The sequence below is a fragment of the Bacillus sp. V2I10 genome, assembly GCF_030817055.1.
Lineage (GTDB): Bacteria > Bacillota > Bacilli > Bacillales > Bacillaceae > Bacillus_P.
This window is the reverse complement of the sequence record NZ_JAUSYV010000001.1, coordinates 1,380,331-1,438,001: the sequence shown is the minus strand read 5'-3', so window position 1 is coordinate 1,438,001 and position 57,671 is coordinate 1,380,331. Positions and strand designations below refer to the sequence as shown.

Sequence of the window (57,671 nt, the reverse complement as noted above, 5' to 3'; positions counted from 1 at the left end):
AAAAATCTTTTAATATCGACCATTTAAAAATATAAATACCCATTGATGCAAGGTTATTCTTAGGATTTTGAGGCTTCTCATCAAATTCGATAACTTCTAAATTTGCATCTGTATTTAAAATGCCAAAGCGGCTTGCTTCTTCCCATGGCACTTCTTTAACAGAGATCGTTACGTCTGCATCTTTTTCAACATGGTAATCAAGCATTTCCGAATAATCCATTTTATAGATGTGATCACCAGATAAAATCAGGACATACTCAGGATCATACTGTTTTAAGTAGTTCATGTTTTGATAGATGGCACTTGCCGTTCCTTTGTACCATTTAACTTCTGATGATTCTGCGTATGGAGGGAGCACTGTAACTCCTCCATTTTTACGGTCTAGATCCCATGCACTGCCAATTCCGATATAAGAATTCAGGACAAGCGGCTGATATTGTGTAAGCACCCCAACTGTATCTACACCTGAATTGCAGCAATTGCTTAATGTAAAGTCGATAATGCGGTACTTTCCGCCAAATGGAACTGCGGGTTTTGCAAGGTTTTGCGTTAACGAACTTAATCGACTACCCTTTCCTCCTGCCAATAACATTGCGACGCACTTTTTTTTCACCATGGTTGATTGTCTCCTCTCGTTTTTTAACTGCGCGTAAAATGGATATTCCATAAGGCGGAATGGTCATTGATATGTGATAAGGCTGATTATGCTGCATGCCTTCTAGTGCTTTAAGATCTTTCTTATTAACCTGGCCTGATCCTCCAAATACAGTGTCATCACTGTTCATGATTTCAATGTATTTTGTATCAGCCGGCACCCCCACTTTATAATCGTGGTAGGTTTGCGGTGTGAAGTTGCAGACTACAACGAGCTGCTCATTAGGCTTTAGGCCTCTTCTGATAAAGGAAAATATACTTTGCTCGGAATTATTCACATCAATCCATTCAAAGCCTTCATGAGAGTGGTCCTGCTCATACAGAGGGCGCTGTCTCTTATAAACGGCCAGCAATTCCTTGAAATAGCTTCTTGCCTTTTGATGCATGTCAAAATCATCAAGCACCCAATCAAGCTGCTCAAGATCCTTCCACTCATCAAACTGGGCAAACTCCCCGCCCATAAACAGCAGTTTTTTGCCTGGATGAGTCATCATATACCCGAGCAGCAGACGATATTGGGCAAACTTCTGCCAATAATCACCCGGCATTTTATTCAGCAGCGAACGTTTTCCATGAACCACTTCATCATGTGAAAGCGGAAGGATAAAGTTCTCAGTAAAAGCATAGATCAAAGAGAATGATACCTTGTGATGCAGGTGCTTCCGCTGTTCAGGCGGAGCTTCCATGTACTTGAGAATATCGTTCATCCAGCCCATGTTCCATTTATAGTTAAACCCAAGCCCTCCATCAGAGGTAGGTGATGTCACTAAAGGATAGTCTGTAGAGTCCTCTGCGATCATTAAAACACCAGGATCATACGCAAATACATTTTCATTCAGCTTTCTCAAAAAGCTCACTGCAAATGGATTCTCGTGAGGCTCTTCAGTATTCTGCCAGTACAGCATATTTGCTACTGCATCCACTCTGAACCCATCAATATGATACTTTTCAAGCCAGAAAAGAGCATTTGAGATTAAGAAGCTCTGAACCTCAGGCTTGCCTAAATCAAAGTTAGCCGTACCCCAAACCTCATTCTCCCGGTCTTCATATCTCTTATATTCAAATGTCGGTTCCCCGTCGAAATAATAAAGTCCATGAGCATCCTTGCAGAAATGACCAGGCACCCAGTCCATGATGACGCCAAGATTATTCTGATGACAAAGATCTATGAATTTCATTAGGTCATGAGGAGTTCCGTACCGGCTGGTGGCCGCATAATATCCTGTTCCCTGATATCCCCATGAACGGTCATAAGGATGTTCAATAATAGGCAAAAGCTCAATGTGAGTAAATCCATGATCGAGAACATACGGAATCAATATATCCGCCAGCTCCGAATATGTATAAAGGCTGCCGTCCTCTTTCTTTTTCCAAGAACAAAGATTAAGCTCGTAAATATACATCGGACGGTTATAAATTTCCTTTTGACGCTTCTTCTTCTGCCACTTCTGATCGTTCCATTCATATCCTGCCAGATCATAAACAATCGAAGCGGTATTAGGTTTTACCTCAGCATAAAAAGCAAATGGATCAGATTTAAGAATTTTCTCATTTTTCAGTGTAATAATCTCGTATTTATAAAGGTCTCCCTCTTTTATATCCTGAATAAAAGCAGACCAGATACCTTGATCATTCACTCTTTCAAGCTTGTGATTCGAGCCGTCCCAGTGATTAAAATCACCTGCAACCCGCACCTCAAGCGCATGAGGAGCCCAAACAGTAAACACAGTACCGCAAACACCGTTTCGTACGCTGCTGTGAGCACCAAATAATTCATGAGCTTTAAACAAATTTCCCTCATGGAAAAGATGAACCTCAAAATCAGTTGGCGTAGCAAGATTCATTCCTAATCACCCTTTCTATAAAGTTTATCTTAATTCTAATTTCAATCAGAGGGAAGGATTACCTTTTTTGTAAGCGCTTCTACTTATTGACATGATATGTCATGAACCAGTATTCATTTTTCAAAAAATTATTCTTTTAAAATGACTGCTAAAAAAATGTCGAATAAAGAAACGAAAGAAATAAGGATAATAGAAGAATTTGACGAAATAAACATCAGTCAAATATACTAATTAACTCATTATGTGTAAGAAAATACAGGAATTTCTAACATAATATTCTAATAGTGTAATTCGAGTAAGTTATATCACAATAACAGTTAATTCGACAAAATGAGTAAGAATTGTCGAAATCTTTTTATTCTTCGCTTTTGTTTTCTTTATTACGATTACTTATACCTCTGTTTGTTATTAATGAAACCTCCACGCTCGATATTTTTATAAAAATTTATATTATTTGTTGAAAATATATTTTTTAGGCCGGGGAAAAGAAAGTGAATCATCTTTTTTATGACCTGTGCTGAAGTTTTGATGAGCAGAAGCTCCATTCGAGTTTTCAGAATGATTTTGAGTTGTTTTTTATAAGCGGATTTATTCTGGCGAGCTACCACACTATTTTTTTTAGATAGTTGGAAGGGCAATCTGCGAGTAGGAGAATCATTTCGGATAGTAAGGCGGTAAGGAGGATACAGCTTGATTCATAACCAATAAAGACTACTACTTAAAAGATCTCATAATAGACTTGACCGATTTACAATCTAGGTTTCAGCATTTAAAATCAACAAAAAAGCGCTGCACTATGTGCAGCACTCTTTTAAGTATGACCCGTACGGGATTCGAACCCGTGTTACCGCCGTGAAAGGGCGGTGTCTTAACCGCTTGACCAACGGGCCAAAAACAGGCTTTCTGGCGGAGAAGGAGGGATTTGAACCCTCGCGCCGCTTACGCGACCTACACCCTTAGCAGGGGCGCCTCTTCAGCCACTTGAGTACTTCCCCAGATATGGCTCCGCAGGTAGGACTCGAACCTACGACCGATCGGTTAACAGCCGATAGCTCTACCACTGAGCTACTGCGGAATAATATTGAAACCTTATTTCACCAAAACAGAAATGGTGGGCCTAAATGGACTCGAACCATCGACCTCACGCTTATCAGGCGTGCGCTCTAACCAGCTGAGCTATAGGCCCATTATGGAGCGGGTGATGGGAATCGAACCCACGACATTAGCTTGGAAGGCTAGAGTTTTACCATTAAACTACACCCGCAATATGAATATAAAAATGGGGCGACTGATGGGAATCGAACCCACGAATGCCAGAGCCACAATCTGGTGCGTTAACCACTTCGCCACAACCGCCACTATTATATTTTTTACAATTTACATCATTAAGGTAAATGGTGGCTTGGGACGGAATCGAACCGCCGACACAAGGATTTTCAGTCCTTTGCTCTACCGACTGAGCTACCAAGCCATTTGTTTTAATTAAATCTTCACAGCATTTTACTAATACTGCGCAAATCAAGTGAAAATGGCGGTCCCGACCGGGATCGAACCGGCGATCTCCTGCGTGACAGGCAGGCATGTTAACCGCTACACCACGGGACCATTTGGTTGCGGGGACAGGATTTGAACCTGCGACCTTCGGGTTATGAGCCCGACGAGCTACCAGACTGCTCCACCCCGCGACAATAATAATCAAGTTTTTTCTCATCCGATTATGCTGTGTATCAATCGGTTTGCTGAAGTAAATATTTCACTAATTTAAAATAATAATGGAGGAGGTAGAGGGATTCGAACCCCCGCGGGATTTGACTCCCCTGTCGGTTTTCAAGACCGATCCCTTCAGCCGGACTTGGGTATACCTCCGAAAGACTAAATAGAATGGTGGACCTTGTAGGACTCGAACCTACGACCGGACGGTTATGAGCCGTCTGCTCTAACCAACTGAGCTAAAGGTCCTTTTTTTGGTAGCGGCGGAGGGAGTCGAACCCACGACCTCACGGGGTATGAACCGTACGCTCTAGCCAGCTGAGCTACACCGCCCCAGGAACAAAGTCAATTAATTCTATTTAATTGGTGGAGCCTAGCGGGATCGAACCGCTGACCTCCTGCGTGCAAGGCAGGCGCTCTCCCAGCTGAGCTAAGGCCCCTAATTAAAAGTTGGAAATGGTCGGGAAGACAGGATTCGAACCTGCGACCCCTTGGTCCCAAACCAAGTGCTCTACCAAGCTGAGCTACTTCCCGTATATGGCGCGCCCGATAGGAGTCGAACCCATAACCTTTTGATCCGTAGTCAAACGCTCTATCCAATTGAGCTACGGGCGCATATATGATATAAGTGGTGCCGAGGACCGGAATCGAACCGGTACGGTAGTCACCTACCGCAGGATTTTAAGTCCTGTGCGTCTGCCAGTTCCGCCACCCCGGCGCAAGTAAGAGCGGAAGACGGGATTCGAACCCGCGACCCCCACCTTGGCAAGGTGGTGTTCTACCACTGAACTACTTCCGCAAAATATGATGCGGGTGAAGGGACTCGAACCCCCACGTCAAAGACACTAGATCCTAAGTCTAGCGCGTCTGCCAATTCCGCCACACCCGCATATTAAGGAAAAATGGTGTGCCATGAAGGACTCGAACCTTCGACCCTCTGATTAAAAGTCAGATGCTCTACCGACTGAGCTAATGGCACTTAGTTAAGAAAACACTCTTTAGTTTTGCAAGACACCCAAATCTCAGAAAGATTATTCAAGGAGTGGCTCGATTTTCTTGATTCGGTTTCAGACCGAATGGTGCCGGCAAGAGGACTTGAACCCCCAACCTACTGATTACAAGTCAGTTGCTCTACCAATTGAGCTACACCGGCATATAAGGTAAGTAATACTTTTTTGCTGATCTCTTTTGCAGCATGTTAACAACAAGAATAAATGGTGGAGGATGACGGGCTCGAACCGCCGACCCTCTGCTTGTAAGGCAGATGCTCTCCCAGCTGAGCTAATCCTCCGCTTGAATATTTTTGTCATTAGCCTGGCAACGTCCTACTCTCACAGGGGGAAACCCCCAACTACCATCGGCGCTAAAGAGCTTAACTTCCGTGTTCGGCATGGGAACGGGTGTGACCTCTTTGCCATCATCACCAGACATAGTGACAAAAATTATTATACTATGAAATCAAAAGATTTCAAGCTTTTTTTGAAAGAAGTTATTCTTTCAAAACTAAATAACGTTTGATAACAAGATTCACTTAGGTTTTACACTTTATTAGACTGTGGTTAAGTCCTCGAACGATTAGTATCTGTCAGCTCCACACGTCACCGCGCTTCCACCTCAGACCTATCAACCTGATCATCTTTCAGGGTTCTTACTCACTTGCGTGATGGGAAATCTCATCTTGAGGGGGGCTTCATGCTTAGATGCTTTCAGCACTTATCCCTTCCGCACATAGCTACCCAGCGATGCCTTTGGCAAGACAACTGGTACACCAGCGGTGCGTCCATCCCGGTCCTCTCGTACTAAGGACAGCTCCTCTCAAATTTCCTGCGCCCACGACGGATAGGGACCGAACTGTCTCACGACGTTCTGAACCCAGCTCGCGTACCGCTTTAATGGGCGAACAGCCCAACCCTTGGGACCGACTACAGCCCCAGGATGCGATGAGCCGACATCGAGGTGCCAAACCTCCCCGTCGATGTGGACTCTTGGGGGAGATAAGCCTGTTATCCCCGGGGTAGCTTTTATCCGTTGAGCGATGGCCCTTCCATGCGGAACCACCGGATCACTAAGCCCGACTTTCGTCCCTGCTCGACTTGTAGGTCTCGCAGTCAAGCTCCCTTGTGCCTTTACACTCTGCGAATGATTTCCAACCATTCTGAGGGAACCTTTGGGCGCCTCCGTTACATTTTAGGAGGCGACCGCCCCAGTCAAACTGCCCACCTGACACTGTCTCCCAGCCCGATCAGGGCTGTGGGTTAGAATTTCAATACAGCAAGGGTAGTATCCCACCAATGCCTCCACCGAAGCTGGCGCTCCGGCTTCCAAGGCTCCTACCTATCCTGTACAAGCTGTACCAAAATTCAATATCAGGCTACAGTAAAGCTCCACGGGGTCTTTCCGTCCTGTCGCGGGTAACCTGCATCTTCACAGGTACTATAATTTCACCGAGTCTCTCGTTGAGACAGTGCCCAGATCGTTACGCCTTTCGTGCGGGTCGGAACTTACCCGACAAGGAATTTCGCTACCTTAGGACCGTTATAGTTACGGCCGCCGTTTACTGGGGCTTCAATTCAAAGCTTCGCTTGCGCTAACCTCTCCTCTTAACCTTCCAGCACCGGGCAGGCGTCAGCCCCTATACTTCGCCTTGCGGCTTCGCAGAGACCTGTGTTTTTGCTAAACAGTCGCCTGGGCCTATTCACTGCGGCTTTTCAGGGCTATGAACCCTAAAAAGCACCCCTTCTCCCGAAGTTACGGGGTCATTTTGCCGAGTTCCTTAACGAGAGTTCTCTCGCTCACCTTAGGATTCTCTCCTCGCCTACCTGTGTCGGTTTGCGGTACGGGCACCTCTCACCTCGCTAGAGGCTTTTCTTGGCAGTGTGGAATCAGGAACTTCGGTACTAAATTTCCCTCGCCATCACAGCTCAGCCTTATATGAGAAGCGGATTTGCCTACTTCTCAGCCTAACTGCTTGGACGCGCATATCCAACAGCGCGCTTGCCCTATCCTCCTGCGTCCCCCCATTGCTCAAATGGTGAGGAGGTGGTACAGGAATATCAACCTGTTGTCCATCGCCTACGCCTTTCGGCCTCGGCTTAGGTCCCGACTAACCCTGAGCGGACGAGCCTTCCTCAGGAAACCTTAGGCATTCGGTGGAGGGGATTCTCACCCCTCTTTCGCTACTCATACCGGCATTCTCACTTCTAAGCGCTCCACCAGTCCTTACGGTCTAGCTTCAACGCCCTTAGAACGCTCTCCTACCACTGTTCGTAAGAACAGTCCACAGCTTCGGTGATACGTTTAGCCCCGGTACATTTTCGGCGCAGAGTCACTCGACCAGTGAGCTATTACGCACTCTTTAAATGGTGGCTGCTTCTAAGCCAACATCCTGGTTGTCTAAGCAACTCCACATCCTTTTCCACTTAACGTATACTTTGGGACCTTAGCTGGTGGTCTGGGCTGTTTCCCTCTTGACTACGGATCTTATCACTCGCAGTCTGACTCCCAAGGAGCAAGTCTTTGGCATTCGGAGTTTGACTGAATTCGGTAACCCGATGAGGGCCCCTAGTCCAATCAGTGCTCTACCTCCAAGACTCTCATACTTGAGGCTAGCCCTAAAGCTATTTCGGAGAGAACCAGCTATCTCCAGGTTCGATTGGAATTTCTCCGCTACCCACACCTCATCCCCGCACTTTTCAACGTGCGTGGGTTCGGGCCTCCATTCAGTGTTACCTGAACTTCACCCTGGACATGGGTAGATCACCTGGTTTCGGGTCTACGACCACGTACTAAAACGCCCTATTCAGACTCGCTTTCGCTGCGGCTCCGTCTCATCAACTTAACCTTGCACGGGATCGTAACTCGCCGGTTCATTCTACAAAAGGCACGCCATCACCCATTAACGGGCTCTGACTACTTGTAAGCACACGGTTTCAGGATCTTTTCACTCCCCTTCCGGGGTGCTTTTCACCTTTCCCTCACGGTACTGGTTCACTATCGGTCACTAGGGAGTATTTAGCCTTGGGAGATGGTCCTCCCTGCTTCCGACGGGATTTCTCGTGTCCCGCCGTACTCAGGATCCACTCTGGAGGGAACGAAGTTTCGACTACAGGGTTATTACCTTCTCTGACGGACCTTTCCAGGTCGCTTCATCTACCCCGTTCCTTTGTAACTCCGTATAGAGTGTCCTACAACCCCAAGAGGCAAGCCTCTTGGTTTGGGCTAATTCCGTTTCGCTCGCCGCTACTTGGGAAATCGCGTTTGCTTTCTCTTCCTCCGGGTACTTAGATGTTTCAGTTCCCCGGGTCTGCCTTCTTTATCCTATGTATTCAGATAAAGATACTGTTCCATTACGAACAGTGGGTTTCCCCATTCGGAAATCTCTGGATCAAAGCTCACTTACAGCTCCCCAAAGCATATCGGTGTTAGTCCCGTCCTTCATCGGCTCCTAGTGCCAAGGCATCCACCGTGCGCCCTTCATAACTTAACCTAAATGGTCAATCGCATCATCAGATGCGTTTCGCATTTCGTTGTTTGTTTAGACATAAATGTCTAGAAAATCACTAATTATGGTAAGCGTAAATCTCAGTGAATTACTTGTTATCAATTACGTTATCTAGTTTTCAAAGAACAACTGACAAATCAGATGATTTGTCTTCTATCATAGAGAGAATGATCTCTCAAAACTAAACAAAAACCAAAAGCGTCCTCATATATCCTTAGAAAGGAGGTGATCCAGCCGCACCTTCCGATACGGCTACCTTGTTACGACTTCACCCCAATCATCTACCCCACCTTAGGCGGCTGGCTCCTTGCGGTTACCCCACCGACTTCGGGTGTTGCAAACTCTCGTGGTGTGACGGGCGGTGTGTACAAGGCCCGGGAACGTATTCACCGCGGCATGCTGATCCGCGATTACTAGCGATTCCAGCTTCATGCAGGCGAGTTGCAGCCTGCAATCCGAACTGAGAATGGTTTTATGGGATTGGCTAAACCTCGCGGTCTCGCAGCCCTTTGTACCATCCATTGTAGCACGTGTGTAGCCCAGGTCATAAGGGGCATGATGATTTGACGTCATCCCCACCTTCCTCCGGTTTGTCACCGGCAGTCACCTTAGAGTGCCCAACTGAATGCTGGCAACTAAGATCAAGGGTTGCGCTCGTTGCGGGACTTAACCCAACATCTCACGACACGAGCTGACGACAACCATGCACCACCTGTCACTTTGTCCCCCGAAGGGGAACCTTCTATCTCTAGAAGTGGCAAAGGATGTCAAGACCTGGTAAGGTTCTTCGCGTTGCTTCGAATTAAACCACATGCTCCACCGCTTGTGCGGGCCCCCGTCAATTCCTTTGAGTTTCAGTCTTGCGACCGTACTCCCCAGGCGGAGTGCTTAATGCGTTAGCTGCAGCACTAAAGGGCGGAAACCCTCTAACACTTAGCACTCATCGTTTACGGCGTGGACTACCAGGGTATCTAATCCTGTTCGCTCCCCACGCTTTCGCGCCTCAGCGTCAGTTACAGACCAGAGAGTCGCCTTCGCCACTGGTGTTCCTCCACATCTCTACGCATTTCACCGCTACACGTGGAATTCCACTCTCCTCTTCTGCACTCAAGTTTCCCAGTTTCCAATGACCCTCCCCGGTTGAGCCGGGGGCTTTCACATCAGACTTAAGAAACCGCCTGCGCGCGCTTTACGCCCAATAATTCCGGACAACGCTTGCCACCTACGTATTACCGCGGCTGCTGGCACGTAGTTAGCCGTGGCTTTCTGGTTAGGTACCGTCAAGGTGCGAGCAGTTACTCTCGCACTTGTTCTTCCCTAACAACAGAGTTTTACGATCCGAAAACCTTCATCACTCACGCGGCGTTGCTCCGTCAGACTTTCGTCCATTGCGGAAGATTCCCTACTGCTGCCTCCCGTAGGAGTCTGGGCCGTGTCTCAGTCCCAGTGTGGCCGATCACCCTCTCAGGTCGGCTACGCATCGTTGCCTTGGTGAGCCATTACCTCACCAACTAGCTAATGCGCCGCGGGCCCATCTGTAAGTGACAGCCGAAACCGTCTTTCCAACTTGAACCATGCGGTTCAAGATACTATCCGGTATTAGCTCCGGTTTCCCGGAGTTATCCCAGTCTTACAGGCAGGTTGCCCACGTGTTACTCACCCGTCCGCCGCTGACCTCCTAAGAGGTCCGCTCGACTTGCATGTATTAGGCACGCCGCCAGCGTTCGTCCTGAGCCAGGATCAAACTCTCCGAAGAAAATTTGTGACTCAATTTGTTGCTGACTTCAAAAATTTAAAACGTTTGGTACGCTTTTGGTTTTGTTTAGTTTTCAAAGATCATTTGCTTCAAGCGAAGCTTTATTAATATAACATTTTGCCATTTTAAAGTCAAGCGTTTATTTTGCTTTTCTTTTTTTCAGGCTTTGTTGCTTTTTCGCGTTTTTCGCGGCAACGAATAATAATATACCACGCTGAAATCCCCTTTGCAATAGCTTTTTTATCATTTTATAAAAAAAGATTTTAATTATCGAAAACGCACTGAATTTGTCTGAAATTCAGTGCGTCAATTACTATTTGAATCAGCTCTGGTTTAAATGAAGAACATCAAGCAATCTCCTTTTAAGTAAAGCAAATTCCGGACTTGTAATGAGATTTTCTTTCCTTGGCCGTGTAAATTCTACGTTCACTTCTTCTATTATGCATCCAGGTCTTGGTGAGAGGATGAAGATTCTGTCTGACAGGAAGATGGCTTCATCCATATCGTGTGTAATAAATATCACTGTCTGAGCTGTTTCCTCGCATATTTGAATAAACCACTTCTGCAGTTCAAGTCTTGTCATCGCATCAAGCTTGCCGAACGGTTCATCTAATAGAAGGAGTTCTTTATTGTTTAGGTATGCTCTAAGGAAATTGGCGCGCTGCCTCATTCCGCCTGAGAGCATAAAGGGATAATGATCTTCATATCCTGCAAGTCCGAATTTCGGGAAAAGGCCGCGTGCTTGATTGCGCGCCTCATCTCTACCGGTACCTTGTATTTCTAATGGAAGAATAACATTATCCAAAACCGTTCTCCATGGAAACAATACATCACTTTGGGGCATATAACCGACAAGACCGGTTTTATTTGTAATATCTTCTCCATTGTACCTTACACGGCCTTTAGTTGGCTTATTGATGCCGGCTATCATATCAAGCAATGTGCTTTTTCCGCAGCCGCTTGGTCCAATAATGCTTACAAATTCGCCTTTTTTCACATTCAGGTCTGTCGGCATCAGGACATGCTGATCTCCAGAATAAGATTTGCTGATTTGTGAAAGAGTAAGCATGCTATTCCTTTCCTTCAGGCAGGAACTCATTTGTAAAAGCTTCACTTGGTTCAATGTTCTCTTCAATCAGCTTTCGTTCATACATCCAATCGGCATATCTATTCCAGACTTTTTCATCTTGAATGCCCCATTGCTTTGCTTTTCCCTGATACTGATCACTTAGCCACACTTGGCTTTCCTTTACTAACTCAGCATTGATCTCAGGTACATTTTTAATTAGAATATCCGCTGCTTCTTCCGGCTCTTCAATGGCAAATTGATAACCCTTTGATGTGGCCTTCATGAAGGACTGGACCATTTCTTTGTCTTTTGCAATTTTGGATTCGCTTGTTGCAATAACTGGAGTGTAATAGTTTAATGCTGGATCAAGGTCTTTTAAATAGATGTAATTCAATTCAATTCCCTGGCGAGCAGCCTCAATCCCATCCCATGCCTGGAAAATCCATTGAAAGTCTGTATCGCGTCCGATCGACTTGAAAAAGTCTGTTGCTCCAAGCGTGACATAATCGACTTTTTCAAAGTCTGCATTCGATTTATCCATTACAGCTTTAATAACAGCTTCTTCTGTAGGAGAACCCCATCCCCCGTAACGTTTTCCTTCAAAATCCTTTGGAGAAGTGATGTTTTCTTCTTTTAAAGAAGCGAATGCAGAAGTATTCTCCTGTATGATTGCTCCTATTGAAACAATCGGCACTCCAGTTGATCTTGCGTGTGTAATATTCTCCTGATGGCTGACAGCAAAATCAACTTCACCAGAAGCAACGATCTGATCCGCACTGACTCCTTCACCAGGTTCAACTATTTCAACATCAAGACCTTCTTCTTTATAGAAGCCATTTTCTTTCGCTGCATAAATACCTGTATGATTTGTGTTTGGAAACCAATCAAGCATAATCTTCACTTTTTTTAATTCTTCATTAGTGTTTTTTTCCGCTGATCCGCATCCAGATAAGATGAATACTAAACTAAATAGAATAAATAAGAGTTTTTTCATTTTTTCTCCCCCGTAGCTAGTTAGAATTCTTTTGCTGCTTATATTTCCAGGGCATCATGATTCTTGCCAGTATTTCAATGAGTGCAAAAATTATTAAGCTTAAACCTACTATTAAGACGATTGTTGCAAATACTTTATCTGTCAGGAACGATTGGGAGGATCGAGTCAATAGAATGCCGAGTCCTTTGCTTGCACCCAGCCACTCTCCGATAACCGCCCCCATCACACTGTATGTTCCGGCTATTTTTAACCCTGAAAAAAAGAAAGGTGTTGCAGCTGGAAGCTTCAGTTTTAAAAACATCTGTCTGCGGCTGGCTCCAAGCGTTCTCATGAGCTTCACCATATCCCTGTCTATTAAACGGAAGCCGTCAGACAGATTGATGGCGATCGGAAAGAAACAAACGAGCGCCACGACAATTACTTTAGGAAAAATGCCGAATCCGAACCAGATGATAAGCAATGGAGCTAGCGCTATTATAGGAATGGTTTGCGAAAGAACAAGCAGCGGTTCAACTGCTTTTCGAACCCAATCTGACATGTCTATTAAGATAGCAATCAATACACCTGCTGTTACAGCGATCAATAAACCAAGCACTGCTTCCGACAGAGTCTGCAGGATATGTCCGCCTATCGTTCCCCTCATTTCTGCAAGCGTGATGAAAATATGAGTCGGACGCGGCAGAATCCATTTTTCCACTTTTGATGCGATGACAGCCAATTCCCACAAAAAGAGGAATGACAGCAGCACTATACCAGGAAGCGCAATTCCTGAAAGTGTTTTAACGGTATTTCTTAAGTTTTTCATCCATTGTGACCCCTTCTTTTGGACGGTAATGAATTTTCATGTGAGTCATTACCTCAGCGGCACCGGCTGAAATACAGGCATCCTGCGCTTGCTTAACAATATTAATCAGTTCATCAAGCTCTCCCTCCATCACCGTCTCCATCGCACCGACCTCATATTTGACTCCTGATTGCTGAACAACCTCGATCGCTTTGTCGACAATTTCATATGTATTCCCTTCTGATGATTTAGGCAGCACCTGAAATGCTAGATTTACACTGGCCATTCTTTATCCTCCTTAAAATTTATTAATATATGAATATCTGACCGAACGACAAAAAAGGCTGCCACTGGGGCAGCCTTAACGCATTCGCAAAGTTATGGAAAAAATAATGCATCTTCCGCATTCCCTCCGCTGGCATTACCCAGATCAGGTTAAAGGGTCGATACAAGAATCAGAATCAGTATCCTCTCAGCCAAGTTCACTCAGCTCCCCTGCATATATTGAATTCATGGAAACTATAGCAAGGTTTTGGACCCTTGTAAAGACTGATAAAAGAGCTTTCCATTATTTTCTGAAAAAAATCAAAATTTAATCTTGTCGAATTTTGCAACTTCCTGTATAGTAGTGTCTAAATCATATATTGCATTTGACCACTTGGGGAGCCATTCGGCTGAGAGTGAACGTTTTGTTCAGACCCGTTGAACCTGTATAGTTAAAGCTTACGTAGGGATGTGGCGATGGATTCAAGTGATAACCCAACCAAAGCAGTGCGTGGAAACCATCCGACATTCCCCGCATTGCTTTTTATTATGGAAAAAAACAGCCCCGGTCGAATGCCGAAAAGGGGAAGCGCTATGCAGACAAATACACGTTTAGTTTTTTTAGTAGAAGCAGCGATTCTATCAGCCATTGCATTTCTGCTTGATTTAGCAACAAGCTTCATTGGCAAAATGCCTCAGGGAGGGTCAATCTCACTTGCAATGATTCCAGTCCTGATCATGGGTTTTCGCCACGGATTAAAAGGAGGACTGCTGACAGGCTTTTTACTTGGCGTTTTGCAGACAATTATGGGCTACACCACAATTGTACATCCAATCCAGGGTTTTCTTGACTATTTTGTCGCATTTACCGTGGTAGGTGCAGGAGGAGTATTCTATAAACAAGTCCAAAGCTCTTTGAATCCTCTTAACAGAGGACGATTAATTGCTTACGTAGTGGCAGCAGCTTTTCTTGGAAGCTTCCTTAGATTTGCGGCACATACACTTGCTGGAGCTGTATTCTTTGCAGAATTTGCAGGTGATAAGCCCGTTCTGCTGTATTCAGCCGGCTATAACGCTTCCTACATGGTGCCTACATTTATCATTTGCTCAATCGTCTTAGTATTGATGCTCACTGCTTCTAAATCACTTGTCTTAAAAAGAAAATAGATTCTGCCAAAAGCACCGATGTTTTTTTCGGTGCTTTTTTATACTATCAAAATTTATATAATCCCTTCCATTTATTTCTATTCCAGCGCCCAACTCCTCAGTCAGAACGGATCCGCCTAAAAAGCCAGTACTTTTCCATCGGATCCTTATCTGTCTTTAGGAGCTGATCTAGACCATCCGCTTTTCTTGTCATAAACTCTCTATCATCGGCATGTACTAGTAGTAATAGATTTCTTATGGAGGACAAATGATGAATCTATCCTACTCATTGATGATGATAACTTTTTTATTGTCGATTATTAATTTTCTATATGGTTATTTTGAAGCGATAAGGATCAGCAACGAAGAAGAATTAGTCAACGGCTGGTCTATGATTTTCTCTTTCCCGCTTGGGTTTGTATTCGCCTATTTTGCTTCGGTATTTCATCAGCAGATTTTACCTCACTAAAAAGAAACGCGACACTGTCACGTTTCTTTTTTTATTGCCTCAATTAATTTCTCTAAGTACGGATCCAATTTCTCAAATGAGTATCCAGCACTTTCAGCCTTTGACACATTTAGTGTCCAATCACCTGATAATCCATAAGGTGAAGCATTCTCTTTCGCAATCTCGCCTGTCACAATCGCTTTTTTCCCGACAGCATATCCGATTTTATGCAGAAGATCATTCAGTGACAGACTTTTTTCAAAAGCGGCATTGTAAGCACCCGTTAAGGTTTTTTCTCCTGCTATATACAAGAATCCCGCTGCGTCCTCAGATGAGGTATAGCTGTAAAAATATCCAGGATCTGCAATTCCAATCGGTTCCTCGTTCTTCACCTTTTTCACATGAAATAAAAAGCGTTCCGTATAATCATCTATTCCGATTACCAGAGCTGGTCTTACAGCGGCAACAGGCACATCCGCTGTCTGAAAAAGATAAGCTTCTGCACTGCGCTTCGCTTCCTGATATCCGCTTAACCCTTTATAGGCTTTGCGCTCTGTGAACAACTGCGATTTGCTTCGCATCTTCTTTAACAGCTTTTCTTATTCTATATTTCATTTTCAACACTCCTTGCTGATAAAATTCGACAAGCGAAAATTAAATCCCTACCTCTAAAAGGAGTTTCTTTTCATAAAACAGAATATGTTCATAGACTAAGACAAACGGAGGCTGCAAGTGAAAATACTTCTGCATAGTTTCTTATCCATCTTGTATATCGTTTATTTCACCGGAGTGTTTTACATTCTGTTTCTCTTCTTGAATATACCTGCCAGTGTGATCGCAGGAAGCGTTATGGCGCTTCTGCTGATCGGCTTGTTTATCTATTCTATATACGAGATGATTCACAGGAAGGAAAAAAATCTGCTCTTTTTCAAGGGATTATCAGGATCCATCTTCCTTTCCATCACAAGCATCAGTTTAATTATTACCTTGTTTTTCGTTGTCCTAATGAATGTGATGACAACTCATTTTAACTATCAAAATATCAGTCCACGGGAGAAATTCGAGTTTCAGGTGAACGCTTTTTTGCCAATTGACCCTTACGCAGAATACAAGGAGTCTGCTGAAACGAAGAAAATTTCTCATCTGACTGTTTACTATTCCTCTCTTAATAAAAGAGATATTCAGCTGGTTGAGGACGAATTTAAGAACGCACGAAATATTAGTAAACGCTTGTTTGGCGATATTGAGGATCTGCCGATTGACCTGATTCTGCTTGATGAATCGCCGGACTCGCTGCAGGAGCTTGAGTATTTGGATTATATGGGGTTTTACGATCATGTGAAAGAAACCATGGCCATCGTGATTCCGGATGATCTCGATGCCGCATCTCCGCTTGTCGTGGAAACCTTTTATCATGAATATGCCCATTACTATATGGAGAAAGCATTAGAGAAAATGGAAATCGATTCGCTGAAAATTCCAATCTGGTTTAATGAAGGCGTTGCAGAATATGCTGGCTATAACGGAGAGGATGCAAAAATCCCCATCGACACGGTGATCCCTTTCGATGAGCTCAGAAATCCCGGAAGCTGGGCAAATGCATTGGAAGACAGTCCGGAAGCGGAAGTGTATACTCAAAGCTACTACGCCGTTAAAATTTTGGCAGATGAATTTGGAGAAGACATTATCCGGGACATACTTCTTGAAACAGGAAAAACAAACAACTTTGAAGAAGCTTTGAAAAAGAAGACGAAGTATACGTTTAAAGATCTGGAAAAGAAAATCAAGGAAAAACAAAAAAGGACTCGGAATGAAGTGACCCCAAAAAGTTAGACATGAATCTTAGGCTGCTTCCGTGGCATGAGTTCGGTATTGAACCGGACTCATGCCTTTTAATTCAGCCTTAATCCGTTTGTGATTGTAATAGTGAATGTAATTCTCTAATTCATGTTTAAAATACCCCATGCTTTCAAATTCTCCCTTGTGTTTCTAATAACTGATACCATTGCCACACGGTGCTGGATGAAGCAATGTTAAATTTTGCAGTAGCTTCTTAGTATCTAATGAATATTTCGTCATAAAAAACTACACCTTCAGTTGTTAGATGTGTCTAACAATTTGGGTGCAGTTCAAATTGAGTCCTTTTTTTGTTTACAGCGCTTGTTCACTGGAAATCTCGTCCACTTCTTTCTTTTCAAAAAGAAACAGCATGACGCCAATGATAATGATTGCTCCGCCAATTAATTGCGTAAGAATAACCGTCTCTTCAAGGAAGTAATACGCAAGAATAATCGATCCAACCGGCTCAAACAGAATCGCGACAGAAATGACATTTGTCGAAATCCATTTCAGCGACCAGTTGAATAACGAATGCCCAAGCAATGTCGGTACAATCGCAAGCAGCAAAAAGTACAGCCAATCCTGTTTCTGAAAACCTGTCAGCGGATAGCTTAGCAGCACACAGTAAAGGAATAATGTCACAGAGCTGACCGCATAAACGATAAACGTGTATAGCGTCAGTGTATGACGCTTCCTCACACCTTGGCCAAACAGCAGATAAGCCGTGACCATCGCACATGCCGCAAGCGCAAGAAAGTCTCCAAACAGCGCAAGCCCGCTGATCCGGAAATCTCCCCAGCTGATCACAACACTGCCTGCAATTGCAAGCATGGCACTAACTATAGCCCTCGCTGACACCCTCTCTTTAAAAAAGAAATAGGTGCCAATAAACGCAAACAGCGGCTGAAGAGTCACCAGCACAACCGAACTCGCTACAGAAGTGTAGTTCAGCGATTCAAACCAGAGAATAAAATGAAAAGCAAGCAGTACCCCTGCCAAAATTGAATAGCTCCAGTCTTTCTTCGTTAACGTTTTAATATGAGGCAGCGATTTTGCCAAAAACAGCGGCAGAACGATGAGTGTTGAGAAAAACAGGCGATAAAACGCGATAACTGGAGCAGGTGCAGAGGTCAGCTTTACGAAAATGGCAGACGTTGAGACTGCCGCAACTCCAATTGCTAGTGCCAAATAAGGATAAAATGTTGATTTATTCATGATCGTTCCCCTTTTTAAAATACGTCTCTTCTATTATACTGCAACTTCTTCTGTATTTTTTAAAGAATAATAGTTTTCAAAACTTTCTAAAAATAGTTTATAATGAAAGCGTAATCATACTTTTTGTCCAGGGAGGTCCCATGCAATCACTAAAAAATAAAACCATCGGCCAATTATTGAAGGAAACTGTATCAAAATACGGAAGCCAGGATGCCGTTATCTATTCAAAGGAAAACATCCGCTATACGTATGATGAGTTTTACAGCGAAACGACGAAGCTCGCAAAAGCTTTAATGGGTCTTGGCGTGAAAAAGGGTGAAAACATTGCCATCTGGGCAACCAACGTCCCTGAGTGGCTCCTGCTTCAGTTCGCATCTGCACGCATTGGCGCCGTACTTGTTACCGTCAACACAAGCTACCAAAGCAGCGAGCTTGAATACCTGCTGAAGCAGTCTGACTCCACCACTCTGTTCTTAATTGACGGCTTTAAAGGAACATCTTATGTCGACATTGTCCGCTCCATCACGAATTCAGCTTCTGCAGAGAAATACAAACAAATTGAAGCATTGCCGCACTTAAAAAACCTCATTTACATAGGAAATCAGAAAGCACCCCATGAGATGTACAGCTGGAATGAGCTTCTAGATCACGGATCTAAGGTTACAGATGAAGAGCTTGCCGAGCGTGAGAGCCTGCTAACTCCTGAGGGCGTCATCAATATGCAATACACCTCAGGCACAACCGGCTTCCCTAAAGGTGTCATGCTCACTCATCACAATATTGTCAACAATGGCTTCCTTGTCGCAAGCTCAATGAATTTAACGAATCAGGACCGTTTATGCATCCCGGTTCCATTCTTCCACTGCTTCGGCTGCGTACTTGGCGTTCTGGCATGTGTATCTGTCGGAGCAGCCATGGTGCCAATCGCCCAGTTTGATCCTGACCTTGTCCTTCAAACCGTTGAAAAAGAAAAATGCACAGGACTGCACGGAGTGCCAACGATGTTTATCGCTGAGCTGAACTCTCCTAACTTTAAAAACTATGACCTCTCAACCTTGAGAACAGGGATTATGGCGGGCTCAACCTGTCCAATTGAAGTCATGAAAAAAGTCATCAATGAAATGGGCATGTCAGAAGTAACGATTGCCTACGGCCAAACAGAGTCCTCACCTGTCATAACACAGACAACTGTGACAGACTCCATTGAACGCAAAGTTGAAACAGTCGGCAAAGCCCATCCTCATGTAGAAGTGAAAATCATTGACCCGCTTACAGGAGAGGAAACAGCACCAGGTGTTCAGGGAGAGCTTTGCACAAGGGGCTACCTCGTCATGAAAGGCTACTACAAAATGCCTGAAGCAACAGAAGAAGCGATTGATAAAGAAGGCTGGCTTCATACCGGTGATCTGGCTACGATGGATGAACACGGCTATGTCGTCATTACCGGTCGCCTGAAGGACATGATCATCCGCGGCGGTGAAAACGTCTACCCGCGTGAAATTGAAGAATTCCTTTATCGTCATGAAGATATTATGGATGTTCAGGTAATTGGCGTTCCTGATGAAAAATACGGAGAAAAAGCAGCAGCCTGCATCGTTCCAAAAGAAGGCGTCACCCTGACGGCAGAAGACATAAAAGCATTCTGCAAAGGACAGCTCTCCCATTATAAAATTCCTGAATACTATTATTTCGTCAAAGACTATCCGATGACCGCTTCAGGAAAAATCCAAAAATACAAGCTCAGAGAGCAAGTAAAAAACCATTTAACACAGGAACTGTCAGGAAGAAGCTGAAAAGAGAACTTTGCACATCACTTTGATAGAATGAAGGTGAAGGGAGAGATCAAGATGCTGGAACATTCACAGGCAGTACGCGCTGAATTACTGAACGAAGTCAAAAACATGACAGATAAACAGTTCAACCAAAAACCTTCACAGGACGTTTGGAGCCCAGGCCAAATCCTTCAACATCTCTACTTAATGGAACGTGTCATCACAGGAGGCATGAAACAGGTTCTCATGTCGGGCGATAAGAAAGAAGTAACCGAAAAACCGCTGGAATTGGTCATCGACCGTTCCCGCAAAGTCCCGGCACCCGAAAACCTCAAACCAGCCGAAGGATCATACGTAAAAAAGAACTCTTATCAAAACTTGAAGAATCACGCCGAGAGCTGATTAACTTTGCTGAAACGGCACCCGTTCAAGCCCTGAACGAAAAAGCAATGAAGCACCCTCACCTTGGCGAGCTTTCCTTAAAGCAATGGGTTGAGTTTATTGGGTATCATGAAAAAAGGCATTTGCTGCAAATAGCAGAAGTGAAAAGTGAGGCTAATTAAGAAGTAAAAGGATTTTTCTCTTGCTTTTTTCTTTTTTATAACAGACATATCTTATAATAATGTAATTTAAGTAAAAAACCCGAGTATACAGACGTTGGCGCATTCATTGCCGATTTCCACCTTTCTATAACGAAACCACAGGCTGGGACCGAATCGACAGCTTAAACATGTCCGATCAAACCGCCCGCGCTGCCGCAGCAAAAGCATATGCCACACACTTCGTCCCGCTTGTTGAAGATCCAGCATTAAAAACGGACCGTGAATCCATTATCCGCCATTCCGAAAGTCTCATAAACGGAAACGCCGACACAGTTCAGACCCTGCACCGCTATTTTCATAACTTGGATATCGTAATTAATGGGTATGTGCATGAGAACTTTTTTGGAATGGTTGAGAGTGAGTGAGGCTTTTATAGTCTATTTTGAAATTAACAGTCAAAATATTTTTGTTTTGACTGTTAATTCCTATTGCAAGTATGCTTCAGAGGCAGTATAATCTATAATATCGCAAATGAATTTTTGCAGATTCCTTATTATACGGGGCATTAGCTCAGCTGGGAGAGCGCTACGCTGGCAGCGTAGAGGTCATCGGTTCGATCCCGTTATGCTCCATCATAAAATGAAGTGGGGAAATCCTTGATATATAAGGGTTTCCCCTTTTTATTTGTTTTTTTCTATTAACCATTCAAATTGCCAAAAATACCTTATGGTCACGCTTTGGTCACAAGAGCTTTTAATTTATTATTTCATCTAGTTTCCTTGTCCACCTGCAACAAATACCTGGCATGTAAAAAAAGATGTAAAACATACAAAGTGTTTGTTTACATCTTTTTTACGGTATCCTGTAAAACAATTTAAATCATTTTTACTCCGTGGCGCTCAAATGCTGCTGCTTCTAGAATGGACATACCTTGCGCCTCGGCAGCCTTAGCCACTTTTTCCGAAACTTGCGGTGCAAGATTCGAAGGAGCTGCAAAGGACATTTCCCTTGCGCGCGCAGAGTTTCTGCGTTGGAACGGTCCCCAAATGGCAAATGTTTTGCCTGGGCTTTGAATATTGACAAAAAGTGTGTTTCCATCTGGTGAAAAGGTTGGGCCTGCCAATTCAGAACCACTTAAACGGTTGGCGGCAAAAGGATAGACCTTGCCTTCTGGGGTAATTCCCATAATGCGATCTTGGCCAGAACCGTCTTCTGCAAACCAAAGATCGCCCCAAGGAGTACAGCAGATATTATCCGGATATTCCATTTCTCGTGCATCATTTCCCTCATAGAAAAGCTCCAATGTATTAGTGTGAGGAACATACCGATAAACGCGTCCAAGTTTTTTGTCACCGGCAGAGGTGTCATCGAACCAGAAAACCCCCTCTTGAAAGAACGCTCCCTCAAGTCTAGAGAACTTAATGCAGTTTTGTGCAGCAGCTTCCTCACGGCACAAATGAGGATTTACTTCCTTCCAAACAATTTTAAATGTTTGGCCTGTTTTAAATGTGCTTGCTGATGGGTCAGCTACCGCTTCAATCGCAGCCGCATACAGCTTACCGCCTTTTTGTAACGCACCCGGCTTTTGGCTTAAGTCATTTGGGATAAAACGGTAAAAGTAGCTTGGGCTTGAATCTTCGGTTAAGTATACATATCCTGTCGCTGGGTCAATTGCACAGGCTTCGTGTGCAAAACGGCCCATTTCCTTGATTGGAGTTTTGGACATATCGTTCTCTGGCTGTGTCGGATCCACTTCGAATACATATCCGTGTCCCTCGGAACGGTTTTCTTCACAAGTTAGCCAAGTGCCCCAAGGTGTCGCTCCACCAGCACAATTTCGGATTGTACCTGAAGAGGAAACATATTCTTTGATCACTTCACTATTTGCACCTACAATTAGAGCCGTTGTACCACCTTGAGCATTCGCATCATAAGGATTGCTTCCAAATGCTGGACCTGCCGATAATTCATGATTACGAACAAGAATGGTCGTATTGTTCGGTCCTTCAAAAGCTGCCATTCCATCAAAAGCACCAGGGATTTTGGTTCCGTCTGTCATCAGGTCGCCTTCTCTGGAAATAATTTTGTAATGAAAGCCTTTTGGAAGATCAAGAATACCATTTGGATCTGGAACCAAATCGCCATACCCTCCAAATCCGCTGGTTGGATTATCAGTAGCATCTGCAAGTGCTTTTGAACCGAGTCCTATTACTTCAGTCGAACCAAGAGTAAGGGCAAGTGCGCTCATTCCTCCCGCTTTTAAGAAATCTCTTCTGTTCAATCCATTATTAGAATTTTGACCAGTCATACCTTATCTCTCCTCATCTATGTATTTTTAAATCTAGCAATAGATTAAATGGAAATTATTAAGGAAAAACCCGAGTTTAGTAAAAATCAGTTAAAAAAATGTAAAGAAATTAGGCAACCTGGTTCCACATTCTATTGGACTCAGGTTGTTTCGTCTCTTCTGAACCCGTTTGTGACTGAAATTAATTTAAATTTTTACATTAAAAAAGAGTGTGACTGCCCGTCACACAAAAAGACAACATTGAATGTTGACCTTTCTTGAACTATCGAACCCGTTGAGACATGGGAGCGTGGAGAATGCGTACATTATATGGAAATTATTGGAGTTATTACTACCTCCTTTATTTAAGTACGCCTTCATGTAGCCAAAATGGTCAAAACTCATTCAATCAATCCCCTACTATTCTTTCTAGTGATTTGAAATCCTGCGAATAAGTGAGTATTCGAGAGATAATCGTATCTAACTGAGGGAGCTCAATAAGGAAAGGAGCTGCCGAAACAGCCCCTTGATACCGTTAGCCTATTAAGTACATATTATTTTTTAATAGTTCCACTATAATGCCAACGCCCAGCCTTAATCTTTTCTCCATTCTCTCGAACATACTCACGTAATGTTTCCGGAATTTGTTCATTTTCAAGATTATCAAAGTTTATTTTCCATATGCGCTCTCTTCCGAAATCCATAACCTGTACTTCGGTATAACCATTCCCATGTATATTCGTTTTTTGCACAGTAATCATAATTCCGTAGTTGTCCATCATGTCCACCTCTACAAATATTATACAAACAAACGTTCGGTTGAGTAAATAAAAAAAGACGCTTCGTAAAGGAGAAACGTCGTTAGCTACTATAACTAAAAATTTAATTCTTCTGAACGATATTTTTACTTGTTAGGATCAACAAAAACAATTTCTATTGCATATTTGTTTAATCCGCTTAATCAGTTTTATCAATTAGACCAAAACCAGAATACTATAAATCATTAATCTTAATTATTGGCATACCATCACATCTCAAAACCCTACTGTTTTTCATATAATAAATAGCATTTTAACACTAAAATATTGGTCACACTCTGGTAACATTTTGGTCACACAATATAGAAAACTAAGGGAAACTACAGTTCATTTATTTTTGCATGATTCCTTAAAAACCTTGATATAAAGCCATTTCTGAGCATCCTAGTAAACTAGAGGAAATTGTACTCCCCACGCTGGCAGCGTAGAGGTCATCGGTTCGATCCCGTTATGCTCCATATCCGAAAACCCTTGTGTATCAAGGGTTTTTTCTTTTTTTCCTACTTCTGTTTTTTGCTCCTGATGGGATACATCTTAGTAAACAAGAAGCTCAAATGATGGCTTTTTTTATAGCCAAGGAAATTAATAAATAGAGAAAAGATGTATTAATATCGGTAGGCTCATCTTGGAGAGATATTCAATTATTCCTCTTCTCTAAAGTCAATCATCACTCCAACAACCTCTTTAGAAACGTTATATTTTACTTTCACTTCGTACATACCGTCACCATAACCAGACATAGAAACCGCACCACCTGGTACAACTCCGCCTTGTGCATCAGATGCAACTATATCACAGCATGCAACATAATATTTTAATCCATCTTCAGCAATCTCAATGTCATTGACATTTTTCAATTCAAATTGGATGGCATCATCTCTACCAAATGCTTCCAGATCAAAAATTCCAGCTTGTGCAGAGTCAACTCCAATTAGTTTATCGTAATCATGCCATTTCCCACTCGGTTTGTTTTCTCCATAAAATACAAGTAAATTTTTCACCACTTCTTCATTAGAGTAAGAGATGGATGTTGTCCAATTCCCTTTTTTTACATTTGAAAGTATGATTTGCATCTCATTTTCATCATCCACCTGATAACATGGATCAGTAACAATTAACTCTCCACTTTCTACTGTAAAAGCACCAACTGTTTTGGGATTATTAGTATTCGCCCTCGGTACATACCAATCAATAAATTGGCTTAATGTTGATGCTTTGCAATCGCTTATTCCAGTTTTATCATTCCAAATATAGATTTGTTCCTGCATAAATCTTTTTCTAATACGGTAGCAGAGTATATCACCATTCATTTTTTCACCAATACAGATCCTATCACTAGGTAAATTCTTCGGTCTTTTCTCTCGATTTCGTTTTACAATATCAATGGTAAATTCTAATTGTTCATCTGCTGGAATAGGGAACAAAGTCCAATCACCAAATTTTGCTCCATTCGTTTCTAAAAAGAGTTCCTTGTATTCATCTGGAAAAATAGCACCAAGTTCTTTTTCTGTTTTTTTCAATTCAAGCAACGTCACTCTTGCCACTTTCGAACTTGAATCAATCATGTTAATTACTTTCTTCATCTCTTCTCCTCAGGTGATAATATTCTAAGCAAATATGTGTATTTCCAATTTAATATCATTAACAGAAGGTTAAATAATGTCACTTTTTAATCAACAATCCTGCCCGATGCTTAATACCAATTATTTCAAAATTAAAAGGTTTACTCAATACTTTATTTCATTAAATAAAGCGCTATCCCTTTTCTGATCTGACCCCTGTCAAGTAGACACAAAAAATAAGCGCAGTTAAGAAGCCTGACTTCTATATTCGATAGGAGTCAGGTTGTTTAGCTTGTTTTGAAACCTTTCGTGGTTATAAAAGAGAATGTAGTCTTTAATAGCCCTTCTAACCTCTTGTGAAGTTTTAAAAGTATGAAGGTTAAAACATTCTGTTTTTAAATGACTAAAGAAATTTTCCATACTAGCGTTATCCCAACAGTTGCCCTTTCTAGACATACTAGCTTTCATTTTATTTCTTGTGAGTAGCTGATTATAGTTATGGGACGTGTATTGGTATCCTTGATCACTATGGAGAAGGATTCCTTTTACATTCCTTCCTTTTATGGCTTTTTTAAGAGTATCCAAGACTAGCTTATAATCATTGCGTCTACTAATTTGGTACGCAACAACTTCGTTATTATATAGGTCTTTGATGGCAGACAAATATAGTTTCTGTCCATTGAAAATGAGGTACGTAATATCAGTTACCCACTTTTCATTAGGGCGAGAAGCGTAAAAGGCTCTATTTAAATAATTATTCGAGATAAGATAAGGTTCTTTCTTACCGTAATAAATTCGTTTCTTCCTGATAATTGCTTTAATACCTAGCTCACTTAGTAACCGTTGAACTTTTTTGTGATTAATGTGAATATCATAGGTCCTCTTTAACCAAATTTGTATTCTTCTATAGCCATAGATGCCCTTATATTTCTGATGACATTCTATTATTTTCTGCTTTAGCTTCTCATCCTCTATCTGCTTTTCCGAAGGTAATGCTTTACGCTTTACCCACTTGTAGTATCCACTTCTTGATACTTTAGCCAGATGGCAAAGTAGCTGTATAGAATGATTAGATAAATCATCAATGATTTGAAATAGATTACTAGGTTCTAAATCAATTCCCCCTTTCACATCTTTAAAAGCTTTTTTAACAGTTCGTTCTCAGCTTCTAATCGCTTTATTTTCTTTTGAGGATTTTCAATAGTAGATGAAGAGACTTTACCAGACCCACTTTTTCTTCCGCGTTTCTCCCTAAGACCAACAATTCCATCTTCACTAAACTGTTTAACCCACCGTTGTATGTTTTTTCGATGAATGTTTAATTCTCTGGAAACAGCTGAATAATTCTTCTTTTGATGATATAAATCCACCGCTTTTTTCTTAAACGATATATCATAAGTCTCTGCTTTTTTCTCCATAAAAAATACCCCCTCCTAGTAGACAGATTAATGCGCTTTTTTAAATGTGTCTACTATAAGGGGAGCATACCATTTCTGGATAAGCGCCATATTCTTGAAACTACATACTTGTATTAGATGGTCCTATTACAAGATTAATAATAAGTATTCTCTTAGTTAATCAACTTTCCTCATCAGGAAAACTATCAGCCAGTTTTCGAAAGGCCTCATTAAGGTTCTCCATTCGTTTTTCTACCTTTTTAGCTGCTGCATCAAGTGTAAAACCTTCTTCGATCATCTCCTGGATCAAAAGAATTTTTTTGACATTTAAATAATTATACCTTCTTGTGGTTCCTTCACCTTCTTTTTCGGAATGAATGACCCCTTTTTCTTCCCAATAACGAATTTTTCGTGTAGGTATGCCTGTAATATCTGATACCTCTCCAATTCCGACAACCAACTTCTTTAGTAAATCAAAATCCATTAAGGGTATTAAGGGATTTTCTTCTTCGTGTTTTCCGTTCATGTTTTGACCTCCGATAAAATCCTTATGTAACTATTTTACGATATAAGAAAATAAATTACAAACAACGAAAGTAAATTGTTGACTTTGATTGTAGATTTGTTACAATTTACGAAGATAATGTACATTATCTACATTTTTCTTTAAGGAGATGGTTTAAGAATGCCTATTATTAACGTTGATTGTTGGGAAGGTTTTAATGAAGAACAAAAACAGGAATGGATCAAGGAGCTGACAGAGGTAACGGTTAACTTGTTTAACATCCCCCCAGACAAAGTTTTAGTTCTTTTAAGAGAGGTTCCACTATCGAATTGGGGTCAAGCAGGGACTGTAGCATCCGATCAAGATTTTTTAGCTAAAAGCCGCATTACTGAACTACCAATTAAATAAAAGACTAATAATCAAAAGGAATCCCTTTAAATTAAGGGATTCCTTATAAGTTAATTTAGGAAGGCAATTATTTGTCCAGGGATCTTGCATTTGAACAATTCAACTGAGGATTTATGAGACGGTATCAGTTTTTGAGCAATTGTACTAATCTGTGTGTTCAAAAACTATGGATAAAAAAAGATGCAACTTTCTAACTGGGAATTTTACCAGCTGTTCGATATGAACCTGCAGGTCGTGTGTAATATTACTAAGCTTTAAAAGCCAAAACGACTTCAGAGAAATTTAGGAAGACCTAATGTTGGTTATTCCTGCAAGAGGTTTATGCAATTTTTATCAGTAAGGCCGGATATGATGGAAATAAGGAGGGAACGCCCCGTGACTCAAATAGCAAGTACAAACAGCATGATTTATGAGCGAAACTATTCGTTAATGACAGCTATTTTGTTTTGGTGTGGTCTTGTAGTCGTGTCCAGCGTTTATTTGACTATTCCATTGGCAGACACCTTTAATGAAGTTTTTGAAGCCACAGCTGCTCAAGCAGCGTGGACCAGCAGCGCTTTTTCCCTTTTTTACGCGATAGGCTGTCTGTTTACCGCACCATTGTCAGATCGTTATGGACGCAAAAGGGTAATATTATTTGGTTTGGCAGCATTAACGATTATTACCGGAGTATTGGGGTTATCGAATAGCCTGTCAACGTTAATCATGCTCCGGAGCATACAAGGAATAGCCGCGGCAACATTTCCCCCCGTAGCTGTAACTTATATTGTCGAAATGTTCCCCCCTGAAAAACGTGTAACGGCGATTGGATTTGTTAGCTCTGGATTTCTAATGGCTGGGGTTGTTGGTCAGATTTTTAGTAGCTTCATTAGCAATATGTTTGGATGGCAGAGTGTATTTTACATGATCGGAGCTATCTATCTAATAACAACCATTATCGTAGCTTTACTTATCCCAAAAGCTGATAATCAAAACAATGACAACAGTTTACTTGCCCCCTTTAAACAGTTTGGGTCCGTTCTTACAATAAAACCATTGTTGTTTTGCTATATAATTGCGACTACCCTATTACTGACCTTTGTTGGAATGTATACTGCACTCGGCAGCTATTTAAGCATAGAGTTTGGGTTAGGAAATCAAGACATTTTCTTTGTTCGTACTGTTGGAATTATCGGGATGTTGTTTTCTCCATTTACTGGAAAACTTGTTGCCGAATTTGGTATTCAAAATGTTCTGCGCGGGGGCCTTACCCTGGCTTTTGCGGGTCTAGCTTTTCTGGGAATTAGCTCTAACTTGCCGTTACTTATTATCATGAGCGTGATGTTCGTGACCGGAATTGCAATAACAGTACCAACACTTATTTCATTGGTGGGTCAACTTGGCGGTCAAGCACGTGGAGCTGCGGTTTCTCTTTATACATCTGTCGTATTTATTGGTGCTTCCCTCGGACCAATCATGGCGGTGGCGCTTTTAAACACCAGTAGTTACCTTTTGACATTTGAAATTTTGGCGTTGCTTCTTGGTATTGGTTTAGTTGCTTCATTTTTTATTAAGCCTAGTATTCGTTAAGGCATCTTTCCAAAAGTAAAAAGGGTGCGTTCCTACAGGAATGCGCCCGTTAATTAAACAAGGTTAACGTGTGTAAATCTTTGTTGCTCTTACTCAACACATAACTCTGAGATATCCTTCAGCCATACGTAATTTCCTCTACTACAGTTCCACCAAACGTACTGGCCCTAAGAATATATCCTCTTCATCCCACAAGTTCATAAAATCCAAGTTTCCTACTTTTTTGTCAATTGATTTCGATCCTCAACATGTGGCGGTTCTTCCATCCAACCATTTTTGACCATAATTTTTCCGCCTTGTTTTGCAAAATCAAAAATATTTTTTGCAAGCAGCGCCATTTTCGTTGGCAAATCACTTCGTAAACTAAAGGCGCCACCAAGTGCATTACTTCCGAGCCCAAATGTACTTAACAAACTGGTATTATACATCATCAATTTATCGGAAAAAGGAGCGACGGTTGAAGTGGTTGCTTTTCCGGCATGAGTGGCTGGTGGTTCAATGTAATCTTGACGTAAAAATTCACCTAACGATGTTTCGATTTTCTTTGCTAGTTCCATTCCTTTAATAAAATGGTTTCGGACCTCTTGATCATGTGCTACTTGTGCAAATCCGATCATTAATTGCATCCCCGTAAGGTTTGTCTCAATTGAATGATGAATAAGAGAAATCTCAATTGTATTTAAGGATCTTTCATTACTAAACCAATTCGACCCGGTCATATAATTTTTACCTTGTACAAACTTCACTTCTTTTGGCATCGAAACAAATGGGGGTCGAGAAAGAACCCCTGTTTCTAAAAGAATATTTGTCGCTTGGTCATATGCCTCTTGTGCTTCAGATGTTAAACGTCTGAAAAATTGTCTTATATCTTGACGGTAAGACATAGTCGAATAGAGCGAGTAAAGACCAGTTCCTAATTTAGCCATCATATGTAAATACATGACATCATACATAAAGTCGAATAACTTTGGAGCCCCTTTATTCACGTCGTTTTCAGTAAACCCAACTGGAATAACCGCGCCTTCCTGTTGAAAAATAGATTTCACAAACTCTACACTTTCAGCAGAACGTTCATAATAAGACTGCAGAATTTGCCGTGTTTCCTCTTTTTCTGCGTGTTCAAGAAAGTATTCCAGAAATCTCATAATCATTGTTTTGTCTTGATACGTCATCCACAAGTTTCCTAATTCTGAAGATGTAATTGGTACTCGATTTAAACTACTCATCCTAAAGCCTCCTAACCCATTCGTTTTCTTTAACTTTACCAATTTGAAAGATTTTATTAATCCATCTTGTTTTTTTAGTATTAAATCAGGAGTGCCGCCCTTTTAGTTATTAAAGAAAAATCAAACAACTTTATTATCCGCTCAACATTTGGAAGTGTTTTAAATACAACAAGTATATCTAAGTAATTTGGAACAAATATTATAACTGTTGCAAATCCAAAGGAGGTGGCTACAATGAACGCACAACGAGCACAGGAAATAACTTCTTCGCCAAGTATGATTACTGTAACCTATAATGGGGAAAGTATTTACATTGAGCAAGTGGATGAACAAAATGGAAAAGCTACAATCCATCCCCTTGATGAACCAAATAATAAACAAAGTGTTTCTGTAACCAACTTAAAAGAACAGTAATTTGTTATATTTCCTAGATACATTAATAAACCTCCACCTTCTGGTGGTGGTTTATTGGTCATAGAGGAATAAGTTTTGGTACAGATACTATGTATTTGGCTGGTGTACCTCGACGATATACATTGAAAAGGTCCAATCTTAATGAAACTTTCAATTATATAGAGAAACCGATAAAAAGTGGCAGATGGTAAAGATAGCCAAATAGTCGACAATTTGAAAGCCCTGCCCTTATACCTATATTGGTAAAGGGGCAGGGCTTTTCATTTTCCATTTTTTAATGTTTGCTATGGCTTAAATCAGTTTGGTGTGTTGCAAAGGGAGACATAAAATACAACGAGTACATCAACTTCTTTTCTATTTCCATTTATACAGATTGTAACTTGTTTAGGCCATTTCATTTACATTATGTCACATATATTTATTTAAATATTCTGATAGTATTTACATATGCAAATGACTCAATGTTTATTTTTCAGTTGAACAAACTAAAAAAGGAGGTTTTTAGATGGCCGATATCGTCTTTATAAATGGCCAAGTTGTTACAGCAGATTCCAGCAACCGGATTGCAGAAGCTGTTGCAGTAACGGGTAATCGAATTGTTGCGGTAGGTCAGAACGAGAAAATTAAAAACTTGATTACAGATGCTACAGCTGTAATTGATCTAAGAGGAAAGAGCTTGCTGCCTGGATTTATTGACTCTCATTTACATATTACTCTGCATGGTACGAACAAACTGGCAATCAATTGCAAAGAGCCTCAAATGAAATCATTGGACGATATTTTTGATAAATTAAAACGCAAAGCACAGCAAACACCTAAGGGAGAATGGATACGCGCATGGGGGTTTAATGAGACGGCAATTGCTGAACAACGCTATCCCACAAGAATAGAACTTGATGAAATTTCTTCTGACCACCCTATTATGATTATGAGAACTTGTGCTCATCACTCGATAGTAAACAGCCAAGCTCTCAAAATCGCTGGAATAAACGACAAAACACCTGACCCGCCAGGCGGAAAATTTGATCGTGACTGTTACGGCAACCTGAACGGTTTCTTAATTGAAACAGCTCATATGCAGATGTTAAACGCAGCCAAGTATAGTGAAATGGAACTTAGAAAGGGAATTGCGTTAGCTTCAGATCACTATGTTGAAGCAGGAATCACAAGCATTCATGATGCCGGCGGAAATGATGCAGACAGTCTTAGAGCCATGCAGTTGGCCGTTCAGGCAGGCGAGGTTAAAGTGCGAATCTATGCCATGCTGTCTTCCCTTAACCATTCGGCCAAATATGTAAGAAGGATTACGGAATCCGGCATGGTAACAGGACTTGGGAATGAGTATTTTAAAATAGGGCCTGCGAAGGTATTTACCGATGGAGCCAGCAGTGTTCCGACAATGGCTACAAGAGAGCCTTATACAAGCAATCCAAATGAATCCGGAGTCCTTTACTATGATCAGAATGAGCTGAATGAAGTCCTTGGAGAAGCTCATAAAAAGGGACTTCAAATAACAGCTCACGCTCAGGGAGACCGTGCTATAGACATGCTTCTTACATGTATGGAAACGGCTCTAAAAGAATTTCCGCGAGATAACCACCGCCACCGAATCGAACATGCCGGGCTTTCCATGCCAGACCTTATTAAACGGATGAAAAAGTTAAATGTCATTCCCATTCCGAATCCAAACTTCTTTTACGAATTTGGTGATGCATACATTAAGCATATAGGTGAGCGTGTAAATCAAATGTATCCATTGCGGGATTTATTGGATTCAGGGTTAGTCGTTGCCTGTGGATCGGACAACCCTGTGTCAGATCATAATCCTCTTCTTGGAATTCATTGTGCAGTGAATAGACGTTCCATGTCCGGTCAGGAGGCAGGGTTAAGTCAGCGCGTTGATGTTCTTGAAGCAATAAAAATGTACACCTGGAATGGGGCCTATGCAAGTTTTGAAGAAGAATTCAAAGGCAGTATTGAGCCTGGAAAACTGGCAGATTTAGTTATACTGGATCAAGAGATCCTGACTATACCCACTGAACACATAAAAGAACTGAATGTCGAATCTACCATTATTGACGGAAAATTTGTCTATCAAAGTGAAACTTCTAATCTCTCTTATAACTAAACGTACACCAAGACTTAATAATTAATTAATCATTCAAAGGAGGTTCATTATGAAACCGATTTATCTGTTAGGATTGGTGCCGTTTATTGGGATGCTTGGACTATTGCCCTTGGTCAATAGGGTTACCCCCTATGTACTTGGCGTTCCGTTTGTTCTGTTTTGGGTTGTCATGTGGGTGCTGCTCACTTCCGGTATTATGCTCATAATATTCAAACTGGATCCTGCAAATAAGGAAGGTGATCTTGAATGAATTCAGCATTGATTATTATTTTCGGATTTATCCTTCTCTCCATTTATCTAGGAATTCGGGCAAGAAAAGGAAAGGATATGGACCTTGAGCAATGGACCGTTGGCAAACGGGGTTTTGGGAGTATCTTCGTCTTTCTCCTGATGGCTGGTGAAACATACACAACAGTTACTTTTCTTGGCGGAAGCGGGTGGGCCTACGATAAGGGTGGACCAGCACTTTATTTGGTAGCGTATATTTCATTGATGTATGTCTTATCTTACTGGCTTCTCCCTGCAATCTGGAAATATGGGAAAGAAAACAATCTGGTTTCACAACCTGACTTTTATGTAAGCAAATATAAAAGCCCTGCGCTTGGAATAATTGTCGCCCTAATTGGGGTACTTGCCATCATTCCGTACATCGTTCTTCAACTAAAAGGACTTGGCATAATTGTGTCAGAAGGATCTTATGGAAAAATCTCACCAGAGCTTGCGATTTGGATTGGTGCAATCTCAATTACTATTTATGTAATGATTTCAGGCATTCACGGATCTGCCTGGACTGCTGTTCTTAAGGATATCTTGATCCTTATAGTAGTTGTATTCATGGGAATTTACATTCCATTCCATTACTTCGGAGGCATACAGCCGATGTTTGAGGCAGTTGAAGCAGCCAAACCAGGGTTCCTTGCACTTCCTGATAGCGGGTTAAGTATTTCATGGTTTATTTCAACTGTTCTGCTAACCGTGCTTGGTGTCTATATGTGGCCACATTTTTATGGCGCCATTTATTCAGCCAAAAACGGCAAGTCCTTCCGAAAAAATGCGATTATCAGCCCTCTATATACACTTATATTGTTGTTCGTTTTTCTTGTAGGATATACTGCTATCGTGAAAGTCCCGAATTTAAAAGGAACGGAAACCGATCTTGCTTTGCTCCGGATTTCCATTCAAACCTTTGATCCATGGTTTGTGGGGGTGATTGGTGCAGCTGGCTTATTAACAGCACTTGTGCCAGGTTCCATGCTGCTTATGGCAGCATCCACCTCTTTATCTAAAAACGTATATAAAGTGTTTGTGCCAACAGCAACTGAAAAACAAGTATCCGTTCTGGCAAAACTGCTTGTCCCTGTTGTGACCCTTGTCTGTGTATACTTTACATTCAATGGGGGTGACAGCATCGTAACCCTTCTGTTAATGGGGTATAGTTTTGTCACACAATTGGCACCTGCTTTGCTTTTAAGCTTAATGAAGAATAATTTTGTAACGAAGCAAGGTGCGGCAGCTGGAATGATTATCGGAGTTGGTGTTGTGGCATATACGACTATTACACAAACAACACTTGCTACTCTTTTCCCTTCCCTGCCGCAATTGGTTAAGGATATTAATGTAGGTGTTATTGCATTGAGCATTAATGTTGCCTCGATGTTGATTGTCAGCCTATTAACAAAGAATGTGGCTGTTTTAAAAGATTCTAAAGCACCTATTGAAAGCACAAACTAAGTGTAAAGCTATACCGCTGTTTTGAAATTGTAAAAAGTAATTGGAGCTTAAAGTAAAAATCCTTTAAGACCTTTCTTGCTCCATAATCCCTGAAATTGTATAAATAACTCCATATTCTTAATGACATAGAAAAAAGCAGCTCCTATAAAGATTAAAGAGTTCCGTTTGAGATGTTTTTTCAAAATTAATAAGAGAAATGAGATTGGTTTTGACATTGTAATTGTCTTAGGTTAAATACAAAAAAGACTCGTCATTGACGGGTCTTTTGACTTGTTTGCGTTTATTTAGATTTATGCGGATATTCCATTAAAGCCCCTAATAAAAAGAAACACCCCTATTCAAGAATGGTGTCCATTAATGGAATAACTAACTTTATTCAATAAAAATATGAATCCCCAGTACAACTATTAACAAAGAAAATAAATAGACCCAGTCTTTTGTTACTATTTTAGTTGTTTGATAATACGTTCTGTGTCTTGTACCCGTAAATCCACGTGCTTCCATTGCTATAGCAATTCGTTCTGATTTTCGTATTCCTTGAGTAAACAGTGGTAAAGAGTACCTCATAAAAGCTTTCCAACTATTTTTTTGCTTATAGCCTCTTACTTTATGAGCAGTCTTCATTTGGTTTAGTTCAGATTGGAATAATGGGATAAAGCGGAACCCCGCTAATAGCCCATACGCCCATTTAGGTGAAAGTTTACATTGATGAATTAAACTCATAATGAACAAAGTTAAGTCTGTTGTAGAGGTGAATAATAATCCATACGTTACAAACCCTAACATACGTAAAGCTAAAGTTAAGCCATGATTCATACTCTCTTGGGTGATATGGAACCAGGCCCATTTCCAAATTGTTTCTTGCCCTTCACCAAAAGCTGCCATCATCCAAAATACAAGAATAAAAAAACCTAAATAAGGAAAAAGCCTTTTCATGAGGAAGGAAATTCTCCATCCGCCTAAAAAAATCCCGAGTAATACCGCAAAAAACCATATCAAAAAAGTAACTTTTGGATGTGAAATTGTCATTAATATAAACATAATCAAAAAATGGGAAAGTAATTTGCATGAAGGATTTAGAGTAGCGAGGAATGAATGGTTAGACTTCATAATAAATACTCTCCTTTCGTGCATGCATCAATTGGTAATGGAGCGGCGGAATTAACGCACTTTCACATAAAAGATTTTGATCAGAAAACAAACGATAAGGTGTCCCTTGATATGTCACTCTCCCCTTGTTGAAGAGAATTACTTTATCTGAAAAATCATCAACTAAATCCATATCGTGAGTCACCATTACAATGGTTGTTCCCTGTTCCTGTCTCTCTTTTAGGCGTTTAATAAGCTCTCTGGCTGTCTTTTCATCCTGACCGAAAGTTGGTTCATCAAGTAATAATAAATTTTGATCAAACAACAACATAGTCGCAACACTTAACCGCCGTTTTTGTCCTAAACTCAATGTAAAAGGGTGAGCATTGTGATAAGATTCCAATCCAAACTCCTGCAGTAATTGGTTTGTTTTTGTATTAATTAGCTCTTCAGGCCAATTTCTTTGTCGGCCGCCAAAGGCAATTTCTTCAAATACAGTATCCGTTATAAATTGAAGTTCTGGATTTTGAAAAACAAAGCCAGCTTTTTCATATAATTCTCGATCTGACCATTTTTTCAGTTCAGTATCTTGAAAGTGAATTTTCCCTTTTTTAATTGGCTCCAAGCGAATAAGACTTTTTAAGAAGGTGCTTTTCCCACTTCCATTTTCACCGACGATCGAAATCCATTCCCCTTTATGGATTCTTATATTAATGTCTCTCACTATTGCCTTCTTCCTATAACCAATTTCAACATTTTCGATGCTGATAGAAATATCCTCTTTTTTGTATTCTTTGGTTTTTACTATTGACTTCGTTTCTATCATATTTGAAAGTTTGATAGATAGCGGGTGTGAACTATTATGAACAACTTCCTTCCATTTTTCCGGAAATAATTTCGGCCGCCAAATACCAGCTTCTTTCATTTGATTATTAAAATTCAGCAGAATCTCTTTTGGCTTCCCATCCCCGATAATACGCCCAGTTTCATTTATGATAACGACCCTATCCATCCATTCAATGCAGCCGTCTAATACATGTTCTACAAAAACCATTGTTTGGTTTGTCTTTTGGGAAATTTGATTCAATAAATCAAATATCTCGTTCCTGCCAGCAGGGTCTAATTGGGCTGTTGGTTCATCAAAGAACAAGACTTCTGGTTCTAATGCTAATAAACAAGCTAATGCCAATCTTTGTTTCATACCACCGGATAATGTTTCAATTGGTGTTTTCTTATCAATCTTTAGCCCTACTTTATCCATCAAGTCAGTAATCATTTTGTCCATATCGTTTCGCGGAATAGATCGGTTTTCGAGACTAAAAGCAATCTCTTCACCCACATGAAGCATACAAAATTGAGAATCAGGATCTTGAAACATAACGCCGGCATCTTTCCTGAGGAATACTTCACCACTTACTTCTGCCTCAATATGCTCAGGGATAATACCTGCAAGAGCGGAAATCAAAGTAGATTTCCCACTCCCGCTAGGCCCCAGTATTAATACTTTCTCCCCTTTATTTATTGACAATGTAATACTACTGAGTATTTTTTCAGAACGATTATAAAAGCGAATAGACAGATCCTTACATCCCAGAAACATTTCCATTTAAGTTTTCCCTTTTCCTTTTATCCTTCATAATTTCATATTGTTCTAAAACACCTGTTTTTGCGAGTGAGTCCACGACTACTTTCGCTAACCAACCACCGAGAATAATTCCGCTTATCACATGAATTACTAACGTAACAAAAAATACTTCTGTCGTGTAATATCCAAAACCGTTGGCAATTAAGTTATAGATCATGCTTCCAACCGCTGCAAGAGCCCCAGATAGCATTAATGTAAATAGGTTGTAGCGTTTATATCTGAATATCGCGAATGCGATTTCTGAACCCATACCTTGAAAGACACCAATTAAAAGGGCCGATAGACCAAAATGACTTCCTGTTAATAACTCTACTGCTGCCGCTGCAACCTCTGCAATAAGGGCCGCACCCGGTTTTCGGATAATATACGCTACTATTGGACTAGCAATCACCCAAATCCCAAACATAAAACCTGCGCCCACCGGCCCCACAATAGCGGAAATCGGAATCCAAAGAGTAGACCATCCTAAATAAATAACTCCACAAGCCACCGCTAGAATGACAGCAAGAACTACTTCTTTCATCTTCCAGCTCATCACTTTACTACCTCCATTTTCACAGGCCATTCTTCGAGTTTATAGGCCATATCCCAAAACATATATTCAAGCTGACAACTTATTAAGAAATGTTCTTTCATCTTTTCTTTTTCTCTCTCTGTTGCTTCCTTTGCCCACTCATCTATACGGGCACAAAATTTAGTTGTGATCGAATTTGTACGATTACCATAAAAATTTATCCAATCATAAAATGGATGAGAGCGATCTGGATTAACTTCATTTAATATTCTTTTGCCAATCTCCCAATATGTCCACGGACATGGTAATAAGACAGCTAAAATTTCCCCTAATGTTCCTTCGTGAGCAACTGTAAGCATATGACGTATGTAATGAAGTGAAGATGGTGATAACGGATATCCTTGTAATACCTCATATGGAACACCCGCTACTTGACAAAAGTTATTATGTGGATGGATTTCACTTTTTAATATAAATGAAATTTGCTGATTAAACATATCCATATCTTCACGATTCTCACACTTCGAGACCGCTATTCCATAGATTCTGATAAAGGAACTCAAATATTCAAAGTCCTGTTTAACATAATGAATTAATTGTTCCTTTTTTAATCCTCCATTGGCGATTCCTTTGACAAAAGGATGTTCGAAAATCGCATCAAAGATGGGATTTGCTTCCTTTCTTAGTTCTGCTGAAAAACTCATACATTTAGCCCCCTTATTGGTTATAACGGGAAGACACTATAGGGAGCGACTATAATTGAATACGAAAAAACCGCTCCAAAAATGGAGCGGCAGAATAATTGTATATATTCATACACTGACTCCACTTTCCTACGCTAGTATGAACTAGATCAGGTTCAAAGGGTCCAGGATAACTCCTGTCTCAGCCATAAAATGGCTCCCCTAGTGGTCTTCCTATTAATTTAATATTTACTGTACACATGCTTTCTAATAAAGTCAATCAATTTGACCTTAACATAATATTTAGTAAAATTTATTTGCTGTTTATAATCTGTATTATTATGTAAATTGGAATTGCATATTTTTATAACTTAGCTTTTTTACCACTTGTCCAGCCACGTTTAAATAAAACCTCCTGTATTCCTTTTTTTACCCCAATCCTGCTGTTTTTGAGTTTCATGGATATGCTATAGTATAAGGAACAATATAGAGTGGTGATGAACAATGAAAACATTCTTAAAGCGTCTATCTCAACGCAGAGATCAATTAAGCCAGTTAGAGAAACAGGTATTAGACCATATTTTAATAAACCCGAATTTCGTTGTTCAGTCCAATGTGAATGATCTTGCCAAAGAATTATTTGTATCAACCGCAACGATTAGCAGAACGTGTAAGCAGTTAGGCTACGAGGGATTCCAAGATTTAAAATACACGTTAAGTAAATACGTTGATTATGATAAAGATGATGAAAATATTATTTCTTCAAATACGATATTGACTCAGATAGATCGAGTAAAAAAAGAAATGGATCAAACCTTAAAGAATATCAATGAAGAAAAGATTCAAAAAGCTGCAGCGTATATTAAAGAAAGTAATTATGTTGAGTTTTTTGGGGTTGGGGCATCACTTCCAACTTGTGTGGAAGCTGCTAGAAAGCTTACCTTTTCAGGAAGAATCTGTAGTGCACGTGAAGATTGGGATGAACTAAGATGCGTGGCCAATAGTTTATCTGAAAATGATTTAGCCATTTTAGTATCATATAGTGGAGAAACATTACATATACTAGAGTTTGCAAATATATTAAAAGAGAAAAACGTAAAGACAATAGCAGTCGTTGGCCGACGAAATAGCCGGTTGCAGCAAGAAGTTGATATCACTTTTCATGCACATATTACAAACGGATATTATGGTGAATTAGATATGAGTTCGAGATTTCCGTTAAGCATTATATTGGATTTCATTATCCTGACATATATGAATCATTAGTAGTAAGAGGTTTCTAGTAAATGCTAGAAACTTTTTTTTATGAAGGCTAAGGAACAAAACTTAAAACTTGCAGACTTTATCTCCCCTCCTCTTTTGAGGTGAGTTAAAGAATATGAGGGAGATTTCAGAACTTCCATACTCTTTTTATATGTAAGCTCGTTACAAAAAAAGTAACTGTGTACAACAAACATGAAAGCGATTGCAACACAATGCTAATAAAGCTATGCTATATCCGTAAGTTGATAGAAAGCTTACATGAGCAGCTTGCTCGCAACCTGATGTTGAAAAAAGGAGAGTCCAGTATGAAAAAGAAAAGCATGAAATCGAATTTTTGGGAGTTCTTTCAAGGCTTAGGGAAAACTTTTATGCTGCCTGTGGCATTATTAGCATTCATGGGATTAATGTTAGGGGTTGGAAGTGCGTTTACAAGCCCAACAACGATTGAAACCATCCCCTTTTTAGGAAATCCTATTTTACAAATACTATTTAGTTTTATGTCTACAATCGGTGGTTTTGCATTCACCTACTTACCAGTATTATTCGCAATGGCTATTCCATTGGGGCTTGTAAGGTATGAAAAAGGTGTAGCTGCTTTTTCTGGATTTATCGGTTATGTGATCATGCATTTATCTATTAACTTTTATTTAACTGAAACCAATCAGCTTGCTACAGCAGAAAAGTTACGTGAGACTGGACAAGGAATGGTAATGGGGATTCAAACCTTAGAAATGGGAGTCCTTGGAGGAATTATTGTTGGGATTATCGTTTATCTGCTACACAATAAGTTTTACGATATCCAGTTACCAGACGCATTTGCATTTTTTGGAGGAGCACGCTTTGTTCCAATTATTACTTCTCTGACATTAGCGTTTGTTGGGATTCTGCTTCCAATCATTTGGCCAATATTTGCATTGGGGATTGCAGGAGTAGGGTCAATCATTCAAAAATCGGGCGCATTTGGCCCATTCTTATTCGGTGCTGGGGAGAGATTGCTGCTTCCGTTTGGATTACACCATATTCTTGTAGCGATGATTCGCTTTACAGAAGCAGGCGGTACGCAAATTGTTGATGGTCAAACGATTTCCGGTGCATTAAATATTTTCTACGCCCAGTTAAAAAGTGGAGAAGCAATTAGTCCTTCAGTAACAGCCTTTTTATCTCAAGGTAAAATGCCATCATTTATGTTTGGATTACCAGCAGTTGCATTAGCTATCTATCATACTGCTCGACCTGAGAACCGAAAGAAAATTAAAGGTCTATTAATTTCTGGTGTTCTTGCTGCTTTTGTAACCGGAATTACAGAACCTATTGAATTTTTATTCTTGTTCGTTTCACCAGTGTTATATGGAATTCATGTAGTCCTGACAGGATTAGGATTTATGGTTATGTCTTTACTTGGAGTGGTTATTGGCAACACAGATGGCGGCGTATTAGACTTTTTAATCTTCGGGATATTACAAGGCACCTATACTAAATGGTATCTCGTACTTGCTGTAGGGATAGTGTGGTTTGCTATTTATTACACAGTGTTCCGTTACGCAATTACAAAATTCAATTTGAAAACTCCTGGACGTGAAGAAGTAACCGAAGAAATTAGTGAAGAAATAATTACTAATAAGAAAAAAGGGAAATATGATGCTGAAAGAATTTTAAGTGCGTTAGGCGGAAAAGAAAATATTGAGTCATTAGATAACTGCATTACTCGTTTACGTCTTGTCGTGAAAGATATGAATAAAGTAAATCAACCCACCTTAAAAGAGTGTGGAGCACTTGGTGTTGTTGTACTAGATGAACATAATGTACAGGTTATTATTGGAACACAAGTAGCTTCTGTTAAAACTCAATTAGACAAATTAGCATAAAGATGAGGTTTGATTAAAATGAAATATTCATTTGATGAAGTAGTAAATAGATTAGGTACCTACTGCACTCAATGGGACTATATTGAAGATCGATTTGGAGAAAAGGACCTTTTGCCATTCTCTATATCAGATACAGATTTTCTATGTCCGCCCGAAATACTAACGGCATTAAAAAAACGTGTAGACCATGGGATTTTTGGATATACGAGATGGAATCATCAGGAATTTAAAGGTGCAATTCAACAATGGTACCTAAAGAGATTTTCTACCTCAATTAAAGAGGATTGGATTATATATAGTCCTACAGTTATTTATACGATTTCAAAGCTAATCGAACACATGACAGAAGAGGGAGATCATGTCGTTGTTCAAACTCCAGCTTATGATGCTTTCTTTAAACTAGTAGAAGACAATAAGCGAGTTTTTTCTGGGAACAAGCTGCTCTATGAAAATAACACTTACTTCATTGATTTTCAGGATTTAGAGAAAAAGCTTGCACATCCTCGTGCAAAAGTTTTTCTATTATGCAGTCCTCATAATCCGACAGGACGTGTATGGTCAAAAAAAGAATTGAAAAAAATAATTGCACTTTGTAAGAAATATCAGGTATATGTGATTTCCGATGAGATTCATATGGATATTGTAAGCAAGCCTAATGTGCATGTTCCAATTGTAGATGTTGCAGAAAATCTAGATCATGTGTGTATCTGTACGTCAGCCAGTAAAACATTCAATACACCTGGATTAGGAGGATCCTATGCGATTATTCCCAATCAAGAATTAAAGGAGCGTTACCTCAAAACCTTGAAGAATATAGATGGACTTTCTTCAACGAGTACTCTAGGTGCAATTGGGCTAATGACTGCTTATCATAACGGTGGTCAATGGGTGGATGATTTAAACACTTATATTGAAAAAAACATGGAACTAGTGAAGAGCTTTCTTGATACCCATATCCTTTCTGCCCATTTAGAAATTCCTGAATCAACCTATTTAGCTTGGATTGACATATCTAAGCTGCCATATTCTGATGAACAACTGCAAGATGCACTAATTCATCATGGTAAAGTAGCCATCATGCCGGGAGAAATGTACGGAAAAGACGGAAAAGGATTCTTACGTATGAATGTGGGATGCCCATCTTCAAAAGTAATCGATGGATTACAGAGATTTAAAAGAGCTTTAGATTATCTTGAAAATAATATTAATCATTAACTTTAAGAGGAGAATGAAGCGTGTTAACAACAATTTTCACTAATGAAGCACCAGCAGCAATTGGCCCTTACTCTCAAGCAATAAAGTTAGATAAATTACTCTTTACTTCTGGCCAAATCCCAGTTAATCCAAAAATAGGAGAAGTAGTAGATGGAGAGATTACTGAGCAAGCACATCAATTCATGAAAAATGTACAAGCTGTTTTAGAAGAAGGCAATGCTTCATTTAATACTGTGATTAAGACGACTTGCTTTATAACTAATATGGCTGATTTTGCAGACTTTAACAGTGTGTATGAGCAATACTTCACTGCGAATAAGCCGGCACGTTCTTGTGTAGCAGTTAAAGAACTGCCTAAAGGTGTATTATGTGAAGTCGAAGTTATTGCTTTGACGGAAGACAACTGACATCAGATCTTTGCTCCATCCAATGACGGTAAAGGTTACATCATATATATGGAATGCATAATGAAGAAGGTGTAAGCGAAGCTGTTTAGGCTTCGCTTACTGATGAAATCTTGACTTTACTTAGTGATAAGAACTGCCTGTGTGGCCTCTGATAATACTTTTTGGCTGACACTGCCTAAGACCCACTTCTTTATTCCACTTAGTCCTCGGCTTCCCATAACGATAAGGTCAATGTTGTTCTTTTCTGAATACCCGCAAATGGATGCTGATGGGTCACCATCTAATAGGGCTGTAGTAACCTTAATATCAGGAGATATTTCGTCTTTAGCTTTTCTAATTATAGCTTCACCTTTACCTATCTCAACTTCTTCAGCTCTTTCTACTTCTTCCTGAATAATTTGAGTGCCAGCTTCACTTACGGGGTATACTCCACCATAAAGCGGCAGATGGGTCTCGTTCTTAACATGAATCAATGTCAATTCTGCCCCATTGTTCCTTGCCAGCTCATTTGCATGCTGTAACGCTTGCTTACTTCCCTCTGAACCATCAATCGCTACTAATATTCTCTTATAAATCATAACAACCTCTCCTTGATCTGAAGTATAGAGACATATTATTGCTTTATTTAATTACCTTAATTATTTACCCTATCTCTTCAGAACTAACACATTACCAACTTCTTTCCTCCTGCTTTTCCCATAGAACATAGACATGAAGTTTAATAGGTACCGGCGACGTCATCATAATGCGTCACTGGTACCTATTCATTCAGAGTAATAACTTACTCTTCCTATTCATACCTTATGTACTTGTACAATTATTTGGAAAGCTGCTTGGCAGGAAAGCTGTTGCGGAAAACAGTTATGCTGAAAAAGGCTAAGGAAGGGATAACCAGGGCAATAGAATTGGACAACCGTTTATTCAAAACATTATTCCAGCTTCTCATCTATCGTATAGAGGATAAACTCGATCAGTATTACAGCTTTATAGAGAGGGATGCCCTACCCTATTTCCAGTCATACAATAATACGATGTACATAAACAAGTATGCCAAGCAATTATATAACTATAACGTGGAAACTGAGCAGTATGAGGAAGCAGTCAATGTTTCAAAAATTTTTATGGATACTGAAACATAGTGCGAATAACCATATATGAATTCGAACGTAAGAGCATAGCATTTCCCAAAGGTAAAGGATTGTTTAATGGATAAAAGTAAATTGATTTTAAATTTAGCTTGAGGCGAACAAAAGCAGAATACGGTGAAAGGTATAAGATACCCACTCTTCCCACTTAGCGTTTTTTCGTTATGATGAGCTTCTGACTTTTCAACAAAAAAAGAGCAGTTCTCACTGCTCTTTTAAAATTTATTTGCTGTTTAAAATCTGTATTATGTAAACTGCCAATAAATTAGGTTAGCAAAACTGGCCTCCGCCCCATGGATAGGCATGACGAAGAAATAAGAGGCCTTATACTGTAGACACATGGTATGGGAAAGCTTCCAAGGGCAGGGGAAAAACATAAATTATTTAGCAAAAACAATAACCCCTTAGGGCAAGTGGGGGCTTATTGTTTTTGTGTATAAATGGAAAACCACCTTAATCGTTAGCATTTGTGCCCTTAGTTTCCCTAGTGAGTATCTAAGATGGAACAGCATAATCAACACAATAAACTATGCCCCTTAGTACATGGAATATTATTGTTTGCTTACTACTTGATTCACTATTTCAGTTACGGCAGTTCTACTCATTTTTTCCTTTCCCTCTGTTAAAGCGTCAAGCGTACCATGTGCAAGTGCTATCGGGATTTTGCAAAAATTAAGGATTGGACCAGGTTTAATATTCTCCAAGTAAACGTCAGCAAGAGCTAGATTACGTCGGGCGTACATAAACATATCTTCTAGCTCCCACCCATCGGGAAAGAAATCTACACCTCTCTCTAAATCCTCTGCACGATTACGAAGAATATTGACGGACTGTAAACCACGGCCAAAGGCTATGGCTAGAGACTCATCTGTTTCAGTAGCATCATACCACTTCCAAATATCTGAGAGCATGACTCCAACCAAACCAGCCACGTAGAATGTGTATTGATTCAAATCCTCTTCATTCTTAATCCGCCACTCTTTTAAAACCCAGTCCCCCATCCCTTTCGCCATAGTGGATGTTGCATTCAAAACGTTCTCTACAATTGTCGGTGGACAAAGCTTGATCCAATCACCAAGACGTAAGGTAACATCCGGGAGAAGGGAGTTGTACGGATGAAAAATATCCATTAACTCGTTGTTATTAAAGGGTTTTTGCAAGAGTTGACTGATTGAACGTAATAGATTACTTTTGGTTTCGAAATCGAGTTGAGGATGATCTTCAATCTCGTCAATAGCTCTCATGCATAAGTAGGCGGATGTAACAGTTTCTCTTAATCCTGGCGATAGAAGACTAATAGGGATAAAGAAGGTCCGGCTTGTTGCCATTAACATGTCTCTCGCGTCTCTATGTAAATTAATTGATTCACTCATCTTTGTATTTTCTCCTTTTTTGTCTTATTTAAGCCTTATTTCCCTTAATTTCAATGATTGTTTACAAGTAGTTTTGGGAAATATTAGCTAAATTACTACTTAAAGTTGGAAATGGCTGTATTAGCAATTGTAGTTTCTTTATAAGAAGTCTAACATGTATTTATTAACTTTACGAAAAAAACTTATATACCATCAAAAAAGTCTGATGAGGATCACTCATCAGACTTTTTTCTGGATAACAGATTTGCACCATATAAGGATCCAGAGTTTTGAAGACATAATAAACCCAATTAAGACGCTTTTTAAGCGTTTCCAAAAATTTGGTTTTAGTCGTTAAGATTAAATCCTCTACTTTCTCTAAATCCTTAAAACCATGTTGTATTCTCAAGATCTGGTGAGTCATTCTATGTATTATCAAACGCTCAGATCTCGAAACGACAGGGAATCAAAATTGCGGCTATTTCAAGCAGCCAAAACAGTAATCTGGCCGAAATGGCCGACTTAATTTTGCCTATATACGGTTCGCGTGAAGCTAACCAAATATTAATATGGTTAGCATTTGAATTTCTATTAATACTATTCAGTTTAATTAAAAATCTATTTGAAGGGAAATCAATAAGTATTTCTTTGACTATTTAATTCTATTGCAATGCAAACTGCGCTTTTTTTCTTAATATCTTTTAGCCCCTAAGTATCTCTCAGACCAATAGGAATTGTTCATTGAAGTAATACTTACACCTTTAGAAGAAGAACTATGAATGAATTGATTATTCCCTAAATATATGCCTGCGTGAGAAGCCCCTGGCTTATATGTCTCAAAGAATACTAAATCTCCTACCTGAGGTGAAGAAACCTTAACCCCCTGCTTATAAATATCTGCTACTGTTCTAGGAAGCTTTTTACCTGCACTTTCATTAAAAACATAATTTAAGTATCCGCTGCAATCAAACCCTTTTGGAGACATTCCGCCCCAAACATAGGGTACATTTAAATATTTTTTTGCAGTAGTCACGATATTGGACTTATAAACTGGTTGACTTGCTTGTTTCCCTAGAGCTTTATATGTATTTTTACCTGCTATTCCATCTGCTTTTAATCCTTTAGCTTTTTGGAACTTAATAACAGCGCTTTTTGTAATAGGTCCAAAATATGTAGTTGTTGATTTATTAGTAAAGTAACCCTTTTTTTTCAATGTTTCTTGTAATTGTTTTACATCAGAATGGTACATCCCACTTTTTAATGTCTGGTCACCCAATGCAGCACTACCAACAATTGGACTGCTTAATAAAGCGCCGGTTAAGACAAATGATGCTATTAATTTTTTCATTCTTTACCCCCATATTACTAACTTGCTATTTTCTTAATATTAGCATCATTAAATAACAGCAATGTTGTAATTACATTTCAATTACTTTACAAAATAATGCAAAATTTGTGCAGATTATACATTCTTCGCTATTATTGGGATTTAGAATTAATCGTAAAAGAAACCTCCAGATATCCGGAGAGTTCTTTTACCTATGTTTTTCCATTCTGTTACACTTTACTAATAAAGAAATCGCCTTTTTTTCACTTAAATTTAAAACGAATATGTGGTGAGCTGGCAAGGAAAGGCCATGAACTTATTTATTTAAGGATTCACCCCTAATCAACTTGGGATAACACCAAAAAGTTAGGAATGACAGTATTTGTATTTCCACTAATGACAGAAACATTGATACTGCCCTCGTTTGCCAAATAAATCACTTTTGTTAAAGGATTCACGCCCACAGCCGTTGGGTTAGAACCCACTGAAACGGTAGAAATGACTGTATTAGTAATTCCACTAATGATGGAAACATTGTTACTACTGAGGTTTGCTATATGAATTTTTTTAATTGAATCATATTCATACGATCATACATTTTCTAATTTTTGATAGCTCCCTGACATTATCTTGAAGTTTGTACGGCAACAGAAGCTTTTCGGACTAATCCATAATAGGATAGAAAGGCCATAAAGCTTGCTAAAAAGATAGTGACACCCATTGGAATGGCTGAATATTCTCCTGCTATTCCGACGAGTGGAGCTGTTAATGAGCCAAGTATAAATGGGAGTACACCTAATAGTGCCGAAGCGCTTCCCGCAATATGTCCTTGTGATTCCATCGCTAATGAAAAAGATGTCGTAGCAATAATCCCGATGCAGGATACTAAAAAGAATATAGGAATGGCGATAGCAAATAGCGGTGCTTTTATAAGAAGTGCTCCTAGTAATACAGCACCTGCTGTGTTAGAAAGAATTAAACCTATCTTCAAAAAAGTTTTCTCTGGTATGACATCTGAATAGCGGCCAACAATCTGGCTTCCAATTATTAAGGCAATCCCATTCACTCCAAATAAGAGACTGAATACTTGAGGTGATACACCATAAATATTCTGATAGACAAAAGGAATACCAGATACGTAAGCAAAGATTCCTGCAATGATAAAACCTTGTGTAAGTGCGTACCCTGTGAATTGACGATCTTTTAATAAGGAACCAAAGTTCTTCAATACTTGAATAAAGTTACTTGGTATACGCTTTTCAATTGGCAATGTTTCTTCTAGTTTCAATGAAATAATCAAAAACAGCACCATACCAATACAAGCCAAAACAATAAATACCCCCGCCCAATTTGTAAAGAAGAGGATACTGCCTCCTGCTATAGGTGCAATAATAGGACCGAGATTACTTACGGCCATCAATAAAGCAAAAAACTTGGTCAGTTCCCTGCCACTATAAACATCACGAACAATGGCCCTTGAAATAACTAGTCCACCTGCAGCTGCAAAGCCTTGTAAAAAGCGAGCCCCGATGAAGAAATAAATATTCGGTGCAAATGCACATACTACGGAAGCCAGTAAATACATGATGAGAAAAATAAGCAGTGGTTTACGGCGTCCGAGAACGTCACTCATTGGACCAATAATTAATTGCCCCAAGCCTAGACCTAATAGGCAGGTAGTTAAACTAATTTGCACTAAAGATGCAGTCGTACTATATTCTTTTACAATAGTAGGGAATGAAGGCAAATACATATCTATTGTAAAAGGGCCTAAAAGTGCAAGTGATCCTAAAAGTAAAGCAAGTTGTAATCGTCTTTTTTCAGTAAATTGGTTCAAGTTTTTCTCGCCTTTCTGTAAAAACAGTCATATTCTATTAAACTTTTCTTTTTTCACATCCTATTGCAAAATTTCATAATCTCAGGAAGCATCTGTAGCTTTTCTTTTGTATTTGATCGTTTACTTAGATGTAATATGAGTTAGCCTTGCTATCTTAGTTTTTGATCATTTGTTTAATATACACCTATTCCTGCATATTTCTTGGAAACCCAAAAACATACTAATTCGGTTATCCGTTTCTTTATACTGAATCAGAAATGCGAAATGTACAATCCGACTTTGTCAAATTGCGATTTTTCAGCCATGCTAAATAAATATACTGTGAGGAATGTTTAAATAATAAAATAAATATAATCATTTATCAATTATCTAGCTTACAATACCTCATGTAGGCTAAATTTATTATATAGGAGAATAATTGTAATGAGGGAGTTGAATGACACTGGAAGGTCAATTAACTCTCATTTATTTAATGTATAAAGATATTAAATGAATACCCATATAACTATATTTTTCTTAACATATAGGAAGGTACACCTTTTCAATGCCCTCAAAACCTTGGCAGATTACCGGTAACCAGTGCTATATCGACTAAACAGATTAAAAAAAGTTTATAACAAAAATAAGCGACCTTGTTAATTCTAATTTGAATAACAAGGTCGCTTATACTATTTTCTCAATCTTTACTATTTTGCCTTTTCAGTTTACTTTATTGGTTATTCTATTATTTTACCATTTTATCATCCGACTGATCCGGAACATTACCATAAAATTGATGGAATAAATATGTAAGGCAAGAGTTTAGTTCAAATCGATCGTTTTTAACAAAATCAGACAACGTTAATTTACTTTCTCTCGACACTATTTTTCCCCCTTTATATAATTTCCAATCAATCATTCTTTTATACATATAAATTAATAAAATATTTATTTTTATGAATAAATTTGCTAAAACCAGAAAAGCCCTTAAGATTTCCTAGGGCTTTTTGATTGCCGATATTAATGGGAATTTTAGTATACCAGTGTTTAAAGATTTTTTATAATGTATGCACGGCATCTCTTAATACGAGTGATAGATTATTTATAAATAGCTTTTTTGGCGCCTTTAAACTCATTTTCGCTTAATTCTTCTTCAAAAGCTTGGTTTCCATTGACTTTCCCGTTTTTAAATCCATATTCGTAACCACATCTACTTATCCTAATGAAACTTTCCTGTAAGTCTAAAAGCAATTTCTGCAAATATTGTAGCAAATAAAAATGTTCCGGTATAAACAACAAGTGATATGACGACAATCCTCCAACCAAGCTTTTTAAACTCCTGAATATCTTTCCCAAATGACAACCCTGCATATGCCAATATAGGAGTTGCAAGAGCCATAAATTCTAGTTTCCCTGTTGCTTCTGCAAAAATAGCATTGCCTGGAAAAATAGGGGATGTTACTAGAAGAGCAAAAAGGGATATCCATACGACAGCAGGTAGCTTAAATGGTAGAACCTTTGTTAGAGCCAATCCTGCTGCTGTGATCACCATGACAATGAGCATTCCCGGTAAGCTATCTTTTGGAGAAATACCATACCCCACCCAATTGCCTAATAATGCGATTATTCCGATAAGAGAAATTATAGATATTTGCTGTTTCATATTCATAAGGTTTTTTCCTCCCCATGACTACTTGCATTTTGATTGCTTTTTTTAAACTTACCAAACTTCGGTTCAAGCCAATTGTATAAACGAACTGTAACAGGAAGTGAAAAGAATATACAAACGTACGTGCCTATAATAATCGTCATAATATTAGCTGCACCCGCAAATAAAGCAATTTCGTTGGCCTGTTCTGGGAATACGACAGCCAAAGCACCTGTGGCTGCAGCCATCATGCTTCCTGATCCAACGCCAGCACCCATTGCTAAAGCGATAGGATGAAAAATGCCTAGGTTCCCTAGGAGACCAGCAAATAATGCTAAATATATAGCTCCAAATAATGTTCCACAGATATATACACCTAGAGCTCCCCTAGATTCAGGTGAATCTGCTCCGTACTTTTCCGCAATAATAGCTAAGTTTGGTTCACGGTCAATTGAAAATGTAGCTCCAATCGCTTCTCTTTTCATTCCGATCAATAGGGCAATTGGCAGTCCAAGAGCAATGGTTCCTAAAAAATGCCCTGCTTCTTGAAGGATAAGAGGCAATCCTGCATCTGCAAGTTGAGAGAGTGATGGTCCCATCATCGTTCCCAATTTTGCAACAAATAGGAGAAAAGCAATTTCTAAGATACGCGAAGCTGTTTTCATTTCCTTTTCTTTTAATAGCTTTAAAGATGGCCAACTAATGATGGCTCCCAATATCATTGCATAAAGCATTGGAAATAAAGCTAAAACCCCTATTCCGATGTCAAATTTATGAACGCCGATAAATTCTGTAAAAATCACCAAAACTAATACAATAAGGTGAATCTTTATGTTTTTCATTTGGTTCATATCTTTACACGCCCCTTTTTCATCCAAGCAAAATTTCCACTTAGTTATGAGTGGTTAAACAGATTGACATACTGCTGAAGTATCCAGCTCTCCTTTTCCTTGATCTATGGCTTTTTGGTAGATGTTACTCACTAATATTCCAATAGGTGAATCTTGGTTGAAATGCTTGGCTGTTTCCGTGAATAAATGGATATCCTTATTCATATGTGACAGGCTGAAAAGCACATTCCCATAGGTATTTTCAAGTATATTCTCTCCAAACACTGATAAAACTCGATTATGTGCAGAGCCACTTTGAATGACATCTGCCAGCTGTGCTCGGGAAATACCTGCCTTTTCTCCTACTGCAAATGCCTCTCCTAATCCTGCTGTAATAGAAGCAACCAGCATATTATGACACAACTTAGCCACCTGACCTGAACCAGAAGAGCCAAGCACGAATATATCTTTACCCACACTTTCCAGGACTGGATTAATGTCTGCTAAATATTCTTCATCCCCACCGACCATGATTGTCAAATTTCCCTGATCAGCACCTTTTGGACCTCCGCTCAATGGGCAGTCAAAAAAATGGATGTCCTTATCCTTTGCTTTCTTATATAAATTCTTTGCTGTCTTTGGATCGATTGTGCTCATATCCAATACAAAACTGCCAGGCTTTATAGATGAATAGACTCCATTTTCACCTAGCAAAACTTCTTCCACAATACTCGGCCCAGGTAACGAAGTAATCACCAATTCGGTTTTTTCTCCCACTTCAAATGGTGAGTTTTCTGGATGTACCCCTAGTTCCACACATTTTTCTAATACACTTTGATTACGATCATAAGCGAACACTTTATAACCCTTATTTACAAGATTCTTGGCAATCCCTTTCCCCATAGCGCCACAACCAATTATTCCTATGTTTTTCATTTCATCCACTTCCTTACTAATCATAAAGATTTTTATGGTTTAATATAGACGGTTTTTGTTTCGAGCCAAAAATCCAATGCTTTGCTACCTTGTTCTCGAGGACCAATGCTCGAAGTTTTTTTCCCGCCAAAAGGAAGTTGATTCTCATAATGATTGGATGGAATATTAACATGGGTCACACCAGTTTCAATCTTCCGAATAAAGTAGAATGCCTTTTGAAGATCATTTGTAAAGATTGCAGAAGACAATCCAAACACAGTATCATTCGCAAGCTCTATGGCCTCCTCATAGTTGTCTACTTCCATTACCGCAACTACAGGGCTAAAAATTTCTTCTTTCGCAATAGTGAAATCCTTTGTTACCTTGCTAAAAACAGTTGGAGCAACAAAATAACCTTTCGATTTATCTCCATCTGTTAGTTGATTACCACCATATTCAAGAACAGCCCCTTCAGAAATAGCACTATTTACATAATAAAGGTATGTGTCTAATTGATGCTTATTTGCTACTGCACCATTATCATTTCTTTCTATAAAACCATCCCCAACATTAATCTGTTTAGCCTTCTCTACTAAAAGGTCAATTACCTTCTGTGAGATAGTTCGTGGGACAATAACACGGCTTGTCCCTGTACAGCTTTGCCCGTTATTATAAAAGCCACTGATGACAATACTCTTAACTGCTTCCTCTATATTTGCATCTTCCAGAATAATTGTGGCATTCTTCCCTCCCATTTCAGCCTGCATTTTTCCTCCACGGGAAGTTACCAGTTTTCCAAGATGTATTCCTACATCAGAAGATCCTGTAAATGAAACTGCTTTGATATCGGGATTGGTGCCAAACTCCTCACCAACAATGGAACCAGGCCCTGTAATCAAGTTCAGAACACCCTTCGGCATACCTGCCTTTACGAATAACTCAACAATTTTCACAGCAATGAGAGATGTGTCGCTTGCTGGTTTATATATAATCGTATTTCCAGCCAACATAGATGGGGCAATTTTATAAATAGCAATACCGAGTGGGAAATTAAATGGTGTTACCACAGCGACTACTCCTAGCGGTTCCTGAATTGTACAGGCAAAAGTATTTGGATCTATCGCAGGAACCGTTTCACCTGATAAGCGGTTTGCTTCTCCAGAAAAATGCTTTAATGCAAGTATCGTCGCTTTCACTTCATTACGAGAAGCTGCAATTGTTTTCCCTACTTCTTTCGTAATAATTTCTGCAAGGATTTCCTTTTCTTGCTCTAATAAGTAGATTAATTGAAACAGAACATCACCACGGCTAATAGGTGAAGTACTTGCCCATGCAGGGAAAGCTTTTTTAGCACTTTCTACTGCTCTTTGAACATCGATTTGGTTTGATTTTTGAAAATAGCCTAATACTTCCTCAGTATTCGCAGGATTAAGGCTATGGTATGTTTCCCCCGTAACCGACGTAACCCATTCACCATTAATATAGTTTTTATACGTTTTAATATTCTGACCATTTTCTGTGATACTGCTTTTGTTATTAACATGAATAGCCATCTGAATCTCTCCTTCTTATAAAAAGTTACACTAATTATAAAATTCAGAATTTTTTCAGTATACATGTTAGTAAACAAAAATCTTTATTAATTATTGTATCTCTCCACAATTAACAGTTTAAATAATCTGAAATCTGTAATGCAAGAACAATGTTTATCCAATCTTCTTCACAATGGAAGTCGATACCTAGTCTCCTCTCTATTTTCTTAAGCCTATATGCTAGTGTATTGGGGTGAATATGTAACGAGGCAGCTGTTCTTTTGTGACTTTTATTATTGGAAATGAAAACGTTCAATGTGGTGATATACTCTTTCTCCATCTCTAATAGCCTTCCTATTTTATCGTGTGCAAACTTTCTCAAGAGGAATGGGTTAGTATTTAACCAAAGCCTTTCCACTCCTAACTCTGAATAGGTTACAAACTTTTTATTCTTTAAACTTTTGCAAAAAGCAACAGCTTCAGTTGCCTCTTTATAGGAATCTGCTATTTCTGATATAGGAACATCTCTGCCCATTCCAATAGCAATCGACTGGTTTTTGTTAATAATCCCTTCTTCAATGTCTTCAGCCAACTTTTTATAGTTCAGATTCCTCTCGGGTGAAAGTAGGATGACCAATTGGAAAGCCTTCGTAAAGACGACATTTGTTTTGCAGTATTTTAAAAGGTTTTTTTCAATAGAACGAATTAAATTTTCTTTTTGTAAAATCGTGTCCATATCCCAAAGATAACCATCCTTACTATCCACAATCATACATGCTATCTTACTATTTTCATGAAACTTGAATTTTTTCATGATTTTTAAACCCGATTCCGCACGGATGCCACTTATTATTTCTTGAAACATTTCTTCTCTTACATGTAATTCTTTTTCAAACAAAGTATTCTGTTTTACAAATTCAAGAGCCATAGCTGTGGCAGCGTGTTCCAAAGCTGATTTCTGGATGTTAGACAAACTTTCAATTGGTTTAAGAAGCACTAAGTAACCAAATACTTCATTCGAATTAATTATTGGGAAGAAATAAGGGTGATTATTTTTAGATTCTGAATAGGTAACTGAAGTGCTGAGGATTCGGCTAATGGTATCAAGTATAAACTTCGATCCCTTTCCTTCGAGAAGAATTTTAGTGAATTTTCTATGGACATCCAGCGAATAGCTTAATTCCTCATTTTTGCTTTTCACTTGGTGATATAGCTTTGAATTCATAATCGCAATAGCCGCTTGATCGGCAATAATCTCAATAATTTGAATCTCAGCTTGAGAAAATTGAACGTTATTCTCATTAAAATTATCAACAACTAGAACGCCGATACAATCCTCCTTATACAAAAGCGGTACAACTATTCCACTCTTTACCTCTCGCTGATATATTCCTTTAAAAAAGAAATCATAATTTGTTTTAGACATGCTGTTCATATGCACCTTTATATCTTCTCCAGAGCAAATAACACCTTTTTTAGAAAGAAATACTTTACCTGTTAATGATTCTCCAGGTTCGAACTTCACATGACACATCACTTTTTCATTCACCCCCACACCTTGGGCAAAATGAAGTAAGCCATCTTCCTTCAAATTGTAAAGTATGATGGTATCGGCATTATTCATTAAATCAAACGCAGCCTCCACTAACTTTTTCAGGACATCCTCTAAATGAAGGGATTGAGTTAGACTACGATTAATTTCAAAGAGTCGCGACATTTTTTCTTGAATTATTTGCATAGGATAACTCCTTTTTAATTAATTAATAGCTTTCCTTAATGCATTTTTTTGAAACAATAGAATACGTAAAAGGCATCAAAAAGCAATAGGTGACTTGCGATTTATTAAAGCAAAATCTTCTATTTATTTACCTTTATTAAATCAAAGCAGTATTTAAAATTTCGCTTTTTTAGTATGAATTCCTTCTTACAATAAAAGGCAGTATTACGGTAGCTGTGAAGGTATAAGTTGCTTCTGAAAGGGAGGTGATAAATGAACCAAGAAGTGAGGACCGTCAATCATTAAGAAGAAAATAAGAAAGACTGCCATTGAAACAGGTGAGGAAAACTTGATATAAAGAAAAAGAGGTGTAAATCACCCCTTTTTTGTACGGATTTTTCTAACAAAACTTGTCTTAAACAATCATAGATGGTTGTTATTGACTGTTTATAATCTGTATTATGTTAACTGTTAATCATATAACATATATCAGTAGTCAAGTAAGATGTATTTCAATAAGGGTTAACATCAAAACAATATTCGAGGGCTTTAGGTGACATTATTTAGAGATGGATTGAACTCGCTGATGAAAGCATTTGTGGCAGGGTCAGAAGGAAAGTTCGTCATTCCTGCTTCAGTGGGCTTTGTATACAAAATACCACTCCCAATCGTACCGTGGCAGTGTAAGAGAATTGAAGTTTCCATATTTTATTTAAAAAGAAACTAATATTGCCTGGAAATTTCTTTTGTATCTTTTGTAGATTTACAGAATTGAATATTTGTATAATAGCTATTTATTCAAAAGGAGATAAAGATTTCCTTTACCTTTATAAAGCAGACTAGGCCTATCTAACAAGAGTGATATTTACCAAAAAACAATAAGGAACTTTTGAAACTGAAAACAATCATGTTATTCTCTGCCTTGTTAGTTAGAAATATCGACTTCACTTAAAACAGCCTATGCTTTATAAAGGATATAAAGCATAGGCTGTATAACCCTATGCTCTTATAAAAAAATTTTCGTATTAAATCCCTTCTTTTACATCACTATAACCAGTAATAATCTCACGGGATTTAATCTGTTGTTTTTCGTCCTTTACAATTAGTATTAAAAATGTCGCAATATAAAGTGCAGCTACTAGGAAGAACATACCAGACATTGCAACACCAGTTAAAGATGCTATATACCCTACGAGGAATGGTCCTAAGAATCCACCAAGAGCCCCGGCTATATTTATAACGCCAAGTGAAGCTCCTACTAACCTATCAGGAAGAATTTTTGGTGGTATGACCCAAAAAATCCCCAGGTATCCCAATAAAAAGCCCATACATAGAATTAAACAAATAAAGGAAAGTGTTGTGTTTACGTTGCCAAGTAATGCCGATAACAGCAAGAACGTGGCTCCACCTCCAACTGATAAAGCGATTGGTCCTTTACGCTTTTCATGTTTATCACTATATCGAGGGAAAAGTATTAACCCTACTATGGAAGCTAGCCATGGTAAGGCTGTTAAAAGACCAACTAAAGTATCGCTTCCACCTGATAATTGTTTTGTAATAGTTGGCAACCATAAAGAAAATCCATAGAACCCCATCTGTATCAGGAAATAAAAACCCATAAGCAACCAGAAACTTTTATTTTTAAAAACTTCTCGAAAACTTACAGTAACTCCTTTTTCGTCTTGCTGTTCTTCTGCGATTGTTTTTTCTAAATAATCCCTCTCTTCCTTGGAAATCCATTTTGCTTCATTTGGTTTTTCTGCAAGTAACCACAGCCAAAATGGAAGAAATATAAATGGCAACAGTCCCTGAATGATAAACATACCTCGCCAGTCAAATTGGTCCAAAAGAAAACCAGACATTGGTGACATGATAATGGCAGCGAATGGTGTACACATAATAAAAATAGCATTTGCACGGGCACGTTCCTTTAATGGGAACCACTTAGAGATTAAGATTAGCGTTGCAGTCCAGACACCGCCTTCTGTCACCCCAACTAAGAACCGAACAATAAGGAGCATTGGTAAACTATTTACAAAGCCCATTGACGTGGCTGCTATTCCCCACGCAAAAAGTGACCAGGCAATAAATTTCTTTGCACTCCATTTTTTCGCTAGATGACCAC

The 57,671-nt window shown here is 39.4% G+C and carries 48 protein-coding genes, 22 tRNA genes, 3 rRNA genes, 2 pseudogenes and 3 riboswitches (2 of these 78 only partly in view); of the genes and pseudogenes, 20 read left to right on the top strand and 55 right to left on the bottom strand.

From position 1 onward, the window contains the following. The 30 genes from QFZ72_RS07240 to QFZ72_RS07095 form a co-directional block, all read right to left on the bottom strand. On the bottom strand, positions 1 to 613 hold the 5' portion of the coding sequence (locus tag QFZ72_RS07240) for a glucose-1-phosphate adenylyltransferase (protein WP_307439638.1). Its footprint begins 533 nt before the window's first position; only the first 613 of its 1,146 coding nucleotides appear in the window; the start codon lies at positions 611 to 613; its stop codon lies beyond the left edge, outside the window. Continuing rightward, positions 567 to 2,498, bottom strand: a complete 1,932-nt coding sequence (gene glgB, locus QFZ72_RS07235) for a 1,4-alpha-glucan branching enzyme (protein WP_307431259.1) — start codon at positions 2,496 to 2,498, stop codon at positions 567 to 569. Before glgB ends, QFZ72_RS07240 begins: the two co-directional genes overlap by 47 nt. Positions 2,499 to 3,316: 818 nt before the next feature. Next, positions 3,317 to 3,388, bottom strand: a tRNA-Glu gene (locus QFZ72_RS07230). A 14-nt stretch (positions 3,389 to 3,402) separates the two neighbouring features. Further along, a tRNA-Ser gene (locus QFZ72_RS07225) sits at positions 3,403 to 3,493 on the bottom strand. Between the two features lie 5 nt (positions 3,494 to 3,498). Continuing rightward, positions 3,499 to 3,573: transfer RNA gene (locus tag QFZ72_RS07220), tRNA-Asn, on the bottom strand. A gap of 34 nt (positions 3,574 to 3,607) precedes the next feature. Beyond that, positions 3,608 to 3,684: transfer RNA gene (locus QFZ72_RS07215), tRNA-Ile, on the bottom strand. A 4-nt stretch (positions 3,685 to 3,688) separates the two neighbouring features. After that, positions 3,689 to 3,762, bottom strand: a tRNA-Gly gene (locus tag QFZ72_RS07210). Between the two features lie 16 nt (positions 3,763 to 3,778). Then, positions 3,779 to 3,854: transfer RNA gene (locus QFZ72_RS07205), tRNA-His, on the bottom strand. A 39-nt stretch (positions 3,855 to 3,893) separates the two neighbouring features. Beyond that, a tRNA-Phe gene (locus QFZ72_RS07200) sits at positions 3,894 to 3,969 on the bottom strand. Between the two features lie 58 nt (positions 3,970 to 4,027). Next, positions 4,028 to 4,103, bottom strand: a tRNA-Asp gene (locus tag QFZ72_RS07195). Positions 4,104 to 4,106: 3 nt separating this feature from the next. Continuing rightward, a tRNA-Met gene (locus QFZ72_RS07190) sits at positions 4,107 to 4,183 on the bottom strand. An 88-nt stretch (positions 4,184 to 4,271) separates the two neighbouring features. After that, positions 4,272 to 4,364 (bottom strand) — tRNA-Ser (locus QFZ72_RS07185). 16 nt (positions 4,365 to 4,380) lie between these two features. Then, positions 4,381 to 4,457 (bottom strand) — tRNA-Ile (locus QFZ72_RS07180). 6 nt (positions 4,458 to 4,463) lie between these two features. Further along, positions 4,464 to 4,541: transfer RNA gene (locus QFZ72_RS07175), tRNA-Met, on the bottom strand. Positions 4,542 to 4,572: 31 nt separating this feature from the next. Next, a tRNA-Ala gene (locus QFZ72_RS07170) sits at positions 4,573 to 4,648 on the bottom strand. 17 nt (positions 4,649 to 4,665) lie between these two features. Further along, positions 4,666 to 4,742, bottom strand: a tRNA-Pro gene (locus tag QFZ72_RS07165). 4 nt (positions 4,743 to 4,746) lie between these two features. Further along, positions 4,747 to 4,823: transfer RNA gene (locus QFZ72_RS07160), tRNA-Arg, on the bottom strand. A gap of 14 nt (positions 4,824 to 4,837) precedes the next feature. Further along, a tRNA-Leu gene (locus QFZ72_RS07155) sits at positions 4,838 to 4,926 on the bottom strand. A gap of 9 nt (positions 4,927 to 4,935) precedes the next feature. Then, a tRNA-Gly gene (locus QFZ72_RS07150) sits at positions 4,936 to 5,007 on the bottom strand. Between the two features lie 9 nt (positions 5,008 to 5,016). Then, positions 5,017 to 5,097, bottom strand: a tRNA-Leu gene (locus QFZ72_RS07145). Between the two features lie 14 nt (positions 5,098 to 5,111). Further along, positions 5,112 to 5,187: transfer RNA gene (locus QFZ72_RS07140), tRNA-Lys, on the bottom strand. A gap of 98 nt (positions 5,188 to 5,285) precedes the next feature. After that, positions 5,286 to 5,361: transfer RNA gene (locus tag QFZ72_RS07135), tRNA-Thr, on the bottom strand. 62 nt (positions 5,362 to 5,423) lie between these two features. Next, positions 5,424 to 5,499, bottom strand: a tRNA-Val gene (locus QFZ72_RS07130). A gap of 21 nt (positions 5,500 to 5,520) precedes the next feature. Next, positions 5,521 to 5,636: ribosomal RNA gene (gene rrf / locus QFZ72_RS07125) — 5S ribosomal RNA — on the bottom strand. Positions 5,637 to 5,763: 127 nt separating this feature from the next. Further along, positions 5,764 to 8,694, bottom strand: a 23S ribosomal RNA gene (locus tag QFZ72_RS07120). A gap of 233 nt (positions 8,695 to 8,927) precedes the next feature. Further along, positions 8,928 to 10,465: ribosomal RNA gene (locus QFZ72_RS07115) — 16S ribosomal RNA — on the bottom strand. The 16S, 23S and 5S rRNA genes sit together here with 21 tRNA genes alongside, the layout of an rRNA operon. A gap of 322 nt (positions 10,466 to 10,787) precedes the next feature. Beyond that, positions 10,788 to 11,534, bottom strand: coding sequence for an ABC transporter ATP-binding protein (locus tag QFZ72_RS07110; protein WP_307431256.1), 747 nt, complete (start codon positions 11,532 to 11,534; stop codon positions 10,788 to 10,790). A gap of 1 nt (position 11,535) precedes the next feature. Further along, complete coding sequence (locus tag QFZ72_RS07105) at positions 11,536 to 12,528, bottom strand: ABC transporter substrate-binding protein (protein WP_307431254.1); 993 nt, start codon at positions 12,526 to 12,528, stop codon at positions 11,536 to 11,538. 16 nt (positions 12,529 to 12,544) lie between these two features. Then, entirely contained in the window at positions 12,545 to 13,333 is a 789-nt protein-coding gene (locus QFZ72_RS07100) for an ABC transporter permease (RefSeq protein WP_307431251.1), read from the bottom strand. Continuing rightward, entirely contained in the window at positions 13,308 to 13,598 is a 291-nt protein-coding gene (locus tag QFZ72_RS07095) for an MTH1187 family thiamine-binding protein (RefSeq protein WP_307431249.1), read from the bottom strand. Before QFZ72_RS07095 ends, QFZ72_RS07100 begins: the two co-directional genes overlap by 26 nt. A gap of 102 nt (positions 13,599 to 13,700) precedes the next feature. After that, positions 13,701 to 13,819, bottom strand: a riboswitch (TPP riboswitch). Positions 13,820 to 13,961: 142 nt separating this feature from the next. Next, a riboswitch (TPP riboswitch) is annotated at positions 13,962 to 14,063 on the top strand. Between the two features lie 107 nt (positions 14,064 to 14,170). On the opposite strand from QFZ72_RS07095, the gene thiT reads away from it, so the two are divergent. Together thiT and QFZ72_RS07085 are read left to right on the top strand one after the other, a co-directional pair. Beyond that, positions 14,171 to 14,743, top strand: a complete 573-nt coding sequence (gene thiT / locus QFZ72_RS07090) for an energy-coupled thiamine transporter ThiT (protein WP_307431246.1) — start codon at positions 14,171 to 14,173, stop codon at positions 14,741 to 14,743. Between the two features lie 250 nt (positions 14,744 to 14,993). Then, positions 14,994 to 15,191: a hypothetical protein gene (locus tag QFZ72_RS07085; protein ID WP_307431243.1), complete on the top strand. Its 198-nt coding sequence runs from the start codon at positions 14,994 to 14,996 to the stop codon at positions 15,189 to 15,191. A 17-nt stretch (positions 15,192 to 15,208) separates the two neighbouring features. Here QFZ72_RS07085 and QFZ72_RS07080 read toward each other — a convergent pair whose 3' ends face one another. Beyond that, entirely contained in the window at positions 15,209 to 15,751 is a 543-nt protein-coding gene (locus QFZ72_RS07080; RefSeq protein ID WP_307431240.1) for a Rossmann-fold NAD(P)-binding domain-containing protein, read from the bottom strand. Between the two features lie 151 nt (positions 15,752 to 15,902). Between QFZ72_RS07080 and QFZ72_RS07075 the strand changes: the two genes are divergently transcribed. Beyond that, on the top strand, positions 15,903 to 17,003 hold the full coding sequence (locus QFZ72_RS07075) for a gluzincin family metallopeptidase (RefSeq protein WP_307431237.1): 1,101 nt from the start codon (positions 15,903 to 15,905) through the stop codon (positions 17,001 to 17,003). Positions 17,004 to 17,012: 9 nt separating this feature from the next. On the opposite strand, the pseudogene QFZ72_RS07070 reads toward QFZ72_RS07075, so the two are convergent. Further along, positions 17,013 to 17,147 (bottom strand): annotated as a pseudogene (locus tag QFZ72_RS07070) (IS3 family transposase); the annotation flags it as partial. A gap of 174 nt (positions 17,148 to 17,321) precedes the next feature. Next, the gene (locus QFZ72_RS07065) at positions 17,322 to 18,224 is read right to left on the bottom strand and encodes a DMT family transporter (RefSeq protein WP_307431235.1); all 903 of its coding nucleotides are present in this window, start codon (positions 18,222 to 18,224) and stop codon (positions 17,322 to 17,324) included. A 116-nt stretch (positions 18,225 to 18,340) separates the two neighbouring features. Between QFZ72_RS07065 and QFZ72_RS07060 the strand changes: the two genes are divergently transcribed. The 5 genes from QFZ72_RS07060 to QFZ72_RS07045 all read left to right on the top strand — a co-directional run bounded on the left by QFZ72_RS07060 (position 18,341) and on the right by QFZ72_RS07045 (position 21,170). Beyond that, positions 18,341 to 20,017: an AMP-binding protein gene (locus tag QFZ72_RS07060; protein WP_307439636.1), complete on the top strand. Its 1,677-nt coding sequence runs from the start codon at positions 18,341 to 18,343 to the stop codon at positions 20,015 to 20,017. 30 nt (positions 20,018 to 20,047) lie between these two features. Further along, a complete protein-coding gene (locus tag QFZ72_RS07055; RefSeq protein WP_307431232.1) occupies positions 20,048 to 20,398 on the top strand; it encodes a DinB family protein in 351 nt (116 codons plus the stop codon). Further along, on the top strand, positions 20,284 to 20,559 hold the full coding sequence (locus QFZ72_RS29425) for a DinB family protein (RefSeq protein ID WP_373464670.1): 276 nt from the start codon (positions 20,284 to 20,286) through the stop codon (positions 20,557 to 20,559). The genes QFZ72_RS07055 and QFZ72_RS29425 overlap by 115 nt, the downstream gene beginning before the upstream one ends. Positions 20,560 to 20,726: 167 nt before the next feature. Next, positions 20,727 to 20,963: a hypothetical protein gene (locus tag QFZ72_RS07050; protein WP_307431229.1), complete on the top strand. Its 237-nt coding sequence runs from the start codon at positions 20,727 to 20,729 to the stop codon at positions 20,961 to 20,963. A gap of 134 nt (positions 20,964 to 21,097) precedes the next feature. After that, positions 21,098 to 21,170 (top strand) — tRNA-Ala (locus tag QFZ72_RS07045). Positions 21,171 to 21,412: 242 nt separating this feature from the next. On the opposite strand, the gene QFZ72_RS07040 is transcribed toward QFZ72_RS07045, so the two are convergent. From QFZ72_RS07040 to QFZ72_RS07015, 6 genes are all read right to left on the bottom strand, one after another. Then, positions 21,413 to 22,846, bottom strand: coding sequence for an alkaline phosphatase PhoX (locus QFZ72_RS07040; protein WP_307431226.1), 1,434 nt, complete (start codon positions 22,844 to 22,846; stop codon positions 21,413 to 21,415). Positions 22,847 to 23,379: 533 nt separating this feature from the next. Continuing rightward, a complete protein-coding gene (locus QFZ72_RS07035; RefSeq protein WP_307431223.1) occupies positions 23,380 to 23,604 on the bottom strand; it encodes a hypothetical protein in 225 nt (74 codons plus the stop codon). A 680-nt stretch (positions 23,605 to 24,284) separates the two neighbouring features. Further along, positions 24,285 to 25,226, bottom strand: coding sequence for an SMI1/KNR4 family protein (locus tag QFZ72_RS07030; protein ID WP_307431220.1), 942 nt, complete (start codon positions 25,224 to 25,226; stop codon positions 24,285 to 24,287). A 225-nt stretch (positions 25,227 to 25,451) separates the two neighbouring features. Then, entirely contained in the window at positions 25,452 to 26,336 is an 885-nt protein-coding gene (locus QFZ72_RS07025; RefSeq protein ID WP_307430190.1) for an IS3 family transposase, read from the bottom strand. Then, positions 26,333 to 26,623 carry a helix-turn-helix domain-containing protein gene (locus QFZ72_RS07020; RefSeq protein ID WP_307430193.1) on the bottom strand — a complete coding sequence of 97 codons (291 nt, stop codon included), beginning with the start codon at positions 26,621 to 26,623 and terminating at the stop codon, positions 26,333 to 26,335. Before QFZ72_RS07020 ends, QFZ72_RS07025 begins: the two co-directional genes overlap by 4 nt. Positions 26,624 to 26,783: 160 nt before the next feature. Next, entirely contained in the window at positions 26,784 to 27,128 is a 345-nt protein-coding gene (locus tag QFZ72_RS07015; RefSeq protein ID WP_307431218.1) for a MerR family transcriptional regulator, read from the bottom strand. Positions 27,129 to 27,287: 159 nt separating this feature from the next. Between QFZ72_RS07015 and QFZ72_RS07010 the strand changes: the two genes are divergently transcribed. Together QFZ72_RS07010 and QFZ72_RS07005 are read left to right on the top strand one after the other, a co-directional pair. Next, complete coding sequence (locus tag QFZ72_RS07010; RefSeq protein WP_307431215.1) at positions 27,288 to 27,515, top strand: tautomerase family protein; 228 nt, start codon at positions 27,288 to 27,290, stop codon at positions 27,513 to 27,515. A 348-nt stretch (positions 27,516 to 27,863) separates the two neighbouring features. After that, the gene (locus QFZ72_RS07005) at positions 27,864 to 29,084 is read left to right on the top strand and encodes an MFS transporter (RefSeq protein WP_373464669.1); all 1,221 of its coding nucleotides are present in this window, start codon (positions 27,864 to 27,866) and stop codon (positions 29,082 to 29,084) included. Positions 29,085 to 29,299: 215 nt separating this feature from the next. Here the strand turns inward: QFZ72_RS07005 and QFZ72_RS07000 are convergent, their stop codons facing one another. After that, entirely contained in the window at positions 29,300 to 30,310 is a 1,011-nt protein-coding gene (locus QFZ72_RS07000) for a DUF3231 family protein (protein WP_307431212.1), read from the bottom strand. Between the two features lie 234 nt (positions 30,311 to 30,544). Here QFZ72_RS07000 and QFZ72_RS06995 point away from each other — a divergent pair, with 234 nt between their 5' ends. The 4 genes from QFZ72_RS06995 to QFZ72_RS06980 all read left to right on the top strand — a co-directional run bounded on the left by QFZ72_RS06995 (position 30,545) and on the right by QFZ72_RS06980 (position 34,583). Next, the gene (locus QFZ72_RS06995) at positions 30,545 to 30,724 is read left to right on the top strand and encodes a small acid-soluble spore protein H (RefSeq protein WP_307431210.1); all 180 of its coding nucleotides are present in this window, start codon (positions 30,545 to 30,547) and stop codon (positions 30,722 to 30,724) included. Positions 30,725 to 31,229: 505 nt separating this feature from the next. Beyond that, positions 31,230 to 32,852 (top strand): amidohydrolase, encoded by a 1,623-nt coding sequence (locus tag QFZ72_RS06990; RefSeq protein ID WP_307431207.1) that lies wholly within the window; start codon positions 31,230 to 31,232, stop codon positions 32,850 to 32,852. A gap of 49 nt (positions 32,853 to 32,901) precedes the next feature. Then, positions 32,902 to 33,102 (top strand): DUF3311 domain-containing protein, encoded by a 201-nt coding sequence (locus QFZ72_RS06985; RefSeq protein ID WP_307431206.1) that lies wholly within the window; start codon positions 32,902 to 32,904, stop codon positions 33,100 to 33,102. Further along, positions 33,099 to 34,583 (top strand): sodium:solute symporter family protein, encoded by a 1,485-nt coding sequence (locus tag QFZ72_RS06980; protein ID WP_307431203.1) that lies wholly within the window; start codon positions 33,099 to 33,101, stop codon positions 34,581 to 34,583. Before QFZ72_RS06985 ends, QFZ72_RS06980 begins: the two co-directional genes overlap by 4 nt. Positions 34,584 to 34,955: 372 nt before the next feature. Here the strand turns inward: QFZ72_RS06980 and QFZ72_RS06975 are convergent, their stop codons facing one another. The 4 genes from QFZ72_RS06975 to tenA are packed head-to-tail and all read right to left on the bottom strand — an operon-like array spanning position 34,956 to position 38,535. Then, on the bottom strand, positions 34,956 to 35,693 hold the full coding sequence (locus QFZ72_RS06975) for an energy-coupling factor transporter transmembrane component T family protein (RefSeq protein WP_307431200.1): 738 nt from the start codon (positions 35,691 to 35,693) through the stop codon (positions 34,956 to 34,958). Beyond that, entirely contained in the window at positions 35,683 to 37,278 is a 1,596-nt protein-coding gene (locus QFZ72_RS06970; RefSeq protein WP_307431198.1) for an ABC transporter ATP-binding protein, read from the bottom strand. The genes QFZ72_RS06975 and QFZ72_RS06970 overlap by 11 nt, the downstream gene beginning before the upstream one ends. Further along, entirely contained in the window at positions 37,256 to 37,852 is a 597-nt protein-coding gene (locus QFZ72_RS06965; RefSeq protein WP_307439632.1) for an ECF transporter S component, read from the bottom strand. The genes QFZ72_RS06970 and QFZ72_RS06965 overlap by 23 nt, the downstream gene beginning before the upstream one ends. After that, entirely contained in the window at positions 37,852 to 38,535 is a 684-nt protein-coding gene (tenA, locus tag QFZ72_RS06960) for a thiaminase II (protein ID WP_307431195.1), read from the bottom strand. The genes QFZ72_RS06965 and tenA overlap by 1 nt, the downstream gene beginning before the upstream one ends. Before the next feature lie 109 nt (positions 38,536 to 38,644). Next, a riboswitch (TPP riboswitch) is annotated at positions 38,645 to 38,748 on the bottom strand. 270 nt (positions 38,749 to 39,018) lie between these two features. Between tenA and QFZ72_RS06955 the strand changes: the two genes are divergently transcribed. The 4 genes from QFZ72_RS06955 to QFZ72_RS06940 all read left to right on the top strand — a co-directional run bounded on the left by QFZ72_RS06955 (position 39,019) and on the right by QFZ72_RS06940 (position 43,264). Next, entirely contained in the window at positions 39,019 to 39,780 is a 762-nt protein-coding gene (locus tag QFZ72_RS06955; protein WP_307431193.1) for a MurR/RpiR family transcriptional regulator, read from the top strand. Positions 39,781 to 40,082: 302 nt separating this feature from the next. Further along, a complete protein-coding gene (malX, locus tag QFZ72_RS06950; RefSeq protein WP_307431190.1) occupies positions 40,083 to 41,642 on the top strand; it encodes a maltose/glucose-specific PTS transporter subunit IIBC in 1,560 nt (519 codons plus the stop codon). A gap of 18 nt (positions 41,643 to 41,660) precedes the next feature. Further along, entirely contained in the window at positions 41,661 to 42,857 is a 1,197-nt protein-coding gene (locus tag QFZ72_RS06945; protein ID WP_307431188.1) for a MalY/PatB family protein, read from the top strand. A 20-nt stretch (positions 42,858 to 42,877) separates the two neighbouring features. Then, positions 42,878 to 43,264 (top strand): RidA family protein, encoded by a 387-nt coding sequence (locus QFZ72_RS06940; RefSeq protein ID WP_307431185.1) that lies wholly within the window; start codon positions 42,878 to 42,880, stop codon positions 43,262 to 43,264. Between the two features lie 116 nt (positions 43,265 to 43,380). Here the strand turns inward: QFZ72_RS06940 and QFZ72_RS06935 are convergent, their stop codons facing one another. Further along, positions 43,381 to 43,842 carry a universal stress protein gene (locus tag QFZ72_RS06935; protein WP_307431183.1) on the bottom strand — a complete coding sequence of 154 codons (462 nt, stop codon included), beginning with the start codon at positions 43,840 to 43,842 and terminating at the stop codon, positions 43,381 to 43,383. A 270-nt stretch (positions 43,843 to 44,112) separates the two neighbouring features. Between QFZ72_RS06935 and QFZ72_RS06930 the strand changes: the two genes are divergently transcribed. After that, positions 44,113 to 44,403, top strand: a complete 291-nt coding sequence (locus tag QFZ72_RS06930) for a hypothetical protein (protein ID WP_307431180.1) — start codon at positions 44,113 to 44,115, stop codon at positions 44,401 to 44,403. A gap of 557 nt (positions 44,404 to 44,960) precedes the next feature. On the opposite strand, the gene QFZ72_RS06925 is transcribed toward QFZ72_RS06930, so the two are convergent. Continuing rightward, positions 44,961 to 45,782, bottom strand: a complete 822-nt coding sequence (locus QFZ72_RS06925; protein WP_307431178.1) for a squalene/phytoene synthase family protein — start codon at positions 45,780 to 45,782, stop codon at positions 44,961 to 44,963. 387 nt (positions 45,783 to 46,169) lie between these two features. Here QFZ72_RS06925 and QFZ72_RS29420 point away from each other — a divergent pair. Further along, positions 46,170 to 46,421, top strand: a pseudogene (locus QFZ72_RS29420) (SIS domain-containing protein); the annotation flags it as partial. Between the two features lie 31 nt (positions 46,422 to 46,452). Here QFZ72_RS29420 and QFZ72_RS06920 read toward each other — a convergent pair. From QFZ72_RS06920 to QFZ72_RS06880, 9 genes are all read right to left on the bottom strand, one after another. After that, the gene (locus QFZ72_RS06920) at positions 46,453 to 47,109 is read right to left on the bottom strand and encodes a C40 family peptidase (protein WP_307431176.1); all 657 of its coding nucleotides are present in this window, start codon (positions 47,107 to 47,109) and stop codon (positions 46,453 to 46,455) included. 317 nt (positions 47,110 to 47,426) lie between these two features. Continuing rightward, complete coding sequence (locus QFZ72_RS06915) at positions 47,427 to 47,645, bottom strand: YncE family protein (RefSeq protein WP_373464668.1); 219 nt, start codon at positions 47,643 to 47,645, stop codon at positions 47,427 to 47,429. A 68-nt stretch (positions 47,646 to 47,713) separates the two neighbouring features. After that, positions 47,714 to 48,925 carry a multidrug effflux MFS transporter gene (locus QFZ72_RS06910; protein WP_307431173.1) on the bottom strand — a complete coding sequence of 404 codons (1,212 nt, stop codon included), beginning with the start codon at positions 48,923 to 48,925 and terminating at the stop codon, positions 47,714 to 47,716. Between the two features lie 1,198 nt (positions 48,926 to 50,123). Continuing rightward, positions 50,124 to 50,573, bottom strand: coding sequence for a hypothetical protein (locus QFZ72_RS06905; RefSeq protein WP_307431170.1), 450 nt, complete (start codon positions 50,571 to 50,573; stop codon positions 50,124 to 50,126). Continuing rightward, positions 50,570 to 51,403: a DUF3100 domain-containing protein gene (locus QFZ72_RS06900; protein ID WP_307431167.1), complete on the bottom strand. Its 834-nt coding sequence runs from the start codon at positions 51,401 to 51,403 to the stop codon at positions 50,570 to 50,572. Before QFZ72_RS06900 ends, QFZ72_RS06905 begins: the two co-directional genes overlap by 4 nt. Positions 51,404 to 51,457: 54 nt before the next feature. Continuing rightward, positions 51,458 to 52,318, bottom strand: a complete 861-nt coding sequence (locus tag QFZ72_RS06895) for an NAD(P)-dependent oxidoreductase (protein ID WP_307431164.1) — start codon at positions 52,316 to 52,318, stop codon at positions 51,458 to 51,460. Positions 52,319 to 52,350: 32 nt separating this feature from the next. After that, on the bottom strand, positions 52,351 to 53,850 hold the full coding sequence (locus tag QFZ72_RS06890; RefSeq protein WP_307431162.1) for an aldehyde dehydrogenase family protein: 1,500 nt from the start codon (positions 53,848 to 53,850) through the stop codon (positions 52,351 to 52,353). Positions 53,851 to 53,959: 109 nt separating this feature from the next. Beyond that, positions 53,960 to 55,567, bottom strand: coding sequence for a helix-turn-helix domain-containing protein (locus QFZ72_RS06885; RefSeq protein WP_307431159.1), 1,608 nt, complete (start codon positions 55,565 to 55,567; stop codon positions 53,960 to 53,962). A 1,004-nt stretch (positions 55,568 to 56,571) separates the two neighbouring features. After that, positions 56,572 to 57,671, bottom strand: partial view of an MFS transporter gene (locus tag QFZ72_RS06880; protein WP_307431156.1) — the 3' portion only. The gene runs 202 nt beyond the window's last position; 1,100 of the gene's 1,302 nt are visible here — the last part of the coding sequence; its start codon lies beyond the right edge, outside the window; its stop codon occupies positions 56,572 to 56,574.

What these genes read in the sequence shown, in the direction of transcription:
- QFZ72_RS07015 (WP_307431218.1), bottom strand. Translation starts at nt 27,128, where the DNA reads ATGAACGGAAAACACGAAGAAGAAAATCCCTTAATACCCTTAATGGAT.
- malX (WP_307431190.1), top strand. Translation starts at nt 40,083, where the DNA reads ATGAAAAAGAAAAGCATGAAATCGAATTTTTGGGAGTTCTTTCAAGGC.
- QFZ72_RS06965 (WP_307439632.1), bottom strand. Translation starts at nt 37,852, where the DNA reads ATGAGCTGGAAGATGAAAGAAGTAGTTCTTGCTGTCATTCTAGCGGTG.
- QFZ72_RS06990 (WP_307431207.1), top strand. Translation starts at nt 31,230, where the DNA reads ATGGCCGATATCGTCTTTATAAATGGCCAAGTTGTTACAGCAGATTCC.
- QFZ72_RS06955 (WP_307431193.1), top strand. Translation starts at nt 39,019, where the DNA reads ATGAAAACATTCTTAAAGCGTCTATCTCAACGCAGAGATCAATTAAGC.
- QFZ72_RS07110 (WP_307431256.1), bottom strand. Translation starts at nt 11,534, where the DNA reads ATGCTTACTCTTTCACAAATCAGCAAATCTTATTCTGGAGATCAGCAT.
- QFZ72_RS06945 (WP_307431188.1), top strand. Translation starts at nt 41,661, where the DNA reads ATGAAATATTCATTTGATGAAGTAGTAAATAGATTAGGTACCTACTGC.
- QFZ72_RS07080 (WP_307431240.1), bottom strand. Translation starts at nt 15,751, where the DNA reads ATGCGAAGCAAATCGCAGTTGTTCACAGAGCGCAAAGCCTATAAAGGG.
- QFZ72_RS06970 (WP_307431198.1), bottom strand. Translation starts at nt 37,278, where the DNA reads ATGGAAATGTTTCTGGGATGTAAGGATCTGTCTATTCGCTTTTATAAT.
- QFZ72_RS07065 (WP_307431235.1), bottom strand. Translation starts at nt 18,224, where the DNA reads ATGAATAAATCAACATTTTATCCTTATTTGGCACTAGCAATTGGAGTT.
- QFZ72_RS07035 (WP_307431223.1), bottom strand. Translation starts at nt 23,604, where the DNA reads ATGGACAACTACGGAATTATGATTACTGTGCAAAAAACGAATATACAT.
- tenA (WP_307431195.1), bottom strand. Translation starts at nt 38,535, where the DNA reads ATGAGTTTTTCAGCAGAACTAAGAAAGGAAGCAAATCCCATCTTTGAT.
- thiT (WP_307431246.1), top strand. Translation starts at nt 14,171, where the DNA reads ATGCAGACAAATACACGTTTAGTTTTTTTAGTAGAAGCAGCGATTCTA.
- QFZ72_RS06900 (WP_307431167.1), bottom strand. Translation starts at nt 51,403, where the DNA reads ATGAACCAAATGAAAAACATAAAGATTCACCTTATTGTATTAGTTTTG.
- glgB (WP_307431259.1), bottom strand. Translation starts at nt 2,498, where the DNA reads ATGAATCTTGCTACGCCAACTGATTTTGAGGTTCATCTTTTCCATGAG.
- QFZ72_RS06895 (WP_307431164.1), bottom strand. Translation starts at nt 52,318, where the DNA reads ATGAAAAACATAGGAATAATTGGTTGTGGCGCTATGGGGAAAGGGATT.
- QFZ72_RS07100 (WP_307431251.1), bottom strand. Translation starts at nt 13,333, where the DNA reads ATGAAAAACTTAAGAAATACCGTTAAAACACTTTCAGGAATTGCGCTT.
- QFZ72_RS06905 (WP_307431170.1), bottom strand. Translation starts at nt 50,573, where the DNA reads ATGAATATGAAACAGCAAATATCTATAATTTCTCTTATCGGAATAATC.
- QFZ72_RS07055 (WP_307431232.1), top strand. Translation starts at nt 20,048, where the DNA reads ATGAAGGTGAAGGGAGAGATCAAGATGCTGGAACATTCACAGGCAGTA.
- QFZ72_RS07020 (WP_307430193.1), bottom strand. Translation starts at nt 26,623, where the DNA reads ATGGAGAAAAAAGCAGAGACTTATGATATATCGTTTAAGAAAAAAGCG.
- QFZ72_RS06980 (WP_307431203.1), top strand. Translation starts at nt 33,099, where the DNA reads ATGAATTCAGCATTGATTATTATTTTCGGATTTATCCTTCTCTCCATT.
- QFZ72_RS07030 (WP_307431220.1), bottom strand. Translation starts at nt 25,226, where the DNA reads ATGAAGAAAGTAATTAACATGATTGATTCAAGTTCGAAAGTGGCAAGA.
- QFZ72_RS07005 (WP_373464669.1), top strand. Translation starts at nt 27,864, where the DNA reads ATGATGGAAATAAGGAGGGAACGCCCCGTGACTCAAATAGCAAGTACA.
- QFZ72_RS07040 (WP_307431226.1), bottom strand. Translation starts at nt 22,846, where the DNA reads ATGACTGGTCAAAATTCTAATAATGGATTGAACAGAAGAGATTTCTTA.
- QFZ72_RS07095 (WP_307431249.1), bottom strand. Translation starts at nt 13,598, where the DNA reads ATGGCCAGTGTAAATCTAGCATTTCAGGTGCTGCCTAAATCATCAGAA.
- QFZ72_RS06885 (WP_307431159.1), bottom strand. Translation starts at nt 55,567, where the DNA reads ATGCAAATAATTCAAGAAAAAATGTCGCGACTCTTTGAAATTAATCGT.
- QFZ72_RS07105 (WP_307431254.1), bottom strand. Translation starts at nt 12,528, where the DNA reads ATGAAAAAACTCTTATTTATTCTATTTAGTTTAGTATTCATCTTATCT.
- QFZ72_RS06935 (WP_307431183.1), bottom strand. Translation starts at nt 43,842, where the DNA reads ATGATTTATAAGAGAATATTAGTAGCGATTGATGGTTCAGAGGGAAGT.
- QFZ72_RS06920 (WP_307431176.1), bottom strand. Translation starts at nt 47,109, where the DNA reads ATGAAAAAATTAATAGCATCATTTGTCTTAACCGGCGCTTTATTAAGC.
- QFZ72_RS06985 (WP_307431206.1), top strand. Translation starts at nt 32,902, where the DNA reads ATGAAACCGATTTATCTGTTAGGATTGGTGCCGTTTATTGGGATGCTT.
- QFZ72_RS06995 (WP_307431210.1), top strand. Translation starts at nt 30,545, where the DNA reads ATGAACGCACAACGAGCACAGGAAATAACTTCTTCGCCAAGTATGATT.
- QFZ72_RS07050 (WP_307431229.1), top strand. Translation starts at nt 20,727, where the DNA reads ATGTCCGATCAAACCGCCCGCGCTGCCGCAGCAAAAGCATATGCCACA.
- QFZ72_RS06975 (WP_307431200.1), bottom strand. Translation starts at nt 35,693, where the DNA reads ATGAAGTCTAACCATTCATTCCTCGCTACTCTAAATCCTTCATGCAAA.
- QFZ72_RS07010 (WP_307431215.1), top strand. Translation starts at nt 27,288, where the DNA reads ATGCCTATTATTAACGTTGATTGTTGGGAAGGTTTTAATGAAGAACAA.
- QFZ72_RS07085 (WP_307431243.1), top strand. Translation starts at nt 14,994, where the DNA reads ATGAATCTATCCTACTCATTGATGATGATAACTTTTTTATTGTCGATT.
- QFZ72_RS06925 (WP_307431178.1), bottom strand. Translation starts at nt 45,782, where the DNA reads ATGAGTGAATCAATTAATTTACATAGAGACGCGAGAGACATGTTAATG.
- QFZ72_RS06890 (WP_307431162.1), bottom strand. Translation starts at nt 53,850, where the DNA reads ATGGCTATTCATGTTAATAACAAAAGCAGTATCACAGAAAATGGTCAG.
- QFZ72_RS07000 (WP_307431212.1), bottom strand. Translation starts at nt 30,310, where the DNA reads ATGAGTAGTTTAAATCGAGTACCAATTACATCTTCAGAATTAGGAAAC.